This window comes from Nostoc sp. 'Peltigera membranacea cyanobiont' 232 (genome assembly GCF_002245985.1).
GTDB lineage: Bacteria > Cyanobacteriota > Cyanobacteriia > Cyanobacteriales > Nostocaceae > Nostoc.
Window position 1 is genome coordinate 57672 of sequence record NZ_NOLK01000007.1, and the last position, 57671, is coordinate 115342.

At 42.6% G+C, this 57671-nt stretch carries 48 protein-coding genes and 2 tRNA genes (2 of these 50 cut by a window edge); 24 read left to right on the forward strand and 26 right to left on the reverse strand.

From position 1 onward, the window contains the following. The 4 genes from pds to CDG79_RS04085 all read left to right on the forward strand — a co-directional run. A protein-coding gene (gene pds, locus CDG79_RS04070) for a 15-cis-phytoene desaturase (protein WP_094340942.1) crosses the window boundary here: on the forward strand, nt 1-732 show its 3' portion. 708 nt of this gene lie to the left of the window's left edge; 732 of the gene's 1440 nt are visible here — the last part of the coding sequence; its start codon lies off the left edge, out of view; the stop codon is at nt 730-732. Then, complete coding sequence (gene crtB / locus CDG79_RS04075) at nt 716-1648, forward strand: 15-cis-phytoene synthase CrtB (RefSeq protein WP_094340945.1); 933 nt, start codon at nt 716-718, stop codon at nt 1646-1648. Before pds ends, crtB begins: the two co-directional genes overlap by 17 nt. Before the next feature lie 141 nt (nt 1649-1789). Next, nucleotides 1790-1881: transfer RNA gene (locus tag CDG79_RS04080), tRNA-Ser, on the forward strand. Between the two features lie 192 nt (nt 1882-2073). Next, complete coding sequence (locus CDG79_RS04085; RefSeq protein ID WP_094340950.1) at nt 2074-3396, forward strand: ABC transporter substrate-binding protein; 1323 nt, start codon at nt 2074-2076, stop codon at nt 3394-3396. Nucleotides 3397-3459: 63 nt separating this feature from the next. Here CDG79_RS04085 and CDG79_RS04090 read toward each other — a convergent pair whose 3' ends face one another. After that, nucleotides 3460-4293, reverse strand: coding sequence for a hypothetical protein (locus tag CDG79_RS04090; RefSeq protein ID WP_094340957.1), 834 nt, complete (start codon nt 4291-4293; stop codon nt 3460-3462). A gap of 421 nt (nt 4294-4714) precedes the next feature. Here CDG79_RS04090 and CDG79_RS04095 point away from each other — a divergent pair, with 421 nt between their 5' ends. Together CDG79_RS04095 and CDG79_RS04100 are read left to right on the forward strand one after the other, a co-directional pair. Further along, the gene (locus tag CDG79_RS04095; RefSeq protein ID WP_094332214.1) at nt 4715-5029 is read left to right on the forward strand and encodes a hypothetical protein; all 315 of its coding nucleotides are present in this window, start codon (nt 4715-4717) and stop codon (nt 5027-5029) included. Between the two features lie 237 nt (nt 5030-5266). After that, a complete protein-coding gene (locus CDG79_RS04100; protein WP_094340961.1) occupies nt 5267-6994 on the forward strand; it encodes a succinate dehydrogenase/fumarate reductase flavoprotein subunit in 1728 nt (575 codons plus the stop codon). A 177-nt stretch (nt 6995-7171) separates the two neighbouring features. Here CDG79_RS04100 and CDG79_RS04105 read toward each other — a convergent pair. The 3 genes from CDG79_RS04105 to hisF form a co-directional block, all read right to left on the reverse strand. Next, nucleotides 7172-7244 (reverse strand) — tRNA-Ala (locus CDG79_RS04105). Nucleotides 7245-7338: 94 nt separating this feature from the next. Continuing rightward, entirely contained in the window at nt 7339-7533 is a 195-nt protein-coding gene (locus CDG79_RS04110) for a hypothetical protein (protein ID WP_012410736.1), read from the reverse strand. A gap of 99 nt (nt 7534-7632) precedes the next feature. Continuing rightward, nucleotides 7633-8406: an imidazole glycerol phosphate synthase subunit HisF gene (gene hisF / locus CDG79_RS04115; RefSeq protein WP_094340963.1), complete on the reverse strand. Its 774-nt coding sequence runs from the start codon at nt 8404-8406 to the stop codon at nt 7633-7635. A gap of 162 nt (nt 8407-8568) precedes the next feature. On the opposite strand from hisF, the gene ruvB reads away from it, so the two are divergent. From ruvB to CDG79_RS04135, 4 genes are all read left to right on the forward strand, one after another. Then, nucleotides 8569-9669: a Holliday junction branch migration DNA helicase RuvB gene (ruvB, locus tag CDG79_RS04120; RefSeq protein ID WP_094340966.1), complete on the forward strand. Its 1101-nt coding sequence runs from the start codon at nt 8569-8571 to the stop codon at nt 9667-9669. A gap of 145 nt (nt 9670-9814) precedes the next feature. After that, a complete protein-coding gene (locus CDG79_RS04125) occupies nt 9815-10624 on the forward strand; it encodes a tetratricopeptide repeat protein (RefSeq protein ID WP_094340968.1) in 810 nt (269 codons plus the stop codon). Nucleotides 10625-10712: 88 nt separating this feature from the next. Further along, nucleotides 10713-11984 (forward strand): glycosyltransferase, encoded by a 1272-nt coding sequence (locus CDG79_RS04130; RefSeq protein WP_094340971.1) that lies wholly within the window; start codon nt 10713-10715, stop codon nt 11982-11984. 137 nt (nt 11985-12121) lie between these two features. Continuing rightward, nucleotides 12122-12874: an FkbM family methyltransferase gene (locus CDG79_RS04135; protein WP_094340973.1), complete on the forward strand. Its 753-nt coding sequence runs from the start codon at nt 12122-12124 to the stop codon at nt 12872-12874. Nucleotides 12875-12992: 118 nt separating this feature from the next. On the opposite strand, the gene CDG79_RS04140 is transcribed toward CDG79_RS04135, so the two are convergent. The 4 genes from CDG79_RS04140 to CDG79_RS04155 all read right to left on the reverse strand — a co-directional run bounded on the left by CDG79_RS04140 (nt 12993) and on the right by CDG79_RS04155 (nt 16230). Then, on the reverse strand, nt 12993-13448 hold the full coding sequence (locus CDG79_RS04140; protein ID WP_094340976.1) for a hypothetical protein: 456 nt from the start codon (nt 13446-13448) through the stop codon (nt 12993-12995). After that, complete coding sequence (locus tag CDG79_RS04145) at nt 13441-14829, reverse strand: cytochrome P450 (RefSeq protein ID WP_094340979.1); 1389 nt, start codon at nt 14827-14829, stop codon at nt 13441-13443. The genes CDG79_RS04140 and CDG79_RS04145 overlap by 8 nt, the downstream gene beginning before the upstream one ends. A gap of 74 nt (nt 14830-14903) precedes the next feature. After that, nucleotides 14904-15719, reverse strand: coding sequence for a TIGR01548 family HAD-type hydrolase (locus CDG79_RS04150; RefSeq protein WP_094340981.1), 816 nt, complete (start codon nt 15717-15719; stop codon nt 14904-14906). A 40-nt stretch (nt 15720-15759) separates the two neighbouring features. Further along, nucleotides 15760-16230 carry a DUF29 domain-containing protein gene (locus tag CDG79_RS04155; protein ID WP_094340984.1) on the reverse strand — a complete coding sequence of 157 codons (471 nt, stop codon included), beginning with the start codon at nt 16228-16230 and terminating at the stop codon, nt 15760-15762. A 238-nt stretch (nt 16231-16468) separates the two neighbouring features. Here CDG79_RS04155 and CDG79_RS04160 point away from each other — a divergent pair, with 238 nt between their 5' ends. After that, on the forward strand, nt 16469-16768 hold the full coding sequence (locus CDG79_RS04160; RefSeq protein ID WP_094333099.1) for a 30S ribosomal protein PSRP-3: 300 nt from the start codon (nt 16469-16471) through the stop codon (nt 16766-16768). 10 nt (nt 16769-16778) lie between these two features. Here CDG79_RS04160 and CDG79_RS04165 read toward each other — a convergent pair whose 3' ends face one another. The 4 genes from CDG79_RS04165 to atpD form a co-directional block, all read right to left on the reverse strand. Beyond that, nucleotides 16779-18542: a serine/threonine-protein kinase gene (locus CDG79_RS04165; RefSeq protein ID WP_094341026.1), complete on the reverse strand. Its 1764-nt coding sequence runs from the start codon at nt 18540-18542 to the stop codon at nt 16779-16781. A 121-nt stretch (nt 18543-18663) separates the two neighbouring features. Next, entirely contained in the window at nt 18664-20793 is a 2130-nt protein-coding gene (locus CDG79_RS04170) for an SPFH domain-containing protein (RefSeq protein ID WP_094340987.1), read from the reverse strand. A gap of 153 nt (nt 20794-20946) precedes the next feature. After that, nucleotides 20947-21360 carry an ATP synthase F1 subunit epsilon gene (atpC, locus tag CDG79_RS04175; protein ID WP_094341027.1) on the reverse strand — a complete coding sequence of 138 codons (414 nt, stop codon included), beginning with the start codon at nt 21358-21360 and terminating at the stop codon, nt 20947-20949. Nucleotides 21361-21489: 129 nt separating this feature from the next. After that, entirely contained in the window at nt 21490-22938 is a 1449-nt protein-coding gene (gene atpD / locus CDG79_RS04180) for a F0F1 ATP synthase subunit beta (RefSeq protein ID WP_094340989.1), read from the reverse strand. 460 nt (nt 22939-23398) lie between these two features. On the opposite strand from atpD, the gene CDG79_RS04185 reads away from it, so the two are divergent. Further along, on the forward strand, nt 23399-24220 hold the full coding sequence (locus CDG79_RS04185; protein ID WP_094340991.1) for a SirB1 family protein: 822 nt from the start codon (nt 23399-23401) through the stop codon (nt 24218-24220). A gap of 175 nt (nt 24221-24395) precedes the next feature. Here the strand turns inward: CDG79_RS04185 and CDG79_RS04190 are convergent, their stop codons facing one another. Beyond that, complete coding sequence (locus tag CDG79_RS04190; RefSeq protein WP_094340992.1) at nt 24396-24836, reverse strand: SRPBCC family protein; 441 nt, start codon at nt 24834-24836, stop codon at nt 24396-24398. Between the two features lie 200 nt (nt 24837-25036). Here CDG79_RS04190 and CDG79_RS04195 point away from each other — a divergent pair, with 200 nt between their 5' ends. After that, a complete protein-coding gene (locus CDG79_RS04195; RefSeq protein ID WP_094340995.1) occupies nt 25037-26689 on the forward strand; it encodes a mechanosensitive ion channel in 1653 nt (550 codons plus the stop codon). 347 nt (nt 26690-27036) lie between these two features. Here the strand turns inward: CDG79_RS04195 and CDG79_RS04200 are convergent, their stop codons facing one another. Continuing rightward, a complete protein-coding gene (locus tag CDG79_RS04200) occupies nt 27037-27642 on the reverse strand; it encodes a Uma2 family endonuclease (protein WP_094340998.1) in 606 nt (201 codons plus the stop codon). Between the two features lie 320 nt (nt 27643-27962). Here CDG79_RS04200 and ygfZ point away from each other — a divergent pair, with 320 nt between their 5' ends. After that, a complete protein-coding gene (ygfZ, locus tag CDG79_RS04205) occupies nt 27963-28958 on the forward strand; it encodes a CAF17-like 4Fe-4S cluster assembly/insertion protein YgfZ (protein WP_094341001.1) in 996 nt (331 codons plus the stop codon). A 5-nt stretch (nt 28959-28963) separates the two neighbouring features. Here ygfZ and CDG79_RS04210 read toward each other — a convergent pair whose 3' ends face one another. From CDG79_RS04210 to CDG79_RS04225, 4 genes are all read right to left on the reverse strand, one after another. Continuing rightward, on the reverse strand, nt 28964-29872 hold the full coding sequence (locus CDG79_RS04210) for a DUF5331 domain-containing protein (protein WP_094341004.1): 909 nt from the start codon (nt 29870-29872) through the stop codon (nt 28964-28966). Between the two features lie 48 nt (nt 29873-29920). Continuing rightward, nucleotides 29921-30253: a (2Fe-2S) ferredoxin domain-containing protein gene (locus CDG79_RS04215; RefSeq protein WP_094341006.1), complete on the reverse strand. Its 333-nt coding sequence runs from the start codon at nt 30251-30253 to the stop codon at nt 29921-29923. A 73-nt stretch (nt 30254-30326) separates the two neighbouring features. Beyond that, the gene (locus CDG79_RS04220; protein WP_094341008.1) at nt 30327-31301 is read right to left on the reverse strand and encodes a cysteine synthase A; all 975 of its coding nucleotides are present in this window, start codon (nt 31299-31301) and stop codon (nt 30327-30329) included. A gap of 455 nt (nt 31302-31756) precedes the next feature. Further along, the gene (locus tag CDG79_RS04225) at nt 31757-35221 is read right to left on the reverse strand and encodes a tetratricopeptide repeat protein (RefSeq protein ID WP_094341011.1); all 3465 of its coding nucleotides are present in this window, start codon (nt 35219-35221) and stop codon (nt 31757-31759) included. Nucleotides 35222-35738: 517 nt separating this feature from the next. Here CDG79_RS04225 and CDG79_RS04230 point away from each other — a divergent pair. The 9 genes from CDG79_RS04230 to CDG79_RS04270 all read left to right on the forward strand — a co-directional run bounded on the left by CDG79_RS04230 (nt 35739) and on the right by CDG79_RS04270 (nt 45135). Then, nucleotides 35739-36131, forward strand: a complete 393-nt coding sequence (locus CDG79_RS04230; RefSeq protein ID WP_094341012.1) for a hypothetical protein — start codon at nt 35739-35741, stop codon at nt 36129-36131. A gap of 182 nt (nt 36132-36313) precedes the next feature. After that, entirely contained in the window at nt 36314-36634 is a 321-nt protein-coding gene (locus CDG79_RS04235) for a DUF3040 domain-containing protein (RefSeq protein ID WP_094341013.1), read from the forward strand. 16 nt (nt 36635-36650) lie between these two features. After that, entirely contained in the window at nt 36651-38732 is a 2082-nt protein-coding gene (locus CDG79_RS04240) for a dynamin family protein (RefSeq protein WP_094341014.1), read from the forward strand. Nucleotides 38733-38986: 254 nt separating this feature from the next. Further along, complete coding sequence (locus tag CDG79_RS04245; protein WP_094341015.1) at nt 38987-41233, forward strand: dynamin family protein; 2247 nt, start codon at nt 38987-38989, stop codon at nt 41231-41233. 1448 nt (nt 41234-42681) lie between these two features. Further along, complete coding sequence (locus CDG79_RS04255) at nt 42682-42879, forward strand: hypothetical protein (RefSeq protein ID WP_094341016.1); 198 nt, start codon at nt 42682-42684, stop codon at nt 42877-42879. A 264-nt stretch (nt 42880-43143) separates the two neighbouring features. After that, nucleotides 43144-44211 (forward strand): NADPH dehydrogenase NamA, encoded by a 1068-nt coding sequence (gene namA, locus CDG79_RS04260; protein WP_094341028.1) that lies wholly within the window; start codon nt 43144-43146, stop codon nt 44209-44211. Nucleotides 44212-44346: 135 nt separating this feature from the next. Further along, on the forward strand, nt 44347-44613 hold the full coding sequence (locus CDG79_RS40705; protein WP_143855412.1) for a hypothetical protein: 267 nt from the start codon (nt 44347-44349) through the stop codon (nt 44611-44613). Between the two features lie 69 nt (nt 44614-44682). Further along, nucleotides 44683-44919: a hypothetical protein gene (locus tag CDG79_RS04265; protein ID WP_094341017.1), complete on the forward strand. Its 237-nt coding sequence runs from the start codon at nt 44683-44685 to the stop codon at nt 44917-44919. An 18-nt stretch (nt 44920-44937) separates the two neighbouring features. Next, entirely contained in the window at nt 44938-45135 is a 198-nt protein-coding gene (locus CDG79_RS04270) for an aldo/keto reductase (RefSeq protein ID WP_317616569.1), read from the forward strand. Here CDG79_RS04270 and CDG79_RS04275 read toward each other — a convergent pair. From CDG79_RS04275 to CDG79_RS04295, 5 genes are all read right to left on the reverse strand, one after another. Continuing rightward, nucleotides 45129-46577 carry a PQQ-dependent sugar dehydrogenase gene (locus CDG79_RS04275; protein WP_189524878.1) on the reverse strand — a complete coding sequence of 483 codons (1449 nt, stop codon included), beginning with the start codon at nt 46575-46577 and terminating at the stop codon, nt 45129-45131. The genes CDG79_RS04270 and CDG79_RS04275 overlap by 7 nt on opposite strands. A gap of 119 nt (nt 46578-46696) precedes the next feature. After that, nucleotides 46697-48040 carry a calcium-binding protein gene (locus CDG79_RS44715; RefSeq protein WP_094341019.1) on the reverse strand — a complete coding sequence of 448 codons (1344 nt, stop codon included), beginning with the start codon at nt 48038-48040 and terminating at the stop codon, nt 46697-46699. Between the two features lie 724 nt (nt 48041-48764). Beyond that, nucleotides 48765-49571, reverse strand: coding sequence for a pentapeptide repeat-containing protein (locus tag CDG79_RS04285; protein WP_094341020.1), 807 nt, complete (start codon nt 49569-49571; stop codon nt 48765-48767). Nucleotides 49572-49581: 10 nt separating this feature from the next. Continuing rightward, a complete protein-coding gene (locus CDG79_RS04290; protein ID WP_094341021.1) occupies nt 49582-50223 on the reverse strand; it encodes a hypothetical protein in 642 nt (213 codons plus the stop codon). A 670-nt stretch (nt 50224-50893) separates the two neighbouring features. Beyond that, on the reverse strand, nt 50894-51847 hold the full coding sequence (locus CDG79_RS04295) for a hypothetical protein (protein ID WP_094341022.1): 954 nt from the start codon (nt 51845-51847) through the stop codon (nt 50894-50896). Nucleotides 51848-51991: 144 nt separating this feature from the next. Here CDG79_RS04295 and CDG79_RS04300 point away from each other — a divergent pair, with 144 nt between their 5' ends. Continuing rightward, nucleotides 51992-52672, forward strand: coding sequence for a hypothetical protein (locus CDG79_RS04300; protein WP_094341023.1), 681 nt, complete (start codon nt 51992-51994; stop codon nt 52670-52672). Nucleotides 52673-52703: 31 nt separating this feature from the next. Here CDG79_RS04300 and CDG79_RS04305 read toward each other — a convergent pair whose 3' ends face one another. From CDG79_RS04305 to glpK, 3 genes are all read right to left on the reverse strand, one after another. Then, nucleotides 52704-54542, reverse strand: a complete 1839-nt coding sequence (locus CDG79_RS04305) for an alkaline phosphatase family protein (protein ID WP_094341029.1) — start codon at nt 54540-54542, stop codon at nt 52704-52706. Nucleotides 54543-54786: 244 nt separating this feature from the next. Then, nucleotides 54787-55779, reverse strand: coding sequence for an N-acetyl-gamma-glutamyl-phosphate reductase (gene argC / locus CDG79_RS04310; RefSeq protein ID WP_094341030.1), 993 nt, complete (start codon nt 55777-55779; stop codon nt 54787-54789). A 493-nt stretch (nt 55780-56272) separates the two neighbouring features. Continuing rightward, nucleotides 56273-57671, reverse strand: the 3' portion of a protein-coding gene (gene glpK / locus CDG79_RS04315; RefSeq protein ID WP_094341024.1) for a glycerol kinase GlpK. 116 nt of this gene lie beyond the right edge of the window; only the last 1399 of its 1515 coding nucleotides appear in the window; its start codon lies off the right edge, out of view; the stop codon is at nt 56273-56275.

Below are 57671 nucleotides of genomic sequence, written 5' to 3' on the forward strand. Positions count from 1 at the left end.
TTGAAAGAAATTTTACTCAACGCCGATGGCACGGTGAAGGGATACTTGATTAGAGGGTTAAATGGCGCAGAAGATGAAGTTGTGACGGCTGATGCCTATGTATCTGCCATTTCAGTTGACCCTTTGAAAGTCATGTTACCTAAACCTTGGAAGCTGATGGAGTTTTTTCAAAAGCTAGAAGGTTTGGAAGGAGTACCAGTGATTAACCTGCATCTGTGGTTCGATCGGAAACTTACAGAAATTGATCACCTACTTTTTTCGCGATCGCCCCTCCTAAGCGTTTATGCTGATATGAGCAATACCTGCCGTGAATACGCCAACCCCAATCGCTCAATGCTGGAATTAGTTCTAGCTCCGGCAAAAGATTGGATTGCCAAATCCGATGAGGAGATTGTCACTGCAACGCTTGCTGAGTTGGAAAAACTTTTCCCAGACCATTTTGGGGGAGACAATCCAGCAACATTGCTAAAATCTCATGTGGTGAAAACGCCGCGTTCAGTTTACAAAGCGACCCCTGGTCGTCAACAGTACCGTCCCGCACAAGTTACGCCCATTGCCAACTTCTATCTCGCCGGAAGTTATACCATGCAACGCTACTTAGGCAGTATGGAAGGTGCCGTACTTTCTGGTAAGCTGACAGCGCAGGCAATTTCTGAGGCTCTCCCGGTAGCAAATTCCTCAAACCTGCAAACGCTCACCCGACCGCCCGCAACGAATGCTGCAACTGCCTGATTCCCCCCCGCGCATGAAAACGCTGGTCTCTGTAGACGAGTCATACAAACTTTGCCGACATCTCACAGCAAAGTATGCCAAGACTTTTTACCTGGGTACTTTGCTGATGAGTCCGGTAAAACGTCAATCTATTTGGTCAATTTACGCTTGGTGTCGCCGTACAGATGAATTAGTGGATGGGCCCGCCTCTGCTATTACCACGCCAGAAACCCTAGACCTATGGGAACAGCAGCTGGAATCGATTTTTGCGGGACGACCATTAGAAAATTACGATGTCGCTTTAGTTGATACCCTCCAGCGCTTTCCGATGGACATTCAGCCCTTTCGGGATATGATTGCCGGTCAACGCATGGACTTATATCGCAGTCGTTATGAAACCTTTGAGGACTTATACCTCTACTGTTACCGCGTTGCTGGCACTGTTGGCTTAATGTCAACAGAAGTGATGGGTGTCGATAGCACCATATTCAACGCCCCGTGGCATCAGAACAAACAACCATATCTTCCCACAGAAGAAGCGATCGCTCTAGGAATTGCCAATCAACTCACCAACATCCTGCGGGATGTGGGAGAAGATGCCAAACGGGGGCGAATCTACATTCCCCTTGAGGACTTGGAAAAATTCAACTACACCGAGCAAGACTTCTTCAAAGGTGTGGTAGATCACCGTTGGCGGGCGCTAATGCGCTTTCAAATTGAACGGGCCCGTCAATTCTATACCACATCTGACCAGGGAATTACTTATTTAGCATCTGATGCCCGTTGGCCCGTATGGGCAGCATCAATGCTGTACGGCCAAATTTTGGAGGTGATTGAACGCAACGATTACGATGTATTCAGTCGGCGGGCTTTCGTTCCCCAGTGGAAAAAGTTACGCACTTTGCCCTTAGCTTGGATGCGATCGCAAGTTCTTTGAATTTGTCATTTGTCATTAGTCATTTGTCCTTAGTCATTTGTATTTTGTAAATAACTAACGACCAATGACTGATGTCCAATTCCCAAAAATAACTATTGACTCTTCCCAACGAGTCTGGTAACATTGATATTCGTGAGTCAAGGAGAGGTGGCTGAGTGGTCGAAAGCGGCAGATTGCTAATCTGTTGTACGGCAGGCAACTCCGTACCGAGGGTTCGAATCCCTCCCTCTCCGTTTTCCAGCTTTTAAGACACTGAATATTTTCTGTGTCCAAAAGTAAAAAATAATATAGGCGTAAACACTTTTACTCCCAAAGATGGATGATATGATTTATCCTTTGGAGTCCTGGTAAGATCCAACTAACTTAGAAATTTAGTTTGAATCTTAATTTTAGGCTCCTAAATATTTGAGGAGTGAAAGTTATTTATGAGAAAAATTAGTGCCGCCTTAACCTTCGGTATAGCTACCATCGCAACTGGATTTTTAGTTGGGGCTTGTGGTGATACCAGTACCCCCAATGGGACAGCTACCAACGGAAGTACCGCTACCCCAGCAGCAAACTCAACTACGACAAACACTGCTAAAGGGCTAAAAATTGGTTCCCTGCTACCCACAACAGGCGACTTGGCTTCTGTTGGACAGCAGATGCTAGGTTCTGTCCCTTTACTCGTCGATACGGTCAACGCTTGCGGTGGAGTGAATGGCGAACCAGTTAACTTGGTGCAAGTAGACGACCAAACCGACCCCAAAGCCGGTGCTGCGGGTATGACCAAACTAGCAACTTTAGATAAAGTAGCAGGTGTAGTTGGCTCCTTTGCCAGTAGCGTTTCTAGCGCAGCAGTCTCCATTGCCACGCCGAATAAAGTTATGCTGGTTTCCCCGGGTAGTACAAGTCCTGTATTTACTGAGAAGGCACAAAAAGGCGACTTTAAAGGCTTTTGGGCGCGTACCGCTCCCCCTGATACCTATCAAGCACTAGCATTAGCCCAACTTGCCAGAAAAAAAGGCTTCAAGCGAGTTTCTACAGTCGTGATTAATAACGACTATGGCGTTGGCTTTGAGAAAGCATTTGTGCAAACTTTTGAAAAATTGGGTGGAACCATCGTTAATAAAGATAAGCCTGTCCGCTACGACCCGAAAGCGCAGACATTTGATACAGAAGCATCTGCTGCCTTTGCTGGTAAGCCAGATGCAGTCCTGGCTGTACTTTACGCTGAAACTGGCAGTCTATTCTTGAAAGCTGCCTATCAGCAAGGTGTATCTAAGGGAGTGCAGATTCTGCTTACAGATGGAGTAAAATCACCGACTTTTCCAGAACAAGTTGGCAAAGGCAGTGATGGTAAATATATTTTAACCGGAGCGATCGGTACAGTACCCGGTTCCGATGGCAAAGCACTAGAAGCTTTCAACAAATTGTGGAAGGATAAAAAGGGTGGTGAACCAGGAGAATACGCTCCTCAAGCTTGGGATGCGGCTGCGTTATTGACATTGGCAGCACAAGCTGCCAAAGAGAATACAGGTGTTGGTATAGCCGGTAAAATCCGTGAAGTCGCAGATGGGCCTGGTACAGAAGTTACCGATGTCTGCGAGGGGCTGAAGTTACTTAAAGATGGTAAGAAGATTAACTATCAAGGAGCCAGTGGCAACGTAGATGTTGATGCTAACGGCGATGTTGTTGGTGTATACGACGTTTGGACAGTAGGAGACGACGGCAAAATTAAGGTAATTGACAAAGTTACCCCTAAGTAGAAAGTTAGGAATTAGGAGTTAAGAGTTATGAATGAAATATTACTAACTCTTAACTCCTAACTTTTATAACCCAGTGAAGTTGTAACCAACTCCTAACAACAAGCCGATATCAGTTTGATCGAAAAATCCTGCATTTACAGAGGCTGTTGCTGTGAATTGAGGAGTTAGAGGCACATCAATGCCAGCAGATGCCAAAAAGGCAAATTGCGAATCATCGCCAGTTTTGTAAGCTGCACCGACTCCAACGTAAGGTGCGATCGCTAACGGTTCGCTAAAAGCATCTGCTGACTTGAAGGTAAAATCGTAGGTGATCGGCAGTAAAATTGTGGTGCTGTCCCCAAATATGGCTGAAGGGCGCACCGATATAGAATTTGTCAGCCCGATTTTACTTACTACTGCAAAGTTACCATCACCCAAAGACGTGTCACCACCATTTAGACCGATGTTAGCAGCAACCCCAACATAGCTACTACCACCACGGTTTGTTCTACCTAAATCAATATCCGATTGCGCCACTTTGGTCGCAGATGGTTCAGAAGTAGTTTGAGAAGTCGGTTGTACAAACTCAGAGGTTAGGGTCGCAGATGAGGTTGCTACTGTGCCTGGAACAGGCGTAGACGTTGCACTGGCATTTGCAGCGTTTGAGGGCTGCTGTACCTCAGCTAAATTTGTTGCTGTAAATGTTTCAGTTGTTTCTGTAGAAAGCTTTTGGCTTACAGTGTCTAGTTCTGTACTAAACTCATTGGGAGACGCTACGCTTGCGGAAGGGTCGGTTAATGCCTGACTGCTCGCCTTGTCTACCGTCTGGGCACTTGCAGATAAGCCGCTACCCAGGACTGTGAGAGCAGCTATACCTGGCAACCAAAAAACACCTTTACGAAGAAAAATAGTATTCACATTCACTCCTAAAACAAAATTGCCACGAAAAATAAAGGTTTTTGTTGATTTAAGTCAACAAACTCGGGCAACATTCAAAATTTAACACCAAAAAATCGGATTTCACATCCTGATTTTGCTGGATTTATCTATAGTTTTAACGCACCAAAAATCTCCGATGGTGGGTTAGCCTACGGCGTAACACACGCTACAAAATTAGGCTTTGGCTTTAGTAAGAATTCTAAGTAGCTATGACTATAAAAGCTTCCTGTGGGGTCTGGCTGGTCTATTCACGCCATGCTGCACTAGGAATTGCGCCTTGTAACAAAAAAAGCTGATTGCGAAGTTATATTACGAAGCTTGCAATAATATTTAGAATTTGTCTACAAAGCAAACATGGTTCTAACGTAGAACCTATTAGGAGAGACTGGAGGCAAATGTGATGAGCGGAAATAATATTCAAAAGTATCGGTTTGTCTGTACTCTGACTTTTGGTGATATATACGGTCAAATAATTGTTTGGTTAATTACAATTACCCTAAGTTTGGCATCTGCCTTGGCGCTGATGGGTGCCAAGCGACCCGTATACGCTTTAGCAACGGCGGGTCTGGTCGTTTTGCTATCGCTACCTTTCTTGTTGTTTGCGTTTGTCACTACCTTGTTAAATCATATTGAAGTCACTCCTGTAGGGCCGGGAACCAAAATGGAACCCATGCCAGGTAATGTGTCTCAGCAACAACCTGTAGAAGCAACTTAAAGAGTTAGAGATGCGATTAATCGGGTCTCTATAGGAGTTAGGAGTGAAGACCTAACTTTTGAGTTTTAACTTTTAACTCCTAATTTCAAAATTTGTAATAATATCCCTGTCTATAGGCAGGGAATTTTTTTTGTAGAAACGCCACAATGCACTGCCTGATTAATCACGTCTATACAATAGAACAGCACGTCTAACAACGTTTAATTTTATCCAAGTATATAGATAGAACGGCTAATTATGCTGGAACACGATGTAATTATTGTCGGGGGTGGATTGGCGGGATGTCGCGCTGCTGTGGAAATTGCCCGCACTGACCCCAGTTTAAATATTGCTGTGGTTGCTAAAACCCACCCAATTCGCTCTCACTCGGTAGCGGCTCAAGGTGGTATGGCTGCGTCACTGAAAAATGTTGATTCACAAGATAGTTGGGAAGCACATGCTTTTGATACTGTCAAGGGTTCTGATTACTTGGCAGACCAAGATGCTGTAGCAATTCTCACCCAAGAAGCGCCAGATGTAGTAATCGATCTGGAACATCTAGGCGTTTTGTTCTCTCGTTTACCTGATGGGCGTATTGCCCAACGAGCTTTTGGCGGACATTCCCACAACCGTACTTGCTACGCTGCTGATAAGACCGGTCACGCGATTTTGCACGAATTGGTTAACAATTTGCGGCGTTATGGGGTGCAAGTTTATGAAGAATGGTACGTGATGCGTCTCATTTTGGAAGAAAATGAGGCGAAGGGTGTGGTGATGTTCCATCTTTTGGATGGACATATAGAGGTGGTGCGGGCCAAAGCAGTGATGTTTGCCACTGGGGGCTATGGTCGCGTTTATAATACCACCTCTAATGATTACGCTTCTTCGGGTGATGGTTTGGCAATGACTGCGATCGCAGGTTTACCCCTCGAAGATATGGAATTTGTCCAATTTCACCCCACTGGTTTATATCCGGTAGGGGTGCTGATTTCGGAAGCGGTTCGGGGTGAAGGGGCGTATCTGATTAATAGTGAAGGCGATCGCTTTATGGCAAACTATGCGCCTAGTCGCATGGAATTAGCTCCTCGTGATATTACCTCACGAGCGATCGCTTATGAAATTCGCGCTGGTCGTGGTATTCATCTCGACGGTAGTGCTGGCGGCCCCTTTATCTATTTGGATCTCCGCCATTTGGGTAAAGAAAAAATTATGAGTCGCGTTCCCTTTTGTTGGGAAGAAGCACATCGTTTGGTGGGTGTTGATGCGGTAACTCAACCTATGCCAGTGCGTCCGACAATTCACTATTGTATGGGTGGTATCCCAGTTAATACTGATGGGCAAGTCCGCAGCAGTGGTGATGGTTTTGTGGATGCTTTCTTTGCAGCTGGCGAAACATCTTGTGTTTCCGTACATGGTGCCAATCGCCTTGGGAGTAATTCTCTACTGGAATGTGTCGTTTATGGCAAGAGAACTGGGGCTGCGATCGCCAAATTTGTCCAAAAACGGAAGTTACCCTCTGTAGATGAGCAACACTATGTAACGCAAGCCCAGCAAGAAATCCAAGCTTTGCTAGAACAACCAGGACAGTATCGGATTAACCAAGTCCGTCAGGCTTTCCAAGATTGTATGACTGAGTACTGCGGTGTTTTCCGCACTGAGGCATTAATGAGTGAAGGCTTACACAAATTAGCAGAAATACAACAGCAATACCCTGAAATTTATTTAGATGATAAGGGAACTTGCTGGAATACAGAACTTGTGGAAGCCTTAGAATTGCGAAGTTTGATGATCGTGGGACAGACAATTCTAGCATCAGCCCTAAATCGTCAGGAAAGTCGTGGCGCACACTTCCGCGAAGATTATTCCCAGCGAGATGATGCTAACTTTCTCAAACACACAATGGCTTACTATTCACCAGCAGGAATTGATATTCAATATCGACCGGTGGCGATTACTATGTTTGAGCCAAAAGAGAGGAAGTATTAGCCAAAGATAAATTTATTTGCAAAACCGAGGTGACTATTTATTTGCAAAACCGAGGTGACTATAAAAATTTAGTCCGCGTTTTTGTCAACTCTAAAAAATTGGAAGCATAACTCTGCCGCAACGGCAAAGTCATGCTTCCAATTATAAACAGCTATAACGAGACTTAAAGTTTAAGGATGGAGCTAAGCGGATTCGAACCGCTGACCCCCTCAATGCCATTGAGGTGCGCTACCAACTGCGCTATAACCCCTTAAAATCCATTATACATAATGGCTTAGTTATTATTACTTTGTCAAGCTTTTTGTGGAAACTAAATTTTAAATATCTCCTCTACCACTCAACCCTCACAACGACACTTGCAACAAATAGGTCATACAGTGCCCCATCAAAAAGTAAACTACTAACATAGCAGCAGCAGCCAGAGCAACTAATGTACCAGCCAACATTAGAGAAAATTCTTTACTCTCGTAGGCTTTTTCCATTAAGTGCAGCGACCACGCTACTAGGGCTACATCAAAAAGTAAAATAGGAAGCAACATATTTTTTAATATTTGTTAATACTTGTAAAATAATATTAACACCCTTTTTAGGAAGTGTGTCTAACCTCAGATGGATGTCATTAACTAGTAATTCGTGGCTTAAGATAATGTTCTGACTGGCACGTTGCGATCGCGCAAATAATTTTTGATTTCTGCTACACTTAGCTGACCGTAATGTAATAGGGATGCTAGTAGTGCGGCTTCAGCTTTGCCTTCAGTTAGGGCAGTGTAGATATGTTCGCAATTACCTGCGCCACCAGAAGCAATAACTGGAATTGCTACAGCATCGGCTATTGCCCGTGTGATTTCGATGTCATACCCAGCTTGGGTTCCATCGGCATCCATGCTTGTCACTAGCAGTTCTCCAGCCCCGCGTTTTTCAACTTCCTGTGCCCACAATAGGGCATCTAAGCCTGTATTTTCCCTTCCACCCCGCACATACACATCCCACCCTGGATTTTCCGGGTTATTTCTGCGTCTGGCATCAATAGCAACAACTATGCACTGATTACCAAAGCGATAGCTCGCCCGATTAATCAAGTCTGGATCGCGCACCGCCGCAGAATTAATACTAACCTTATCTGCGCCTGCTCGTAACAAAGCTTTAACATTTTCTAAGGATTGAATACCACCACCCACAGTCAATGGAATAAAGACCTGTTCGGCAGTTCGGTAGACGACATCTAAAATAGTAGCTCGGTCTTCATGAGTAGCTGTAATATCCAGAAATACTAACTCATCTGCACCGGCTTCGTTGTAAACCTTGGCCAGTTCTACCGGATCGCCCGCATCTTGGAGATTAACAAAGTTAACTCCTTTTACAACCCGTCCCGCCTTCACATCTAAGCACGGTAAGATTCTTTTAGATAACATAATAACTTTTGTATTTCTGGGTAATTGACCGGAATTTAAATTTTAAATTGGCGCGGGTATTTCCAAACGAAAATTTTCACGGGAATGGGGCATTGGTTATTCTTTCCCCTTGCCTCTCCCACTCCCCACTTTCTAGTCCCCTTAAAAGTAGATAGCTAAATTATGGCGATAATCTCCTCGAAAAAACAGCCTCCAGAACCCAACGGAGAACCAAAGCAGCGTCGGGAGTCGGCGAAAACACCATCCACAGAAAATATTTTGAAGCCTGAAGCTGCTATTGATGAGCAAGAACAGCAGGAAGAAGGGATTCGACCGCACCGATTTGCCGATTATATTGGACAAAAAGATTTAAAGGATGTGCTAGATATTGCCATCAAAGCAGCTAAGTCTCGTGGTGAGGTTTTGGATCACTTGCTGCTGTACGGGCCGCCAGGATTGGGCAAAACCACAATGGCAATGATTTTAGCATCGGAAATGGGAGTAAATTACAAAATTACTAGTGCGCCAGCCCTAGAACGTCCACGGGATATTGTCGGGCTACTGGTGAACATGAAACCAGGGGATATCTTATTTGTGGATGAAATTCATCGCCTCTCAAGGATGACAGAGGAAATTCTTTACCCGGCTATGGAAGATTATCGCTTAGATATTACTATTGGTAAGGGTTCTAGCGCTAGGATTAGAAGTTTGCCTCTGTCAAAGTTTACCTTAGTGGGAGCTACAACCCGTGTTGGTGCTTTAACTTCACCACTGCGCGATCGCTTCGGTTTAATTCAAAAACTCCGATTTTACGAAGTTGACGAACTGACTAAAATTGTACTGCGAACCGCTCAATTACTCAAAACCCCTGTTACAGAAGATGGTGCTACAGAAATTGCTCGTCGTTCGCGCGGAACGCCACGGATTGCTAATAGGCTACTTAAGCGAGTCCGTGATTATGCGGAAGTTAAGGTATCGGGTGAAATTAACGAAATCATTGCATCTGAAGCTCTGCAACTATTCCAAGTAGATCCTTGCGGTTTGGATTGGACAGATCGCCAGATGTTGAGTGTGATAATTGAACAGTTTAATGGCGGGCCAGTGGGGTTGGAAACAATGGCAGCAGCGACAGGTGAAGATACTCAAACAATTGAAGAAGTGTATGAACCTTACCTTATGCAGATTGGTTATTTAACTCGGACTCATCGTGGGAGGATGGCGACAAAGGCAGCATATAAGCATTTAGGATTCACGCCGCCTAATGAACAGTTGTCATTATTGTAATTATGAGAAATTGGGCATTGGGCACAAAAGGCAGAGGGGCACTTGGGGCCAAGGGGGGAAATTAAGAATTACCTCTTTCCCCTCTGTTCCCCAGTCCCCATTCCCCATTCCTCATTCCCCACCTTCAAGACACAGGTAAACCAAAATGATTAAGTTGATTGGTATTTTTCTCAGTCTATTACTCGTGTTTGGCTGGGGTACACCAGTTATGGCACAATCTCAAACGTCCAACAAGATTACAGAAGAACAATTAAAACAAGGTGATGAGTGGGCAAACCAGGCGTTTATAGCGACGAATCAAGGTAATTTTGCGACGGCTGAAACTTACTGGACAAAGATTATTGAGCAATTTGCCACTAATGCAGGGGCGTGGAGTAACCGGGGAAATTCGCGGGTAAGTCAGAATAAGTTACAAGAAGCGCTGGCAGATTATAACAAAGCTATAGAACTAGCACCGAATGTCACCGATCCATATTTGAATCGGGGAGCGGCGTTGGAAGGGTTAGGAAAATGGGATGATGCGATCGCAGATTATAATCATGTTCTAGAACTAGATCCTAATGATGCGATGGCTTACAACAATCGGGGTAATGCCAAAACAGGTTTAGGAAAATGGGAAGATGCGATCGTAGACTACAAAAAATCTAATGAGATAGCCCCAAATTTTGCCTTCGCCCGTGCTAACTACGCCCTCGCTCTTTATGAAACAGGTCAAAAAGAACAAGCAATCCGCGAGATGCGAAATATCGCCCGTAAATACTCCAAATTTGCTGATGTGCGTGCCGCCCTCACAGCTGCATATTGGGTAAATGGAGAACAAGGTGAAGCTGAAAGCAACTGGGTGGCAGCTTATGGACTTGATAGCCGCTATAAGGATATTGATTGGGTAAAAAATATCCGCCGTTGGCCGCCCAGCATGGTGACAGCTTTAGATAAGTTCTTGAAACTCCAATAGGCACTTTCAACTCAATAAAAATTTCTTTTCTTTGCCTATCTACCTCTTTTCTGGTATACATCATTGTAATCAACCAGAAGCAGTAACTATGACTCATTATGGACTGATTTGTCCAGCATCAACTGGTCATCTCAACACTATGCTTCCTTTGGGAAAAGAACTGCAAAATCGGGGTCATCAAGTTACCCTATTCGCCTTTTCCGATGCTCAACCAAAGACACTAGCCGCAGGATTAGAATTTAGGGCGATTGGCGAATCTCAGTTTCCTTCTGGGGTAATGTCAGAATCCTTGGCTAAGTTGGGGAAGTTGAGTGGACTTGCTGCATTGAAATATACCGTCAATCTGCTCAAAGAAGGGGCAGATGTTATGCTCAGGGATGCGCCACCAGCAATTAAAGAAGCGGGTGTGGACGCACTTTTAGTTGACCAAGTTATGCCGGAGGGAGGAAGCGTTGCAGAATTTTTAGGACTTCCCTTTATTACCATTTGCAGTGCTGTAGTACTTAATCGAGAAGAGAGTGTTCCCCCGTTTATCACAAACTGGAGCTATAACCGAGCTTGGTTGGCACAACTGCGTAACAGGGTGGGTTATAAGTTGTTGGATCGCATCGGCAAACCAATTAGAGAGGTAATAGCTGACTATCGCCGAGAGTGGAAGTTACCCCCACAGTTCACTGCCAATGAAAATTATTCTCTACTAGCTCAAATTAGTCAACAGCCTGCCCAATTGGAATTCCCAAGGGAAAATTTGCCCCAGTGCTTCCATTTCACAGGCCCTTATCATAGTCCAACGGGTCGGGAAGTTCCTGATTTTCCTTATGAAAAGTTAACTGAACAACCCTTAATTTACGCTTCAATGGGGACTGTCCAAAATCGCTTATTGGGAGTTTTCAAATCTATTGCTGAAGCTTGTAATGATTTGGATGCCCAACTAGTGATTTCGTTAGGTGGTTCTGCGACTCCAGAATCTCTGGGAAGTTTGCCGGGAAATCCGCTAGTTGTTGGTTATGCACCCCAATTGGAATTGCTGCAAAAAGCAACTCTCACCATTACCCACGCGGGGATGAATACTACTTTGGAATCACTGAATAATGGGGTACCAATGGTTGCTATTCCCGTTGCTAACGACCAACCAGGAATAGCAGCGCGTGTAGCTTGGGCTGGTGCTGGTGAGGCTATACCCCTGAGTCGTGTGAATGTTCCAAAGCTGCGAACTGCTATCCAAAAGGTGTTGACGGAAGATTCTTATAAACAGAATGCAGTCAGGTTACAAGAGGCGATTCAGAAAGCAGGGGGTGTAAGTCGAGCCATTGATATTGTGGAACAGGTTGTTGCTACAGGAAAGCCTGTTTTAGCTTAGAAAATCCCTAAAACGATTTTTAAGGCTAATTAATTAGCGTATGCAAAATTTTCATTTCAATTGCAAGTATACATTAAAGATAAAATGATTCTTTGCATAGAAACAGACCATAAAAAACTAAAAGGAGAGATTCCTAAATGAACATGGAAAAAATGGTTTTACCAAATAATTTAGAATGCTACTATCTTGGCAAAGAGGAAACAGAATATATATTCTCGGAAATATTTACTGAACAGCAATATTTTAGATATGGCATCACACTTAATGAAGGAGACTGCATTTTTGACGTAGGGGCAAATATTGGATTGTTTGCTCTGTTTGTCAGCCAATTCCAGAAGCAGGTAAAAATATTTGCTTTTGAACCAATAAAGCCAATATTTGATGTATTGCAAGCTAATACGATTTTGCATTCTCTTTCAAATATAACACTTTTAAATTATGGTTTGAGTTCAGAAAATAACTCTGTAAAATTATTTACTTTTTATCCAAATATGACCGGAAACTCAACAACGAAACCTTTAGAAAAATTACAGCAGCGTGAGGTGATGAATACAGTATTGAATAAAGATATGGTGGATTACTTGTTTAAAAGCGAAGAAGTTAGAGGTGAAATCAGAACTTTATCATCTGTAATTAATGAATTAGATATTAAGTCTATAGATTTGTTAAAAATAGATGTAGAAGGTGAGGAATATGAAGTATTGAAGGGTATAAACCCGAATGATTGGAGTAAAATTAAACAAATAGTCGCTGAAGTCCATGATATCGAAGGTAGAATAGATAAAATCCAAGTACTTCTTAAAAGTAATGGATTTAATATTAAAGTTGAAAAAAATAGTTTAATACCTTCTACACTCAACAATTTCAACTTATATGCTATACGTGGTTGAGGAATAAATTATAGCGAAAAAAGAGGGGTAAAAAATCAAGAGCATACTACGTTTTATTGGTACCAAAAATTATCCTTCTTTAGCGAAAGCAATTGAAGAAGCTTTTAATAAAGTGTCTTTAAAAGATATCCAAAGCTGGTTTACTCTCCATCACAGGATAAGCTGGAAATGGTGGCTTCATAGTCCAATAAGGATAGTCTACGTGTACCCCCATCTTTGTTGCACCAGGGTTGAGGATATGAGCGGAGAAACCACCCAGAGTCATATCTTTGCCCAAAATGGCTTCAATGACTGCGATCGCCATTGGGTGCTGTACCATCAACTCGAAAATTTCGCCCTTATACACTAAGCCGTATACTCGTTCTCTTTGTTCGTCAAGCAAAACTTTTCCTTGCAGTTTCTCTTTCTCGGCTAGTTGGAGAACAAGCGATCGCGCTTCTTGTGCTTGTGTCGGATTTAACACTTCAGGAATCAGGACATAACCTTTTCCTGCAATAATTTCATCTACTAGATTTGCAACGTCTTTCATGGTAAATGCCTCCTTGGCGATCGCATTTTCAAACTTTCTAAACAAAACTAGTCTCTCGGACTGCCTGATTTTGCTGGTGTTTCCCAGTCACCACCATCTGCACACCACCTCCTGGGCTAAATAAGAAACCCTTACGTACTGGCTGCACTGGTTTGCTATCAGCCAGTTCCATCTGCCAGCAAGACAGCACTGTTGCCAAAACCACCTTCATCTCAAATAGAGCAAATGCCATGCCAATACAGCGACGGTTCCCGCCACCAAAAGGCAAATACTCAGAAGTGGAAAACTGCCGTTCCAGAAAACGCTCTGGCTTAAATTGCTTCGACTGGGGATATAAATCTTCTCGATGATGGGTCAGGTAAATGCAAGGAATCACTAAAGTACCAGGATTTAACTCATAGCCCATGATTTCTAGAGGGGATTTTACCAAGCGATTTAATGCCAACGTTACCACTGGATACAGGCGCAGGGTTTCTGAACAAACAGCACTCAAATAAGGTAAACGCAAAATAGCATTTGGATCGGGGTTTTCGCCCAGGTTATCTAGTTCTTGGAGTAGTTTTGCACGCACCTCTGGCAAATGGTGAATCCAGTACAAAGCCCATGCTAAGGTTGTTGCAGTAGTTTCGTGACCCGCCGCTAAGAGAGTAATTAACTCATCGCGTAACTCTACATCACTCATTGCCTGCCCCTCTTCATCGCGAGCTGCCATCATCAAAGATAGGATATCAGTCCGAGATGGGTCAGGTTGCTCTTTGCGATCGCGAATCTCAGCATATATGAGTTCATCAATTTGCTGTCGTAAACGCAGGAATATACCCCAAGGACTCCAAGAACCTAAATCTCGTTGCAGTGATGGGAAAACAAGCATCATTGCCGTAACAAAAGGTTGCTGTGGATTCAGGATTTCCAGTAGCACTTCCTTGAGTTTTTCATAACGTGGCCCATCTGCTAGACCAAATACAGCTTTCAAAATCACCTCTAAGGAGATTTCTTGCATAGATGGCAGAACTGAAAAGGATTCCCCAACTTGCCATTGGCTAATCACTTGCTCTGTAATCTCGCGAGTTAACTGACCATAAGCCAGCATTCTTTCTCCATGAAAAGGGGGTGTCAACAACTTTCGTTGGCGCTGGTGAGGCTTACCTTCTAGAGCTAGTAGTGATTGCTTTCCCAATAAGGGCGATTTTATCCCTGCCTGTTCACCAGAGTCCAACTGTTTTGGATCTGTCGTAAAAATCTGCTGAATCGCCTGGGGATTACTAAAAAACACTTGAGGAGTAAAAACAGGGCCAATCCGAAGAGTGAAGATATCACCATAGCGTTTAGCACAGGCTTCCATGTATTCTAAGGGATTAGTTAACCACTGATACGTCTGTATCCAAGGGTGAGTTTGAGGGCCGTTAGGCAGTTTAAATGCAGACATTTTTATTAATCTCCCAATGATTAAAGCAAGATTGTTATCAGCAAGTCATTCATGCACCCCTAGCTTGATTAATCTTAGAACACAGTCTGGGCAGATGAACTTATCAATTCTTGAATCTGCCTTGGGGTCAATTCCTGCACATTACGCAAAACTACTGCTGCTCCAGCTGCTATTAGTGTCTCACCATAAGCATCACTACGCGATGCTGTTTCCTGCACATGGGGCGGTAAAACCCCTACACCAATCCAAGAGCGAGAAGAATCAAGACCCCGCGCTTTCTCCACGGTATACATATCTGCTACCGTATCTCCCACATACACGATCGCTAATCTTTCCTCAATTCCATTTTCTAATTCACGAACTGTCGCAAAAAGTCCAGTAGGGTCAGGTTTCCCTGGCGCATCTTCCATCGCAATCAACACCGGAGATTCCAAACCGAGGCGTTTTTCCAATACATAGTTAGCAGAAGCACGAGTTGCACCGCTAAAAAAGCCCCAAGCAATGTCAGCTTGGGTAAGTTGCTCTAAATAGCTAGGTTGTAATAATAAGGGTTCATTACAGATATACCCAGTAAAATTATTTGGGTCTGGGCCGCGGTAACGCGATTGGAAAAAAGCAACGATCGCATTGTAATCTAGTTGCAGTTGCTCGCGGGTCTGTTCTTGGGTTTCAAAGTAGCGGTAAATTAATTCTTGCGATGCTTCCCAATCGTTATTCCACACCCCTTCAGACTTCAACTGGTCAATATCTAGTGGGGTTGGGCGATATACTTGGGTAGTAAAATATTCTACAGTATCTGCGATCGCCCGGCGATAGGAACCGCCAACATCGCGCACAACACCATCAATATCGAAAATAACGATCGCTTTTGCAGAAGTTTGTTGAGTCATGAGGTAGGAAGCAAAAGAGTTTTACATCATCATAATGCGCTCATGGCTCAGGTAAAAAATCGGGGTCGAGGGCTTGCTCTGGCGTGAAGGGAGATTGTTCGGGGAAGGTAGGTAGATGTAATTCAGTTTCATCGGCAGCCAAGAGTCTCACATTGTCATAACACAGCCCAAAAACCTCATAGAAATAGGGTTTGAGGCTAGGACTTTCTTCTAGAGCTTCTCTGAGGCGTTTACGATGCTCCCGAATTGTGGCTCGCCAACTACCTGAGCGCTTCTCAGCTTGATATTTATACTTCAATAGATGCATTAGCACCACTTCCAAATTGCTTCTGAGTGCTTTCTTTTCACTCCTACCCATTGTTTCAATTTCATCAATCAAATTCTCTAAATCCAGTTCTGTGAGCCGACCTTGCTTGAGCAGTTCTGCTGTGCTTTGAATCCACAGGTAAAAATCTTGCTCGTACAAATCTGAATTAGATGTTATTTGAGATTGGGGCAGATGGGCAGTCACATTGCTTCGCTCCGAATTCAAAATTCAAAATTCAAAATTAACAGTAAAATCTTTGAGAGCCGGGTGAGATTATCACTCAGGTAAAAAATCGGGGTCAAGGTAAGCCTCTGTAGTTAGCGCCGACTAACCCTTATGCTAGCCCAATCCAATGAGTGTTTGGTCATTTGATAGGGTATTGCGTTAAAATAAGCGATCGCTATCCTAGTTCAGTAATGCCCGGAAATTCCCGGAGGTGTGATTGACCAAGTTTATTTTGAAAATTCTGTGGTTAGACGAAAACGTTGCTCTAGCAGTGGATCAAGTTGTAGGGAAAGGTACAAGTCCTTTGACTAAGTACTTTTTTTGGCCCAGAAATGATGCCTGGGAAGAGTTAAAAAAGGAATTAGAATCCAAACATTGGATTACTGACCTGGATCGTGTCGAGTTGCTTAACAAAGCAACAGAAGTGATTAACTACTGGCAAGAGGAAGGCAGAAACCGTCCAATGGCAGAAGCTCAGTTGAAATTTCCAGAAGTTGCCTTCACAGGTAGCGCCTGATATTACAATATTAGCGATTGCGCTGTTCTACAAACTGCCACAGTTTGATAGTCTTGTCTCTGCTGCCACTTGCAATTAATTGTCTAACTTTGCTCACAGCAACAGCAGATACTGAGTCTACATGACCAGAGAGAGTAACAATCTCTTCTGCTGTGCTTACCTTCCAAAGTTTAACTGTTTTATCGCAACTTGCACTTAGGAGTGTTTCGCCATCGGCAGTAAAAGCCACAGCCACCACAGACCAAGAATGGCCAACAAGTGTGCAAATTAGCTGACCAGTGTTTACCTCCCACAATTTAATAGTGTTATCATCACTACCCGTCGCCAAAATTTTCCCATCGGGACTAAAAGCGACTGTCAAAACCGCCCATGCATGACCCGAAAGGGTGCTTAACAAGCTATAGCATGGGCGGTTTTCAAATTTTTCCTCAAAGCTTCCAAATGCTCTCAATTGCCACAGGCGAATCGTTCTGTCATAGCTAGCGCTGGCTAAAATCTGGCCTTGAGGACTAAACGCTACTGAATTTACCTGTAATTGGTGTCCAGCGATGGTGTAAATTTCTCTGCCAGTATTTACATCCCAGAGTTTAATTGTCTTATCCCAGCTACCACTAGCGAGAATCTGCCCATCTGGACTGAAAGCAATTGATTTTACAGCGTGTGAGTGTCCCACTAAGGTGCAGATTTCCTTTAATGTCTCAACCTGCCACAACTTGATAGTTTTATCATCGCTAGCAGTTGCCAGAATTTTCCCATCAGGACTGAAAGCAACTGATTTTACAGCTTGAGAATGTCCTGATAAGGTAGCTAGAACTTTTTGGGTATTTAAATCCCACAATTTGATGTTTTTGTCATCACTTCCACTGGCTAAAGTGTAATCGTCAGGACTGATGGCAAGGGTATTCACACCACTTAATGTCCCGGAATGCCCAGTTAGGGTATGCAAGCATCGCCAAGGAGGATTTGGTAATTGCAAATTTTGAGTTTTACATTCCATACCCATTACTTGCATAACTTCATTAGCTGATTGAAAGCGGCGGTTAATAGCATTTTGCAGCAGCTTGTCGAGAATTTGCGCCAAGCGTAGACTCTTTGAGTCTTGTCGCCAGACATCGCTAACCTTGGTAGTAAGATATTGTTGCCAGACCCAACAATCATTAGCAATATCAAATAAATCAAAGGGCGGAATCTGAGTAAGTAAGTAAATACAAGTTACACCCAAGCTATATAAATCACTAGCAAAAACCGCTTTTCCTCTCGTTTGTTCTGGTGCAGCATATTCTGGGCTGCCAATACTGGTTTCAAATGTTAGCCGATCGATTTCTGTGACGATTTTTGCAGTGCTAAAATCGACTATGAAAAAATCCCCGTTCTTTGTAGTTGCGGATCTACGAATGATATTGTGGGGTTTGATATCGCGGTGAATGATATTGCGATCGCTCATAAACTGCAAAACTGGCAACAAATCTTCTAAAAGTTGCCAAATCTGAGTTTCATTAAAAGTGCCTTCCTCTTCAACCATCTGAGCTAAATTAGTGCCTGCAATAAACTCCTGCACTAAATAAAAATACCCATTATGTTGGAAATAAGCCAACAAAGCGGGAATTTGCGGATGTTTACCTAATTCTTCTAACTTTTGCGCCTTTTGCTGAAAAGTTTGATCTGTTTCAGATTCCAGCGATAATTCTTGAACAACGCAAGGAATTGGAGGAAACTGACCTTCGTCTACAGCGAGGAAGGTTTTGCAGAATCCCCCTTTACCAATTTGCTTCATTAAACGATAGCGTTCTTGTAACAGCAAAATTTCTCTGCCCGCAAGATGTCCACAAAAAGATATAGCCGTTTGTTTTTGTAAGGGCACAACAATGTTATGCCCCTAACTCATGTTCCTGATGTTACTTATCTACAGGGAAATTCACAACTATAGGTGGATAACCGTTTTCTGAGGTTGGTTGGGCTTTGGTAACTACTGGTTGTGGATGCAAAGGTGTTGGTGTCAATTCACCTTTACCAGTTTGATTCCATAAAATCATGGATAGTAGCCCATCCACTAAGCCGTTATTGCTACCGTTACTACCAACTAAGACATCCGGTATCAAGCGGACATTGCGATCGCCGATAATCTGCATTAGTTGCATTGCTGTATAACCTTGTGGCCCCAAAGCTTCCACACCAGCGCGGTAGGTTTCAGCTTTAGCGTTACCTGTGGCCCGAATACCTTCAGCCTCAGCAATTGCCCGGAGTTTTGTCCCCTCAGCTTCACCGTTCGCCTGTTTAATTTGGGCTTGGGCTTTTAGGTCAGCGATATGTACACTCTGCTCTGATTTCACCATTTCTTGCTGGATATTAGCCAGTGCTGTTTCCCGGACAAGCTGCTGCCGTTGGGTTTGCGCCATCTGCTGGACTTCATAAGTCTTGCGTTCTTCTTCGGCAATTTTTCGGTCTGTTTGTGTCTGCATTAACGACGCTGGTGGCAGAATATCACCAATCAGGGTGTCGATCGCTTGCACGTCATAAGCCCGCAATGCTGTTTTAATATACTCAGCAGCCTCAGCTTGTCGCTCACTCCGAGCCGTCAAAAAGTCCAGTACAGTATAGTCTTGGGCTGAGTTGCGGAAATAATTCCCGATAGTTGGTTCTAATACATGGTCTACGAGATTTTGCATGGCACCAACGCGAGAAATTACCTTCGGAGCATCTAAAGCACCGACATGGATAATTTGCGCTACTTCTAAATCAAAGGCAAACCCATCCCGCGATCGCACTGTTAAAGAAGCCAGTTTAGCATCATAGCTATGGCGTTCAGTCCGACCTGACCAGTTTAAAACGATGTTGGTCGTTGGCACTAGTTCAATCTTCATAATCCGGGAATTAATCGGGTGCTTACCAGGATATAGCGGTTCGACCCACACACCTTTGTGTCCCTGATTCACCAAATTACCGTGGGTGAAAGCTGCACCGCTAACATCTTGATGGGCCTTACCCACGAAAGAAATCACTACACCCACATATCCAATGGGAATTTCCGTCATCGGTACTTGCTCAACCTGGACAAACCAAGGATTCAAGTTCCAAGAACCAGAAAGTAAAGTTTGCTCTTGTAAACCTCGCCGCCCACCGCCATTAATAAATTTCTGACCATTTTGGAAGTTGTTGTGTTCTTCAATTATCGGGCCTGCGAGTTCACCAGCAGAAATTGGTACACCATCTAAAGTAGTAACAATGCCAACTTTGTCAGATGCCAGACTATACACTCGCAGTTGTTCTGGAGTCATGCCATGAGCGCTGGCATTTGATGCCATGATGACTTTAAACAGGGCGGTGTTAATCCTGTAGGTACCTGCGGTGAGAAAACCCATCTGCCGCCCTTTTTCCCCACCTTGAGTAAGGAATTTTCGAGCATCTTGGAAGTTGTCACAACCCACGATTTTACCCAAAATCCGCTCTGGTGGGTTGGATGCACCATCTGCTGCCACAATTAAAGCGATTTCCCCTTGGGGAACGACAATTACCGCTTCTTTTTTTACAGAATACTGCCAAGGCCAATAGCCCCAGTGCCAACCAGGAGGCAGAGTATCTGCCTGTAAACCTGCTTCACCATTGAGAGCAATCAATCCTCCGGCTGGGATTCCGCGCCCGGAAAGGGTAAATTTTCTGACCACAATGCCAACTTCACGTTCGCCAATAACCACTAGTCCGCCAAAGAATAGGGGGACGAATATGACTAAACCACCGACAAGTACGATGGGAACCAGTCCAAAAGGATTAATTCCAGCAGCTTGATATTTAGTGCTACTAATTTGTAACTGAGCAATATTTGGTGTGGTCTGATTTAGCTGGACTGATACCGAAGTTATTTCTTTTGCAGTAGTTGTTTTTACAGGAGTAGCATTGGCAGAATGAATACTGCTAGCGATCGCCAAAGACGTTGGCGCAGCCATCGCTAACGTTGCTACGATAGATGCTGCAAAACGAGCTACCTTATTTTGTTTACGAGTGCCAAGCAAAGATGAAAAGCTTTTCATAACTTGTGCCCATTTGGGCAACTAATTAGCTAACTTAACACTTCACTAGGGCTTGCCTCGATTTCTTAAACTTGACGTAATTTTTTTAAAATTTAATAAATAACTTGTAGGTTGGGAAATGTCCAACCTACAAAGTTGAAATAGAAAGTTAAATTAGACCGAACCGCCAGCAGCTTGAAACCGAGTGCGGGCGCGTTTGAAGGCTTGATTTGCCTTAATTTGGGCTTGGCGATCGTCAGCTGAGACTTGATTCAGTCCTGCTTCTGCTTGGTTGTAAGCAGCACGAGCTTCTTCTAGGTTAATTTTGTCGCCACGTTCAGCGCCGTTAACCAGAATTGTCACTTCATTTTCTTCGACTTCGGCAAAGCCACCCAAAAGGGCGATCGCTTCCCAATTCTGATTTTTCGCGGCACGGACTCGCATTACACCAGTATCTAGAGCAGTCAAAAGTGGTGCGTGTCCGGTGAGGATACCTAGTTGACCGGTAGTGCTAGGCAAAACTACTTCTTCAGCTGGAGCATCCCAGACTGTTTTATCTGGAGAAATTACCCGAACGGTTAATGTCATTTGTCTTTTGTCCTTTGTCTGTTGTCTTTTGTCTTTTGTCCTTTGTCTTTCGTAATTGCCATTAGTCATTAGTAGTTGAACTAATGACCAATGACTAATGACTAATGACCAATGACCAATGACTAATGACTAACCTTTGATTTTTTCAGCTTTAGCGATCGCTTCGTTGATATCGCCAACCAAGTAGAAAGCCTGTTCTGGCAAAGCATCTAACTCACCAGACAGAATCTTTTGGAAGCCTTTGATGGTATCTTCCAACTTCACATACTTACCAGGAGAACCGGTAAATACTTCTGCGACAAAGAACGGCTGAGACAAGAAGCGCTCAACTTTCCGCGCCCGGGCCACGATGAGACGGTCATCTTCAGACAATTCATCTAAACCAAGAATGGCGATAATGTCTTGGAGTTCTTTATAACGTTGCAGAGTTGATTGCACCGCCCGCGCAGTATTGTAGTGTTCGTCACCCACAATATTTGGTTGGAGCATGGTGGAAGTTGAATTAAGCGGGTCAACTGCGGGGTAAATTCCCTTGGATGCCAAACCGCGAGACAGCACTGTTGTACCGTCCAAATGGGCGAAGGTGGTAGCAGGTGCGGGGTCGGTGAGGTCATCCGCAGGTACGTATACTGCCTGAATGGAGGTAATGGAACCCTCTGTAGTCGAGGTAATCCGCTCTTGCAGTTCGCCTACGTCGGTTCCCAATGTGGGCTGATATCCTACTGCAGAAGGCATCCGACCTAGTAGCGCGGATACTTCCGAACCTGCTTGTACAAACCGGAAGATATTATCAATAAACAGCAGCACATCCTGCTTGTTCACATCCCGGAAGTATTCTGCTACTGTCAAGCCCGAAAGACCAACCCGCATTCTCGCTCCGGGTGGTTCGTTCATTTGACCGTAAACTAGAGCAATTTTTGATTCGTTGAGGTTGTCTTTGTTGATAACTCCAGATTCCATCATTTCGTTGTAGAGGTCATTGCCTTCACGGGTGCGTTCACCCACGCCAGCAAATACGGATACTCCACCATGCTGAGTAGCGATGTTGTTGATCAATTCCATCATGATCACGGTTTTACCAACACCAGCACCGCCGAATAGACCAATCTTACCGCCGCGTCGATAGGGAGTCAGAAGGTCAACAACTTTAATCCCAGTTTCAAACACCGAAGGTTTGGTTTCCAGGTCAGTGAATTTGGGAGCCGAGCGGTGGATGGGTAGAGTTGCTTCAGCATTTACTGGGCCTCTGTTGTCCACGGGTTCGCCAAGGACGTTGAAAATTCGACCCAAGGTGGCTTTACCAACTGGCACGCTGATAGGAGCGCCTGTATCGGTAACTTCAAAACCGCGCACTAAGCCTTCTGTGGAACTCATCGCAACAGTCCGCACCTGATTGTCGCCCAGCAGTTGCTGTACTTCAATGGTGATGTTGATTTCCTGTCCAGCTTCATTGGTGCCTTTGATTTTCAAAGCGTTGTAGATTTGTGGCAATTTCCCGCCGGGAAATTTAACGTCTACAACTGGGCCAATGATTTGGGTAATGTAGCCAATGTTTGTTTTTTCTGCGGTTGTGACCATGCTGCGCCTAATGAGTGAAGCTAGATTTCAGATAAGGTCGGAGAAGACATAAAATTAAGCAATGTCACCTTTCAGATTAGCACTGAACGCCCCCACCTTCGCCTTAAATTGATCTTTAAGACTGGGGCTTGGGGATCAAAATTAAGGTAAGTTTTAGCATGGGCACTAGGAAAGACTCAAAATTAAAACTGGCGTGTCATGATGATTCTAGACACAACACTTAGGAATTACGCAAAACTATACACGGTAGAGTCCCTTGTTTCGATCTCACGGTTCAAATTATTGAAGGCAGAATTAGTGTTTCAGGCTTTCTCAGAATTGCGATCGCCTGACATCCAGTGCAATTCAGTAGTTTATTAGAATTATAAAGTGTTTAGATATAAAAAATTGTTTTCAGCCAAACCCAATCCAGCATTGGGTTTGGCTGTAGTTTCATCACACTTTCACCGAGCAACAGCTTATGAATTTCTCGTCAGCGCGACAATATTTTTATCAGGAGATTCAGCAGGCTGACGAAAACATTGACCTAGCAAAGGCAGCTTTGTATATCGCCCAAGAAGAATATCCTAAGTTAGACCCAGAGGAATATCTTAATGCCCTTGATACAATGGCATGGGAGCTTCAAGAACGCCTGCCTGATTCACGATATCCTTTGCGGATAGTTCAAAGTATTAATCAGTATCTCTACAATGATTTAAAATTTTCTGGTAACGAAATTGACTATTACGATCCGCGCAATAGCTTTTTTAATGATGTCATTGACCGCCGATTGGGGATTCCCATAACCTTGGCGTTGGTTTATCTGGAGGTTGCCAGACGGATTGATTTTCCGATGGTGGGTGTAGGGATGCCAGGACATTTCCTGATTCGTCCAGATGTTCCAGATATAGAGATTTTCGTCGATGCCTTCAATGGCGGTGAAATAATATTTGCCCAAGATTGCGAAGAACTGCTGTCTCAACTTTATCAGCGACCTGTTACCATACAACCAGAATTTTTAGCTGTAGTCAGTAATCGGCAATTTTTGGCCCGAATGCTGACAAATATAAAACTTATCTACCTCAAACAACAAGAATTAGAAAAAACCCTAGCAGCGATTGAACGAATTTTGTTACTGTTTCCTAATTTAACTTTAGAATTGCGCGATCGCGGCTTAATCTCCTATCAACTCGGTCGCTACCCCCAAGCAGTAAACGACTTACAAAATTATTTAGCAGCAGTTCCTGATGCCCAGGATGCATCAATGATTCGGCGGCTACTGACCGAGTTGGGTAAGGACTAGGGAATGGGGATTGGGGACTGGGAAACAGAGGAGAAAGAGGTAATTCTTAATGGGTAAGGACTAGGGAATGGGGATTGGGGACTGGGAAACAGAGGAGAAAGAGGTAATTCTTAATTCTCCCCCTTACCCCAGCTAAGTGCCCCTCTGCCTTTTGTGCCCAATTACGAATTACGAATTACGAATTTTCTGCGACTCGTTTCAGGCGGCGGAGTTGGGCTTGCATATCTGCTTTTGTCCAAGATGCAGCAAAGGTGTTGAAACCCCAACTCACTAAGGGGTTAGGAATATCGAACTCAAAACGGTTTAGTAGAAGCGTTCCCTTTTCTGTGGGTTGACATTCCCAGCGATCGCGCCCTTGAAAAAATCCCTGGAATTCCCAGACTACCAAACCTGGTTGTCGTTCCACAACTACGCTATTCAACGTGGGTTTTAGCAGAGGAATTTGAATGATAAAACGACTTTGACTGCCTACATCAGTACTCCAAGCTTCACCCACAGGTTCGCAACGGAGGACGGGGTTGAGCCAGCGTTGCATAAGAGCTAAATCGCTAATACAGCGCTCCACCACCGTAGCTGTAGCATTAATTTGAATTGATTGTTCTAAAACTTGCGGCATTCCACATCTTCGATGCTGTTGCTGCAATTAGAGTAACGCAAAATTCGCCATTGTCAGTAGATTAAATCAAATATTTAGTAACAAAGTCAAAAATTCCTCTTGATATCAATGCGATAGATGTATGTTTTTACTGGTAAATTGATAGGCAAAACACTTACTCAGTGTTTGCGGCGAATACTTAAGCTTAATTTCCGAAAACCATGAACACAACTTGGCAAGGAATAACCCAGGTGATAGGAGTTGGTTTGCCCATGAGGGTGCAGCAATTTTTGGCACAATCGCCCAGTCTGCAACCGATACAACCAGCAGTGAATCAAGGAATCGCTAATGTACAAGGTATTGTTCAACAGATAATTCTGTTTACGCCCCGTCTACTGGGGGCGGTAGCAATTTTGTTGGTAGGTTGGCTAATTGCAGCGATCGCAGCTGCGGTGACGCGAGGAATCCTCAATCGCACAAATATAGATAATCGCATTGCCGCAGGGGTAACAGGTCGTCAAGATGTTCCTCAAGTGGAGAAATTAATCTCCAGCTTAGTCTTTTGGAGCATTATCCTATTGACGGCGGTAGCTGTTTTACAGACGTTGGATCTGGAGGTAGCCTCTCGACCCCTCAATAATTTTCTCAATCAACTTATTGGCTTTTTGCCAAATTTGGTTGGTGCTGGAATCCTTTTAGGAACCGCCTGGTTTTTAGCAACCATTGTGAAGATTATCACTGTGCGCTCGTTACAGGCATTTAATCTGGATGAGCGTTTGAATCCAGAACCAGAAGACAGGACACCTAGCCTGAATCAGTTGTCTCTGAGTGACACCATTGGTAATGCTCTGTATTGGTTTATATTTTTACTGTTTCTCGCCCCAGTTTTAGATACTCTCGGACTAAGACAGGCTCTACAACCAGTACAAGCTCTGATTACAGAGGTTCTGCTAATTCTGCCAAACATTTTAGCGGCGGCGCTAATTGCTGTAGTTGGCTGGTTTATAGCTAATGTGGTGCGTCGGATTGTGACGAACTTGTTGGCAACAACTGGGATCGATCATTTAGGTAGTCGTTTGGGATTATCTGCGGCTGCGGGGGTGCAACCTCTATCGAATATTCTCGGCACAATTGTCTATGTTTTGATTTTGATTCCTGTGGCGATCGCAGCGCTTAATGCCTTGCGAATTGATGCGATCTCTGTCCCTGCGATCGCTATGCTACAACAGATTCTTAACGCTCTCCCTGCCATCTTTACAGCCGTGGCAATTTTAATTGTTGCCTATTTCGTGGGGCGGTTTGTCGCAGATTTGGTTACAAGTATCCTCACCAATTTAGGCTTTAATAACATTTTCACTATTTTGGGTCTAACAACACCAGCTAGACGCATCGAAATTTCAACCGAACCAACAATTGCCCATACCCCAAGCCGCACTCCATCGGAAATTGCAGGTATTGTTGCCTTAGTGGGTATCATGCTGTTTGCAACGGTGGCGGCGGTGAATATCTTGAATATCGCAGCCCTGACAGCATTAGTGTCTGGGATTGTGATTATATTCGGGCGGATTTTGGCGGGATTGGTAATCTTTGCCATTGGCTTATTCCTGGCAAATCTGGCTTTTAATATCATTACCAGTTCCGGCGAACGTCAGGCAGAGATTTTGGGACAAGTAGCGCGAATTGCCATTATTGCTTTAGTCTCTGCAATGGCACTGCAACAGATTGGAGTTGCCAGTGATATTGTGAATTTAGCCTTTGGACTTTTATTAGGTGCGATCGCAGTTGCTATTGCCTTAGCCTTTGGTCTTGGAGGGCGCGATATTGCCCGCGAGCAAGTTCAAGAATGGCTAAACTCTTTCAAAAGTAGAAACTAAAAGTTGATAAAGGTGCAATTTCGTCTGTAAATCTCGCAAGAGTACAGCCATAAGCATCAATAGTGCAGAAAATCTGCTTAAGATATTGAAAGTTAGAGCTTAAAAACTCGGAGTTTGAGTGGAGAATTTGATATTTCGAGTTCTAAAGCTCAAGTTCCGAGTTCTGAAGCTCACCGCTTTCAAAAACAAGAGATACAGCAGATTTAAAGTTGGGGAGCTACAAAATAATCGATAGCAGAGAGCGATCGCACTGAAGAAGTCAAACTGGTAATGGAAAATATTTCTCAATGGGTAGGAATTGATGTTGGTAAAGCCATGAAGACCGCAGTTCTGGGGGCAGGACACACTTAACGAGGAAGAATATCATCTAGGCGAAGTTGAAGACGGGGCAGAAGTGGTGATTTTATTAATTGATTTAATCGATATTGTTGTAAGATATAAGTATCTTCAACTAGTTGATATACAGTGAAAGTAGGTTGTTTCGGTTTACCAATAAATGCGACTCCACCCAATCCTCGATAATCTACAATCCAATATTCAGCAATGCCTAAAAGTGCATACTCCTCAACTTTGCGAGCATAGTCAGTTTCCCAGTTAGTACTAACAACTTCAACCACCAGCTTAATTGAACGTCCCAGCGTAATTACGGGTTCTCGCTCCCAAAGAGGTTCGCGGTGAAGAACAGTTTCATCAAGAACCACAACATCAGGACGACGAACTGTGGCTGCATCCGCGAAAGGGTAAATTAAACAAGTGCGAGGAATAAACCAGGGGAGTTGTTCTGTAACAATATGTATACCAATTTGGGTTGCAACTTTACCACTCACCGTTTCATGAGGGCCAGTGGGTTCCATATTAATTAGTTCTCCGTCTGCTAATTCATAGTGGGTATTCTCTCGGTATTGGGACAGAAAATCTTCTGTAGTGAGGGTTTTTTGGGAGATATATGTCATTATCCTGAAAGTATGTTGTTTTAATCTTAAAGTATCTAACCAATGGGGAAGCGCCATTACACAGGGCGCTTGATTATTTTATAAAAGCTAAATTTTCAAGTTAGCTTATTTTTCCAAGCGATCGCACTCTTGTTCTGTCTGCTTCTAAAAGGTACTATTTCTCGTGTTTTTCTATGGAAGTGACCAGAACGCAACTAACACAAGGTACTTTGCCAATGCACTTCAGTTACAAGAAAACCGGAGGTACGTTGAAGCCGGAAACGCTTATTTGCTAAGATTTCCAGTGCGACAACATTAAAACAGGGCAAGTTCTCACCACCATGCCAACATCTACAATTGACGATAAAGACGCAGCAGCTATCCAAGCGGCTAGAGTTGGGGTTGCAATATGCGATCGCACCGCTTGGGGACGCATCAAAGTGGCTGGCGACGATCGCCTCAATTTTTTACACAATCAAAGTACTAACAATTTCCAAATACTCAAGCCAGGACAAGGTTGTGATACGGTTTTTGTGACTTCCACAGCTAGAACAATTGATTTAGCAACCGCCTACGTTAGAGAAGATGCAGTAATCCTGCTGGTTTCGCCCAGCCGCCGCCAATATCTCATGGAATGGCTGGATAAATATATTTTCTCTGCCGACAAGGTGAAATTATCTGATATCACAAAATATACCAACACCTTCAGCCTCATTGGCCCAGGAAGCGACGCTGTTTTAGAAAAGTTGGGTATTGGCGAACTCATTGGGCAACCTTATGCTAGTCACAAAGTATACACGATCGCTCCGGCTGAGGGAGTGCGGGTTGCTGTGGGTAGTGGATTAGCTGCACCTGGATACACCTTTACTTTCCCATATACTGACAAAGAAACGGTGTGGAACAAATTGTTAGAAGCTGGGGCGGTAGAGATGAGCGATCGCGCTTGGGATACATTGCGAATACTACAAGGTCGCCCCGCCCCAGATTCCGAACTCACAGATGATTACAATCCTCTGGAAGTTGGTTTATGGCAAACAATTTCTTTTACTAAAGGTTGCTATATTGGGCAAGAAACCATCGCGCGGTTAAATACATATAAAGGTGTAAAACAACACCTTTTGGGTATCCGCCTCAGTGCCCCTGTGGAAGTTGGAAGTGCGATCGCAGTTGGAGATGAAAAGGTCGGCAAACTTACCAGTTACACAGAAACGGCTGATGGTTATTTTGGACTAGGTTACATTCGCACCAAAGCTGGTGGCGTAGGCTTAAAAGTTAAAGTGGGAGAAACTGAAGGTGAAGTCATAGAAATCCCCTTTGTTTCTCACGAGTACCCGTAAGTAATTCAAGTCAAAATATCTTCTTCTTTATTCCTAGTGCCATAACAAAATTCATCTACCCAAGAAGCTAAACTACGGGCATTAGTGGTTGGTATCACTTTGCTTTTAACCTCTTGTGGTTGAATATTCGGTTGTTTACCGTTGCTTTTAACCTCAGTAGTAATTGCTAGCGATCGCACTGATTTGCCATTACTGTTAATCTCGGTTGTAATTGCCAGCAATGCGCCTACAGGGATTCGGACAGATGGCGCGTTGCTTTTAACCTCGTTAGCTAGCGCCACAGATGGCATAGTTTTTGCTTTGCTGTTAACTTCGGTAATCATTGTCAGCGCAGAGTGCGATCCTATAGGTTGATATTCCCTTATAAAACCGGGGGATGGCGTTTTTATCGGAGTATCTGGAGCAATTTTAGTTGCATTTGCTACTACCAACTCAGGTTTGCGGGTGCGAACTACTTCAGTGTTAGCTGTAAACAATGGCACTACTTGATTGGGCCGTGACAAGTTGGAGTCTAGAGTCTTGGCAAGAGAATGAAGCGCAATCTTGCTGGCAGTTACAGATGATAATAGATGTTTATCCTCAGAATGCTTCTCATCTGGCAACTCACTTGCCACTTGGCTTGTAGTCATAGAATGGTCTAATTTTATTAAACGTAACTCTTCATCAGGATTGAAGTTAAGACCTAAAGCAGCGACTATTTTATCTGGATCGTTATTCAAATCCATCATAAAAGCAAGTATTTCATCAAACTGGGGTTCTAAAACAGACAGTGTTGCCAAAATAAAACCGGACAAAGGACGGCGTAGACCATCGTAAGTCCCCCAAATTCGCATTTTCACCAGCCAGGTAATATTTTGGCTGTAGTAAACAAGCCAATTTTGTTTTAAGGATTGACGCAGCTGCTGGATATTCATTGGATGCCTCACTTCAGTCAACAAGATTACAGACTTTGATATTGCTAATTAATTTGATCTCTGGGGATGAAACCGATAATAGAGCATCTGTTCGACTCTTTGACCACCTAGTAAATGATTTTCTATCAGTAGAGATACTTCATCGGGTTGAACGCCGCTATACCAGACCATATCGGGTAATACCAGCACCATCGGCCCATTGCCACATTGTCCTAAACAGCTGCTAGCCGTTACCGTTACATCAGGGGTTGGGAAAGCCGTAAAAGCTGCTAATACCTTGGCCGCACCTTGCTTTTTGCAGGTACGATTTTGACAAACCCGCACACATTTAGAAGAAGAGGGTTGGTCTATTGTGGGCAAGTTTGATGGTTGAGTTGTCATTTGTCCTTTGTCCTTTGTCCTTTGTCATTCGTCAAAAGTCGGAAGCCAATGACTAATGACTAATGACTAATGACTAATCTATTGAAAGTCCTTTTGAAGCTAGCCATTCCGGGTTGAATATCCGTGACTGATACCGAGAACCACTATCACACAAGATGGTGACAATAGTATGTCCTGGCCCTAACTGCTTCGCTAGGGCGACAGCTGCGCCAACATTAATACCCGTTGAACCGCCCATTAATAACCCATCTTTCCTTAGCAGTTGGTAAACTACCCGTAAAGCTTCTTGGTCATCGATTTGAATAGCATCATCGGCAGGTGCGCCTTCCATATTGGCTGTGACACGACCGTTACCGATGCCTTCGGTAATGGAATTTCCTTCTATATTGATTTCGCCAGTTTTGACATAGCTATAGAGTGCGCTACCCAGAGGATCGGCTACAACGCATTTAATCGCTGGATTTTGTTCTTTCAAGTACAAGGCCACACCAGCATAAGTACCAGCAGTACCAGTTGCAGATGTCCATCCATCTATTTTACCATCTGTCTGTTTCCAAATTTCCGGCCCTGTGGTTTCGTAGTGGGCGAGGCGATTGGCTAGGTTATCAAACTGATTCGCCCAAATAGCATTTTCCAACTCAGCAGCGACTCTGCCAGATAGCTTGACGTAGTTGTCCGGGTTTTTGTAGGGTACGGCAGGAACGCGACGAACTTCTGCGCCTAGTGCTATCAGTGCGTCTATTTTTTCTTGTGACTGAGTATCGGGAATAATAATTAGGCATTTGTAGCCTTTAGCATTACAAATATGCGCCAATCCAATGCCAGTATTACCAGCAGTTCCTTCTACAACAGTACCACCAGGTTTGAGTAAACCTTTCTTTTGGGCATCTTCGATGATATAAAGTGCAGCACGGTCTTTGACGGAACCGCCAGGATTGAGAAATTCAGCTTTCGCAAGGATTTCACACCCTGTTTCTTCACTGAAGCTATTTAAGCGAATTAGGGGTGTGTTGCCAATAGCGCCAACGAAGCCATTCTTAATATCCATTTTGACTATGCCTGTGTGAGTATCTATAAAAATTTTGGCTTATAGCGATCGCATGATTTACATCTAATTTGCCTAAAATCCCATATTGCATTTCCCCACTTAGCAAGCCGACAATAATCATAGTTGCCTAAGCGATCGCATCTGGCAGTGTAATATTTAGGGATTGCATAAGCTGGTTATATTGTCAGCAACTAATTTAAGATTAACGCGATCGCATTTCCCTTCAGCAATTCAACAAAAATCATCCTGTGCAACAATAGCTGTAGTTTAGTATTACATCACGATTGTAGGGGCACGGCATTGCCGTGCCCCTACGGGTGTACCAGAAAGGATATCGGGAGAACTCTGTATTAGTTGAGATTCCATATCGCATCTGGCAGTGTGATATTTAGGGATTGCATAAACTGATTATATTGTCAGCAACTAATTTAAGAGTAGCGCGATCGCATTTCCCCTTATTCACCCATTGAAACTTGACTGCGGTCAAACAACCACCCATCGCCCACTATCTCCTCTAGACGTTGATTGAGTCGAGGGAGAAAATATTCTGGATCATTTAGCCGTTGCTGAGTAAACCAATTATCAAACGCTTCCTGTGCTTCAATTCCTTGGGCATTTGCCGCACCTAATATAATCTTGAAACTATCCTCTTGAAGTTCCTCTAACTGCGGATGACCTTCACCTCGAAGTTTGCAAAAGAACATTGCCGTTGCTCCTAACACAGCTTTTAGTTCATCGCCTTGAGGCACTCTATTATATAAAGCACGGATTAACTGAATGGTATCTACTAAAGGTGCTTGAATTCTCAGCGTCAGCCACATTGCTTGAGCTAGGTAAACCAGACCGTTGCTTTCATCCGTTAAGCCTAAATTACTCAGAACTGTTACCAAATCACTGTATGCACTTATTTGTGCAAGTGTGGAAACAACTTGCTTGTAGAGTGCGATCGCTTTTGGGATGTCCCCTTGGTCGGCGATTACCTGTGCCATGTTGTTGAGGGTAGCGGCTTTACCTTTGACATCGCCAATCTGCTCAAATATTTCCAAGGATTGCTCCCAGAGTGCGATCGCTTTTGGGATGTCCCCTTGTTGGGCGAATACCCCTGCCATGTTGTTGAGGGTAGCGGCTTTACCTTTGACATCGCCAATCTGCTCCTTTATTTCCAAGGATTGCTCCCAGAGTGCGATCGCTTTTGGGATGTCCCCTTGGTTAGCGATTACCTGTGCCATGTTGTTGAGGGTAGTGGCTTTACCTTGGACATCGCCAATCTGCTCAAATATTTCCAAGGATTGCTCCCAGAGTGCGATCGCTTTTGGGATGTCCCCTTGTTGAGCGAATACCTGTGCCATGTTGTTGAGGGTAGTGGCTTTTTCTTGCAATTCCTCTTCAGGGCAAAGGTCTAAAGCTTGCTGATAATGGATAACAGCCTGTTGCACAAAACCCAAAAATCTTTCAGCACGGGCGACTGTTCCCAAGATGCGGTAATCCTGAAAAACTGCCAGAACTTGCTTACATAACTCCAAAGCTTCCACAAAGCGGGAATTATTTACCCAATTCCTTGCAATCCTATCTCCAATGCTGACAGCAATCTCCTGCTCTTTTGCCAGCAATCCCAACCGCACAATTTCCAGTCCTTCTGCTTCCGTGGGGTTGTCATTCTGCTCCCACCAAACTTGATGGATTTCCCTCACCGCTTCCTGTCGCGCTGCTTGCCATTCTTTTTGAATCAACACTGTTTCTAGCAACGATTCTAAAATTGTCGTCACTCGATAATTAGCTAGCTGGGTGGCGTGAGTGGTAGCAGACTCAACTAAGCTGAGACTGACAAGCTTTTGCAGAGAAGCAACAGAGGGGGAGATGGCGTTAATGATTTCAACAGTAACGGGCAAATTAAACACACTCAACCGTGCGAGAAACTTTTGTTCTTCCGGTTCCAAGGCATCCAGCAGAGTTTGTGCCAAAATATCTTCGCGGAATTTCTGCTCAGTCGCCTCCAGACGATTCAGTAATTCATCCGCCGCTATTCCTGGTTGCTGAATCACCTCTAACAGCCACTTCAGCAACCGGGGATTACCATCGGCAATGTGGATAATCCTCTGAGTTCTTAACTGTTCCCTAACTTCCTTATCTAAGGGAAAGCAGATTTTATCAATATCACTGCGGCTCATCTGTTCCAGGCGTTCCAAGTGCAGGCGATGAGGTGGTAAGGTGTCTGCATTCAAATAGCGACAGGTGACAATCAGCCGACTCTCTGCCGCGTTTTCCTCCAATGCCGCACAAATCGCCCCTAAAATTTCATAAGCTTCTGCCGTCATCCGCAATGAGCCATCTTCAATATTAGCTGTGGGGATATTTTGCTCAAAGTCATCCAGCACCAGCAGCAAGGGTTGGTTATGAACATTTTCAATCGCTGTAAAAAAGTTTTGCAACCGTCCTTTAAGAGACACCTTTGGTTCGTTCAGCAGTTGGGGAACATCTGCAAACCTCTCAAACTTATTAGAAAGCTTAGTCAGCAAACCTATCTCATCTAGAGGCCCAATCAACACAACTCGCGCAAAATTAGAACGCTGCATCTGCACCCGCGTACATAACCGCGCCGCCAGAGTACTTTTGCCCAGTCCACCCATCCCGGCAATAAATACGCCGATTTGGTCGCTGGTTTCCTGCAAAGCCTTGAGACATCGTTGCAAAGGTCGTCTGCGTCCGACAAATTCAAACTGACTGGCAACTTTAACTTGATTATTCTCATCCAAAAATTCTTGCTCTGGCGCTGTAAACGTCAGCCTTTCACGATTTCTTGTTCTCAGCGCTGTCACTAGTTGGTTAATGGGGCGCGTATCCCGATAAATTCGCAACAGATGCCAGTCGGTACATTCTTCGTCAATCATCTCTTGCTGCGCCGCTTTGACCGCTTCTTCAACAGTTGCCCCCGTCGCCAAAGCTTGATAAAGTGCCTGTGCCGCTACAATACCCGTGCGGTCATACACCGGACGCGCCCAGCCTAAAACTATACCTGCTCCCGCCTTCACCAATGCTTGCGCCATTGAGGGTACTGTCCCTTTGTTAGCAACCTGTCCCGTATGACAACCAGAGAGAAAAGTTACACGCGGCCAGCGTCCCCGAAAGGCTTTAGCTAAATCATTGACAGTAGTAAGCTGCATATTCCCCACCTCATCTTCAGTGATGAAGCAGGGGGTATTGTCTGGTAATGTTGTACCTTTTGGCACCAAAGAGCCGTAATCTTTTTTGGTATAAATTATTCCGTGTCCCGTGAGGTGAAAGACATCAAAATAGTCTTCTGTGTAGGATTTCACCAAATTAGTTAACTCTGCAACCGAGCCGCTTTCCTCGACAATCAACGCCAAAGGCTGATCTTTAGTTGCTTGCAAAATGTTTGCTTCTTCCCGCTCAAACCCTAGTGGTGGAACTCTCGGATCTTCAGGAGAAGTGGCCATAAACAGCAACCGCAAGGGGCGATTTTGCAGACCAATCACTTGAGTTTGACGCTGCTGCACACAACGCACTAGCAAAACGGAAATATCCTCGCGTTCTAGTAAAAACCCTCCAACAGCGTGTAGCAACTCCCAAGGTAAATGTCCCAATCCCAAGGCTACCCGTTCTGTTTCGGGATTCAACCCCTGCGCTTCGCTGGTTTGAATCAAATCTAGAAGAATCGTTTGCTCATCCGCCTCATTCAGCGCCCTTCTCAACCATCCTTCTTTACCATCCAGCCATTGATAAAGTCGCCGTCCCAACTGTTCGAGATCGTGTAAGTTATCTGTTCGTCGAGGATAATAATTTTGCTCGCACAAATCAATCAGCGCTGCCAACTCCGTTTTATCCAGGCGACGCGAGCCATAATTACAGCGCAGTTCAAAAGTTTGCTGTTGACTGAGGGCGAAAGTAAAGTTTAGGGGCATGGCTGACAGCAGGAGTTTCCACAGTAACCTTCACCGTATTATCCCCTTTTTCCCGAAATTCTCGCCGATAAGCTGGTACTAATCGCGTGATTGGCGAGATACTGCATTGATGCGATCGCACTTCAACTATAAAATCAGGACAGATGGGGGCAAATCTTTGCTGTTGTTAGGACTGTGGCTATATTGATTGTTATATTCGTTCAGAACACAAGTCCATTCTGTCAAAACACAAGTTTATTCTGTTAGAACACAAGTTCATTCTGTCAAAACACAAGTTTATTCTGTCAAAACACAAGTCCATTCTGTCAAAACACAAGTTTATTCTGTCAGAACACAAGTCCATTCTGTCAGAACACAAGTTTATTCTCAACAATTTTTTGTCTGATATCGTGCAATTACTGAGCTAGCAATCCAATCTTATTAAAAAAAATACCTATTTTTGTAAGCTTTACTGAACCGCTACATTGTCCCATTGAGACACTCTAGAAAGATAAAGTTTAGTAAAAAGCATAGATTGATGCCACGCAAAACAAGAAGCTCTTCCGTGCTAGAAAAAACCGAAAAGAGAGTAATCGGATTTAAATCGATTGATTCTAGCCTTGACTTTGGTGATTCTATCAGTTTAAACAATTTAATCCAGTTAACCGGACAACTCCGCAACCAGATAGACCAGTATAATATGATGCTAACTGCCCTTGACTCGGCAAAGGCAAAAATAGAAACCCTTGAAAAGAGCATTTGCGAAACCTCAGAACGCCTAGTTAGTGGTGTGGTGTTGAAGTATGGCAAAGATAGCCGGGAATACGAGATGACAGGCGGGGTACGCAAAAGCGATCGCATTCGTAAAGCCACCATCACCCGGTTAAAATCGACCGCAGACTTAAAAGCAACTTCTAAACAGACGGCGTAACCAACAAAAATTAGGCATTATTTACAGTAAATGATGCCCATATTTTGCTTAAGTTCAGCAGTCAACGAAAAGCAAAATAGTAAATTTACTGGGGTTACTAAATATTTACGTAAGTTAGTATACAGCATGATTGATGAGTAAATGCTGACATCTTTTCATTGTCTTAGACGGGATGGACACTGATGACATCTGAGAGCGATCGCCAAAAAGAACTTGAACACCGAGAACGCTTATTACGGGAACGAGAAGTTGAATTGCGACTCCGGGAAATGGAAACTAATATCCATGCTACTGATGCAGCTTTTCATCAAACTGTGAAGCATCAACCAGATGAGAAACCTTGGATGAAAAAACTGATTCTGGGTGGAAAGCTTTTTGCTCTTGGTGTGGTAGCGCTAGTTGCAGTAAGAATAGCCTCAGTATTAGCTAGGTTAATTATTGTTGGTGCTATGGGATGGGTGTCTTACAAACTATTTTTGGAATCTAAAAAAACCAATCTTTAATAAAGGTGTAAATTTTATGACAAATCAGGTAGCAACTGACAGATTTATCCAAGATTTAGAGCGGGTTGCTCAAGTGCGATCGGAGATGTCTGGGTGTTTGAGCAAACTTGCTGAAACTATTAATCAAGCTGAGTTAGCTGGTGAATCTTCATCAGGGAAACTCAGTTTAGAACGAGATATTGAAGATATTACAGTAGCTAGTAACAATCTCCAAAAAGGTGTATTTCGCCTTTTAGTCTTGGGCGACATGAAGCGGGGAAAAAGCACTTTCCTCAACGCCTTAATTGGAGAAAACTTATTGCCGAGTGATGTTAACCCTTGTACCGCAGTGTTAACAGTTTTACGCTATGGGCCAGAAAAGAAAGTTACTATTCATTTTAATGATGGTAAAAGTCCGCAAGAGTTAGATTTTCAAAACTTTAAATATAAATATACTATCGATCCGGCTGAAGCAAAAAAATTAGAGCAGGAGAAAAAACAAGCATTTCCAGATGTAGATTATGCAGTCGTGGAGTATCCCTTAACGCTACTAGAAAAGGGAATTGAAATTGTTGATAGTCCAGGATTGAATGATACAGAAGCGCGAAACGAATTATCTTTGGGTTATGTAAATAATTGCCATGCAATTCTGTTTGTGATGAGAGCTTCTCAACCTTGTACCTTGGGTGAGCGTCGCTACCTAGAAAATTATATCAAAGGTCGAGGATTGACAGTTTTCTTCTTAGTTAACGCTTGGGATCAGGTGCGGGAATCACTGATCGATCCTGATGATGTCGAAGAATTAAAAGCATCTGAGGATAGATTGCGGCAAGTATTTAAGGCGAATTTAGCAGAATATTGTACTGTAGAAGGTCAGAATATTTATGACGAACGGGTATTTGAGCTTTCGTCAATTCAAGCACTCAGACGACGCTTGAAGAACCCTCAAGCTGATTTAGATGGGACTGGCTTTCCGAAGTTTATGGATTCCCTTAATACATTTCTTACCAGAGAACGTGCGATCGCAGAACTCCGTCAAGTTAGAACCTTAGCAAGACTTACATGCAATCATACCCGCGAAGCAGTTGCAAGACGCGTACCATTACTAGATCAAGATGTAAATGAATTGAAAAAACGGATTGATTCAGTAGAACCTGAGTTTAACAAACTTACAGGTATCCGAGATGAATTCCAAAAAGAAATTATCAATACCAGAGACACTCAAGCAAGAAAAATTTCTGAATCTTTTCGCAGCTATGTTTTAAACTTAGGTAATACCTTTGAAACCGACTTCTTACGCTATCAGCCAGAATTAAATTTGTTTGATTTTCTCAGCAGTGGTAAACGAGAAGCATTTAACACCGCACTGCAAAAAGCCTTTGAGCAATATATCACTGATAAATCTGCTGCTTGGACATTAACTGCTGAAAAAGATATTAATACAGCTTTTAAAGAACTTTCTCGCAGTGCTGCACAATATGGCGCATCTTACAATCAAATCACAGACAAAATTACAGAAAAGCTCACAGGACAAGACGTAAAGGTACATACCACTACTACTGCTGAAGAAGATAACTCTCCCGGCTGGGCAAAATGGGCAATGGGATTGTTATCGATATCTAACGGAAATCTTGCTGGTTTTGCACTAGCTGGCGCTGGATTTGATTGGAAAAATATCTTGTTAAACTACTTCACTGTAATTGGAATTGGTGGGATAATTACAGCAGTGACAGGTGTTTTGCTTGGGCCAATCGGGTTTGCATTGCTAGGTTTGGGAGTAGGATTTTTGCAAGCAGATCAAGCGCGTAGGGAGTTAGTTAAAACAGCGAAGAAAGAGTTAGTAAAACACTTACCCCAGGTTGCATACGAGCAATCTCAGGTTGTATACAATGCTGTGAAAGAGTGTTTTGATTCTTACGAAAGAGAAGTGAGTAAGCGGATTAACGATGATATTGTATCTCGTAAATCTGAATTAGATAATTTAGTCAAGCAGAAACAAACCCGCGAAATCAATCGTGAGCGTGAGTTCAATCGGTTAAAAACCTTACAAGAAGATGTAATAGCTCAGTTGCAAAAAATTGAGGCGGCGTATAGCAATCTATTAGCTTACTATAGCTAATATATATTATAACTCTCGTCCTTTCGTTATTCTCGTTCCCAGCTAGAAGCTGGGAATGCCTATAGGAAGGCTCCGCTTTCCATAACCATAAGTAGCCAAACCTAAATAAATTAAAGTTTGTAGCAAGGACTTTAGTCCTGATAAACTTTGCTATGAGCGATGAATCGCTCACTACAAACTAGGATTTTATTGGATGTTTAATTATACCTAATATAAACATAATAATATGAGGCGGAGCCTGGAAATGAGGAACTATGCAACAACAGTATGAAGGTTATAAAAATTTAGCAGATTCTCTCAAATCTGCATCTGATTTACTAACTTTAGAACGCAAGTCGCAACTAAATCAAGATATAATTACCATTTGCAATAATCTACTTAATCCTAGCTTCCGCATTGCGGTATTTGGCCCTTTTAATCATGGCAAGTCTACCCTATTGAATGCCATGCTAGGGAATCGCACATTGCCAATTGATTTAATCCCCACCACAGGCGCATCCATTACCGTTAAGTATGGCTCTGATGTGCAGACTCGCATCATGTTGGTAGATGGTACAGAAGTCTATCGCAATGGCACAGAAGTTTTACAGCAATTTGCAATTCTTGATGGCAATAGGCAGATGCGAAAAGATGTAGCATCTGTGGAAGTTTTTTGCCCGCATCCCTTCTTAGAAACTGGTGTAGAATTTCTCGATTTACCGGGAACAAATGATAGAGATGAACAAGATAATTTAGTCCGAGAACAACTTTTAAGTGCAGATTTAGTTATCCAATTATTAGATGCACGGAAATTAATGACTTTAGGTGAGCGGGAAAACTTACGAGATTGGCTATTAGATCGCGGTATTAAAACAGTTATATTTGTTGCCAATTTTCTTAACTTGCTAGAACCTGACGAGCAAAAACAAGTCCAAAATCGCCTGCTGTTTGTTGCAGAAAGCTTTCGAGCCGAATTACCCCCAGGCTTTAGTAATTTATATCGTGTTGATGCTTTACCTGCCTTAAGAGCCAGATTAAAAGGCGATGTTGCTGCTGCCAATAGTAGCGGTTTAGCAGCTTTTGAAACAGCTTTGCAAAATATTGTAGGGATTTTGCAACTAAATCGTGGTAATGTGCGTTTGCCTAGAGTGCAAGCGATCGCTTCTCAAATCCAACTCTCATTAAAAGCTAAAATTGACCCGATTGCTCTTGAAATCAAATCTTTTGACGATAAACAAAATAGTAAAATTGAAATTAAACAAAAAGCAGCTAATTTAATTTATAAAGGTTTCACTACTAGCATCGGAGAATTACGCGATTGGCTAGCATTACCCAAACTACTCACAAAATATCAAGCTGATGCGGCAGTTGCATTAGCAGAAAATAAATTTAAAGATTGGCAAACAAATACTCTTAAAAAAGACCTAAATCAATTACAATTATCTGCGGTAAAATGGCTCTATCAAGCTTACGAGTTTTTCCAAGAAGAACGACCGCAAGATTTATTAATTCCCTTTCCTAGCGAACCACAAGTAATATTACCCCCAAAGCCAAACAATACTGATGATTTGAGTGAACCTGGTTCCATCGCTGTTGGTGGTGGTATTGGTTGGTTATTAGGCGGCCCGGTAGGTGCTGCTGTCGTGGGAAGTATTTCTTATTTGTTAAACAAGAATATCCAAAAACAAGACGAACAATTAGCCAAGGAATCTTATCATCAGGAAGTTGCTAAACTTTGTATAACTGCAATTGAAGATTATTTCTCTAGTTTCAGCAGCCAAGGGTTATCAATTTTGGCTGAATATGAACGGCAAGCCGAAAAAGTAATTTGCTTTGAATTCAGTCAAGAGGCAGTAGAAGTTACTAATAAACGCGAAAGTTTGCAGCAATTACAAAATGGTTTTAATCGTTTGCTACAAGAGTTAGAAAAAGTCAAAATCCTCTCAAATCATCAACCTTATAAAGAAATACCAAAATACACGAATACTAATAAAAAATATTCGCCACAGCCAGAGAGAGTTAGAATTTCCCCCGAAAAAGATCCTGTTATTAAGCAACAACAGGAAAATACTGTTAAGAATAGCGGTAGAAGGGTAGAATCAGTTTCTCCACCGCCATCGCCAAAAGCTTCTCCCTCTCCGCGGAAAGAAGAGGTGGAGGCGAAATTTCGTGATTGGGAACTCAATGAGGAAATAGCGCGGATGAAAGCAGAGATGCGTAGCCCTAAGGCTTGTCGTGAGACATCGCCTGGTTCTCAAACTAGCAAACAGCAAAATTCAACTCAAAGCAAGAAAGCACCCACTCAACCCAAAAGCCAGACGGAAAAAGATAAGATTACTCGCGCCTACGGCATTTTAGGATTGCAAGCTTATGCTTCTCAGGCTGAGGTAAAGCAGGCTTATCGAACTTTAGTAAAAAAATGGCATCCAGATTTGTTTGTGAATCAGCCGCAACTGCTAAAACAAGCACAAGAGAAAATGCACTTAGTTAATGATGCTTACACAATTTTGAGTGATAAATAAACGACAAGATACCGGACTTCTTTAAAAAGTTAGATTAAGGGCAGCTGAAACTCTTTGTTTGTCAAGGCGTAAACTGTTCATAATGCTAACAGTTTACCTAAAGAAAACTCAAAGGCAATAAGTGCCTGATTTTTAAGAAATTAGTATAAATTATAGGTAGTTTTCCCAACCAGGTTGTCACACTTTGTAATAGAGATGTAATATCGCGTGGGGATTCATCTAACACTTTCGACACAGAATCTATTATTTTAACCATTGAAGACAAAAATTATACTTGTCTTTTTTTTGAGAAAGTTTTCGCCACAGACTTAACTCTCTTAAGGAGTAATATCAATAAATTTTAATAGCCTCTTGTTTTTTAGCACAATCCATGTAAATCTCATAAATGTATACTACGGTAATTAGATTGATTTTTCGAAGATTATCAGTAAATTATCTGGGTTAGCCAATAAACTCAAAATATAGTGCCAAGTAAACTTTTAGCGTCTATTACAAGGGTTCTTGAAAGCTATGTCTGAGCCATGTTACGGGCTCTGGATTCCCGTTTACGGCAACTGCGCCATAATGAACCACCCTCTTAAACCTCGTGATGTCAGTTACTCACGAGCTAAGTATCCGATCCAGTTGGCTGAACGATGTGGGTTTACTAGAACCTTGATTGCAGAACACATGATTGAATCCCAGAAATCAACAACTCGATCGGCTAGAAACTTGGACAGCAGGAGCAGCCGTAGTGCAAAAGCATTGGGAGTACCAATTCAAAAAAGACTGGGGAGGGTCTTATTCGTCTTCAAGGTGCATTTTTAAAGCGTAACTGAAGTTTTTTGTACCGAAAATCATATCTGAAGATATTTTGAAGTTTGTAAATACTCAACTAGCACCTGAAGACAAAATAGAAGTAATAATTATTACTTCTAATGACCAAGTACGACCGAATATAGCTTTAAGAGATAAAGTAATCGATGGCAATTTTTTTCAATATTGACCTTTCATGATTAATGCTATCAAGGAACTCAGAATTAATTTAGTGCCATTAAATCTAGTTTTATTAAGCACACTTGGTCTTTTCTCGAAAAGCCTTAAATCAATGAATGAGTCCAACTAATTCGAGATGTTAATGATGTAGAATTCATTGTTTCTTCGGCTAAAACTGTTGTTCTAGCGGCAATAACACTGCAATCTATAAGATAAAAAACAGCTAAAGAGAAAAAGTATACCTTGGTATTAGTCTCATTAGAGGGTTAAGAAAATGAACCCAAGATTCAGAAACTAAACAAGCTACTTAACTATCTACAGGTGAGAGATTTTATTAATAACCAATATCAGGGAGGAATAGTAGGTGTATTTTAAATCAGATGAAAGAATGAAGGATGAATATTTTGTTACTTCGTCTTTCAGAAATCAGGAGTTACTAAACTTAAGTTGTGACATTTATGGAGAGGAAAGTTATGTTTTCTGGACAAATTGAAAGAGAATGTTTATATGGAGAAATTTGGACAATTTCGCAAAAAGCTAAATTACCAGATCATCTACAGTTATTAGTGGATAAAGAAGAAGTAAAATGTGATATCTGGGAATTGCAGAGCCAAGAACTTGAGAATCAGCCTATTCATCCAAATTTCGAGCGTGACTCTAGTCAGCTATAGGATTATTTTTATTGGCTGTGGCGTTTATCATTCATGTCAGTATAAGTCAGAGAAAATCTACAGCCGTTTAATGTCTGAAAATAAGGATGTTGGGGTGTAGGGAGAAAAGCTAATCCTAGTTTCAGAGCAATTTGATTTATCGAGGTGTGGAAGAGTAGGGGCAAAACCAGTCATGATTTTCAGAACAATTATATTGAATTAGAGAGTGACTCACCACCCTTACACCCCTATTTTTTCACCAAGCAAGAAAAGGAATCAATACCAATGGCACATCTATTTGAACCATTAAAGATTCGTGAAGTTACTTTTCGTAACCGCATCGCCGTTTCACCTATGTGTCAATATTCCAGCACAAATGGATATGCTAATGATTGGCACGTTATTCATCTAGCTTCTCGCGCAGTTGGCGGTGCAGGTATAGTGCTAACAGAAGCAGCAGCCGTAGAACCTCGCGGACGCATTAGCCCTCAAGATTTGGGAATCTGGTCGGATGCACACATCGAAACTTTAGCCAAAACGGTAGCATTGATTCATAACTTTGGAGCTGTTGCAGGTATTCAACTCGCTCATGCAGGCAGAAAAGCCAGCACTGCCAAACCTAGTAAGGGAGGGAAAGCGCTAGATGAATCTCAGGAAGGTTGGCGACCTTTGGTTTCGAGTAGTGCGATCGCTTTTAGCAAAGATAGCCCAGTTCCAGAAGCCCTAAGTCTTGAGGGAATTCAGGAAGTTATTGATGCCTTTGTCCAAGCTACTAAACGTTCTCTAGAAGCTGGTTTCAAGGTAGTTGAAATCCATGCTGCCCACGGTTATCTACTCCACCAGTTTCTCTCACCTCTTTCTAACCAACGGCAAGATGATTATGGTGGCAGCTTTGAAAACCGGACTCGTTTACTCAGAGAAGTTGTTCAAGCAGTCCGAAAGGTTTGGCCCGAGACGCATCCACTTTGGGTACGTATTTCTGCCACCGATTGGGTAGATAAGGGTTGGGACATTGAACAAAGTATTGCTTTAAGTGACAAACTTAAGTCTTTAGGAGTTGATCTCATCGATAATTCATCAGGGGGCATTATACCGGGCATCAATATACCAGTTAAACCTGGTTATCAGACTCAGTTTGCCGAACGCATCCGTCGCGAAGCCAATATCCATACAGGAGCTGTAGGCTTAATTACAACCCCTGAACAGGCTGATGAGATTATTCGCACAGAAGTAGCTGATATAGTGCTGTTGGGACGCGAACTACTCCGCAATCCTTACTGGCCGCATCTGGCAGCCAAACAGTTGGGATACGATAAACTCTGGCCTGTTCAATATGACCGAGCTTGGCTATGATATCACCTGTCCTTAATTGAGCATCAACCACCTTCAACCCTTGCTGCTTGCTGGTAGGGGTTATAGGTTGATTTGCAAGCATTGTAGGTAGAGTAACTAGTCTATTTACAATGGCATTTTCTCAATGTTTATACTATGTCTCATCTTTGGAAATTTTACTTGCGATGCCTGCGGCGGGCTGCGCCTACGCACTTTGTTCTCTTAGGCATAGTTTTAGCGCTCGCCCTTTTTATCTACACACCACAAGCACCTAACATAGACAATACTGTATCCGCAGTAATCTTAGCGTTTTCAGAGGCGATCGCAACTCCTAAACTGCTTAATTTTGAGAAAAGCGATCGCTATGACAGGATAAGTTGTCCAAAATTTTTCATATATTATTATCTACAATATCCCGATTAAGCTACAGTAGTTTAAAATCTAGCTTTTGCAAAGTAATGCTTGTAGCTGTGCAATGCTCTGGGAAAATCAATGGTAAAAGATTTATTTGAACAGATTTATCTTGATGCACTGATTCGCGATCGGCAGTATAACAAAGCTTTGAATGTCCTAGAAAAGCGGAATGCTGACCGTGGCAATATTCCAGTGATTCAGAGGGAATTAGCTAATACCCATAGCCAGCTAGGACACATCGATGAGGCACATCAAGCTTCTCAACTTACATTAGAACTATCACAACGTTATCAAAAAGTAGAGCAAACAGGATGACGACATACTTTGGGTACTATGACCGATGGTTCTCGTAAATTGCGAGAATCGGTACTAGAAGAAGAAGATAGTCGCCCATTTATTAAACTAGCTTTGGAATTGGGGATAAACTTCTTTGACACCGCCGACGTTTATTCTTTAAGTGCCAGTGAAGAAATTCTAGGACGGGCGCTTAAGGATTTTGCCAAAAGAGATCGAGTAGTAATGTTTTATTGAGTTGGCATAGTTACTTCCCAAATTCCTTCATTTCCACCATATTCCAGAACATAAATTTTATTGCCGATAATCTCACTATCAATGGGATTACTAAAATCTTTGACAATGCGCGTAGCGTTAAATTTATAGTTGGTAGTTCCTACTTTAGTTAAGTTTAAATGCAGTAGGTCTTGGCTAGGATCTTTAAAAGGGCCTGCTACTGTTTCGCCAGTGGAGTCGCCTGGTGTCCAACTCAACATGAATCCATCTCTATTGAATTCTGGACTCATTACTCCTTGTGTATCAAAAACTAAGCCCAAAGGAGAACGGTGTGCTGTAAAACTGCTAAAACTTTGCCCAAGAACACTGGCATCTTTGACTTTGCCATCTACTGGATCGCGGTAACTGTCTGCGTCCGGCCCAAGATTAGGAATTGGTTCAATTAAGGTTACATTAGGCCGAATAGGAAAGGTTGGATCGTTACGAAAATAGCCCTTTTGGACGGCGTTAAATCGAGGATCTAACAATCGGTCATTAGCAGGATTATAATTGGGAAATTGTTGTGGATTATCTGTCCCGCCAATGCGCCAGGGAAAGCCGTAGTTACCACCTAGACGTAGCCAATTTAATTCTTCTGACATATCGCGATCGGGGCCATTCTCTGTACCAAATAAATCCCCATTGGGTGCAAATGCCATATCGAAAGTATTACGTATTCCTTCTGCAAAAATATAGCCAGTTGTCTTTAAGGTTGCTCGATTGTTTGCAAGGAAGAGATTTTTGCCATTACTAGGAAGTCGGAGTATACAGGCAGTTAATCCTACTTCGCGAGTATTGGGATACAACCCATCAGAAGACTGAACTTCACCGTGATCGGTACGAGAACCGCTATTCACATAGATAAAGCTACCATCTGGGCTAACAACCACGCCGTTGAAGCGATGATCGTAAGCTGTTTTGCTTTTGGGATATCCTGCACTCTTAGCTAAGATAGACCAGATACGCTGTTGTGTACCCGACTGAATTTCGCCTTTAACAATAATTGCTTTGGTTTGGTTATTCACAAGGTCTGCATTGCCAACCAAATAAATTGTACCGTTAGGGCCAATAGCCAAACCTTGAGTCTCACCGATATTATGATTACTAGAGTTGTAGACAAGTGTACTAGTAGAAGAGCCTAAATTGACTCGATAAATCTCACCATTTCGTTTGAGGTAATAGAGGGTATTGTTTCGTGGATCTTTTGCAATCCGAACAGAGGGAGAGTCTGATAATGTATTCAGAATAAGGCGAATCTTAATATCAGCACGCAGGGATTGAGGTGCAGCATTTACTGCACTAGTACCATAATTTAATATGACTATTGTAAGTAACAGCGCTTTGGCAGCGATAAAGCACCTTTTTAGAGATAAATTACCGATGAATCTGCGTTTATCTTGCTTGGATAATTTAGTGCTATTCATTATTTTGTTCATAAAATAGTCAGATGATTTTGTTTGTAAACTTAATGTTCCTCTAGCCAGCAGTAAAAGTATTCTTAATAGCCTCCTAATGTTAGTAATTCCTGAAGTTAACAACTTTCTTATCCCAAACTCACTTCTAGTGTATAAGGAGCAGAATTGCTGTCACTAGAGCCAGTGAAAGTTCCACCATCTTGAGGGAAGAAAGCATATTTGCTTACTGAAATTGAGTACGTTCCAGTACCCAGTGAAGCGGTTATGAACGATCCAAAGTCGGGGCCACTATCGTCGTCACTTTGCAGTAGAATCCCAGCATTGTTAAACAGTCCGATAACTGTATCATCGGTTGTTACCGCACTGATGGTGACAGTTTTGGGATTTGCTAGAGAAAATGTAAAAAAGTCGAAATCAGGATTGTCCCCTGGTTGAACTGTTACCAACTCACCTGAGAGCTTAACGTCTGAGCCTGATGATAAAGAACCCAATCCTTCAGCACTAGCTAGTGTATTGTTTGTAGCTTGTCCAGCATTTTCCCGTTCATAGAAAAGGAAATCGTTACTATCAAGTCTAAGGTTCACTTTCCCCTGGATAAGACCTATAATCTCATCTGGCTCTGCTCCTGGTTTATCTAATAATATTTGTGTGTTGGCTCCAGCAGATTGCAAGCGGTAGTCTTTTGGCGAACCTTTGAGTTCTATTCGATCTTCACTAGGGTTGAAGTCAGTAATAGTCGCCAAGTCGCCAAAACCAGCATTGGTAGTGCTTTTGTCGTCGTAGAAGACATTTTTAGCGTCTCCCAGGATAAATCTATCTAGCCCAACCCCGCCAGTTAAGATATCAGTCTCCCCTAATCCAGGTGAGAGTACACTAGCAGGGAAAACACCGATGAGGATGTCGTCTCCAGACCCCCCATTGAGGCTGTCATTGCCAGGCCCGCCTTGTAGACTATCATTGCCATCTTCACCAATGAGCGTATCATTGCCCAAATTACCATCTAAGGTGTCATTGCCTGCTCTCCCATTGAGAGTGTTGTTAGCAGTATTACCAAAAAGTATGTTGTTAAGACTGTTACCTGTACCGTTGATGGCGCTAGTTCCAGTCAGGGTCAGGTTTTCTAAATTGACACTCAGTATGTAGGTGACAGTAGACCGGACGGTATCTGTCCCTGAATTAACAGCTTCGGTAATGGTGTCAGCACCACTGTCAACAAGATAAGTGTCGTTACCTACTCCCCCATTCAAGCTGTCAAGACCCAAGCCACCATCAAGTGTATCATTGCCAAGTCCACCAATTAAACTGTCGTTTCCTGTCCCGCCAAACAAATTATCATTACCATCTGCACCATTTAGGGTATCGTTACCAGACAAACTATTGGCATTACCACCATTAGCCCAACCATATATCGTGTCATCTCCTGAAGTCCCATTTCTTGTGTCAGGAGCCGTAGTGCCGAAAATAACTGCCATATTATTTTTCCTATATTTCTCACTAATGCCTAAGTTTGGCCTCAGTCAAAGAACTCTTTATAAGTTAAATGTGGATTACTTAAAACTGTAAGTTTAAATAGAGATACCTTGATTAACCTAATTAATACCAATATTTATTAGAAAATATCAATTATTGATTTGGTTAGTTGATTTTGAAAATGATAGGTAATTGAGTTTAAGTTTATTTATTTTAATTATTTTTGGTTCTTCAACTTAATTACTTAAGTACCACGAACAAAAGGTTGCGTCAACTTCTTTACGAAATCTTAAAAATAGAAGATTTTTAATTTTTAATCCTAAGTTGAAATTTTATAAACTTTAATTAAGTCTATTTTCAAAAATGCTATATTTCTAGTGCATATAGCAAAATTTTCCAGATTAATCCGCTATTCTCGTTAAGTTAGGTTTCAATGTGAAATTTTTTATGTAAAAAAAATAATTTTATATTAAAGAAATTCATTTCAAAATACATAAGTTAAATTGATGGATTATCCAAAGCATTTTTGAGCATAACAAAACTTCGGCTTTATATAAAATTTATATATTTCCTTTAACTACTGAAGCTTATTCTGCCAAGGAATGCCCCAAAGAGGATGGTGCTAAAATGAAGCTAATTAACTCAGCAGTGCTGGGTGATTTTGCACTGCGAATTAGTTTAAACTTCAGAAAATGAATCTAAACATCAATTGCTCTTTATTGTTAACTAATCGTGCCTTGAAGCGTTAGGCATAATTGCCTCCTGAAGATTTGCACCGCTAAGATTAGCTCCCCGAATGTCGGCTCCTCTGAGGTTAGCTGCTCTGAGATTTGCCCCTGCCAAATTCGCGCCTCTAAGGTTAGTCCAGCTTAAATCAGCTTGACTCAAATCAGCTTCACTTAAGTTAGCCCGCAGCAGGTAAGCACCACTGAAGCGAGCCTTATTCAAATTAGCTTTGTATAAGTCGGTTTTATAAAGATAAGCCCCCAATATTTCCGCCTCATATAAAGTTGCTTCGCTGAGGTCAGCCTCAATCAAGTTAGCTTCGATGAGGTTGGCAAAAGAGAGATTAGCCCGGATTAGCTTCGCTGCACCTAAATCGGCATCTCTCAAGTTAGCGCCTCTTAAGTCAGTTCCAATTAGATTAGCATGAGCGATCGCAGCGCCTCTCAAATTTGCCTCACTCAAGTCGGCTCCAATCAAATTAGCATGACTCAAATCTGCCTGCGTAAGCATAGCACCACTCAAGTTAGCAACACTGAAGTTAGCATCACTCAAGTTAGCTTCAACGAGCAAGGCTTTGGAGAGGTTGGCACTACTGAGGTCAGCCCCACTGAGGTTTGCTCGCACAAGTAAAGCATTACCCAAATCTACCTTTCTCAAATTTACCCCTTGGAGGTTTGCACCTCTGAGGTTATCCCCTTGCAGATTTACAGCGCTGAGGTCTGGTTCAATCTGAGGATTTCTCTTTCTCCACTCAATCCATGTCACTGCACCTGCTTTCAGTAAAGCTAGATGCTCTCGATTTGCCATTTTTTCTCCTTTACTCCTGACGACCACCTAGAGGATTTGCCCGACCAGCTACACTTTCAATAGCCGTTAACGCTCCTGCCGCACCTGCTAGAATATCTCGCTCATGTCCACCTAAGTAAAGCCGCCCAAAACTTCCTACAGCTTGAACCTCAAGGATATTAATCGATGCTGCTTTCTCAGCTTCGTTTGCAGCGAGTGCGGCGTAAGCAGCAGGTTCCACTTCTAATACATACAGCGTTTGTCCTGCTAGTAGTAGCTGTCCCCGTCGCGTGCGATTAATAAGTTGTGTTTGGTAAGCATCGATGTTGCGAATAATCTGGCTAGAAACAACACGCGGCTTGAGACATTCCTCTTTTCGGACTCCTAATGCCGCTAAAATGGCTTGACCAGCAGCCCGCGTTTCGCCTTGGGAGCTAGAATGAACTTCTAATAGTCCGTAGAGTCGTTCAACTATCTGTACTCCCGGACGCACAGAGGCAGCCTTGAGAGCTACATCCGTAATTTTATTAATTTCGATACCAGGAGAGATTTCAATCCACAGTGATGTATCCCCTGGTAATGGTAAGAAGCCTTGGGCTACTGTTCCCATATATGCTGCATGTTGAGGTTGCAGGCTGTCGAGAAATACGAAACTGCGTAGTTCTATTCCCAAGATTTTGCTCTCCAGTCATAAGGGTAAAAGTTATCTATTGCAATATATGAGTGCTTAACTTGGGTCATTTTTGCCACAAGTGAAGGATGGAAAAATACAAAGTATAAGAATTTTGCTGTCGATAAATTTTACACCTGAGAAGTATTCTGGCAGTAAAAACCGCCTTGATAATTGTACAAGCTTTATTACGCACAAATCGCTGCTTGCAATGCCTAACTGGTCTTGATTTACTGATAAAGTTGATGTGACAAAAAAGTTTTTAGCTAAACTGAAGCGGAAAAAGTTGGCTGGGCTTGTGCCAATATCTTCAAAATGCTGCCAATCAAACTGATAGTGTTAGGATTTATATATTGACAAAATAGCCCAAAAGTGATTTGGCTGAAAAGAAGGAAATAAGAGGCTATTTGCTAATTAACTGCATAAGTTGCCGCCGTAGGCATCACTGCACCATCTTTTTTACCACAATTTGACAAGCGATCGCTATTGAGCATCTGTTTCTAGCAAAACTCCATAATCCGTTTGGTAGACACCTAAATGAAAAGTATTACAGCCAATTTGCATTGCTAATTATGATATTTTTGGAAGGGATACGATGACAATTTTCCTGCTTAAAAAACTTATTTATAGCTAATTACAGTAGTTGAATTTCATAAACTTCAAACTTTTGGAATTACTGGGTAGGTGGAAAGTACAATAGTCGCGCTCCATCAGTTTCTAGCTGTTTTTGCTGGGTGTAGGCACGGTAAACTAAAGGTTCTCTTCCTAAATGCCAGTAAGAAGGTGTACCACCTAATAATCGTCCTATGGCTCTCTCAAATGTGATTAAAAAACCACTAGGCATATCGCTAAAATCCTGCCATGTATATGCATTAGACCAAGCTCGAAATAATTGCTTCCCTCCTTTTTTGTTAAATAACTGATTTCTGTTCTGCCTAAACCTTACCTTCCACTTTTCCAACTTATCGAATGTCATTAGAGAAAAATAACGTTTAGTATAATCATCTAAAAACTGCTCTTGCCACTCCTCAAACCTTTTATCTTCCTCCTCTTTGAGTTCTTGCTCGGCTGTTTGCATCTGTTCTGGGACATTTAACAGGAAGAAGCGTTGAGGCGCTTTTTGCTCTAGTGATTGGATACGATCTACTAAGTTAATCTGCTCCTCAAAAAATTTACCTTCTTCTGAGTGTTCTTCATTAACTGAGCCAGAGATGAAAATGCCACCTTTGGCATCCGTTTCCATAAAAATACTACCTTCTTCGCCGTAACCTATATAAAAAGCATCGGTGCGAAGTTGTATTGCTAGTTCTGATAGTCGGGGTCGTTCGGCATCTTTTGCTCGACGGCATAGCAGCTCATCAGGAAAAGTTTTTACAATCGTCCATTCAAGCGCACCAACAAACACTCCAAAGGCCCATAGTTCGCTACTTAGCTTAGAGTTATAACGACGTAGTTTTTTAACATCGGTTTCAATTTCTTCTATGGATAGCTCGATACCATCTAGAGACAGGGGAGGCAAAGGGATACGACGACAGTCTTCTTGCTCAAAAATGTGGGTTACAGCCTGTTCTATTAAGTCTAGGTTATCTGAACGGATACAGTAACTGTAATTGGAATATCTACTCATCACAAACTTCTTAGCATCAAATTATTCTAATATATAATCCGTTGTGTAGCGCAAGTAGGAGTAGGGCTTGAGTCTCTTAAAGTACAGTATCTTTAAAGGAAATGATGGGTAAACTCAAATAGTCACATACCCTTCAAAATTTCTATGGGCACTTCTTACGGTTCTATTCACATTCGGTCAACCGACACCGAGCAAATAGCAGAGATTGTAAAAAACCTTGCTGCACAAGAAAAACAGAAGTTTTTAATTTCTCCATGTATTAACGGTTGGATTAGCGTCTATCCTTCAGGACTAGGGTATGATTCTAATATTGCTGCTGCGATCGCCCAGCAATTTCCTGGACATTTGCTCTATCTCACTCTTTATGATGACAATCTTTTCGATTACATCTATTATTTAGAGCATAAACTAGTTGATGAATATAGTTCAAACCCAGACTATTTTGAGACTGTATCCAGAGAAGAAAAAGCAAGATTACGGGGAAAACCTGAAGTATTTGCCGATTTGCTAACTGAACTACCAAATAATCAAACAACTATTGAAGAGATTACTAAAGTTTTGACAGTTCTCTCTAAAGAGGAACGTGAAAAAATCTATCAAAAAAACCTAGAATTATTGCAACGCTTACAAGCACGTAAAAACGATGTTGATATTAGCAAGTTGCCTTATGATGAAGTGTTCCAAGGAGTAGGACAGTTTTCTGGTTTTGCTCAACTTTTCAACATCAGTAATGCTTCAACTTGCTATGAATACCTTCAGGATGAGGAAGATGAAGAAATTGAACGATGGGAAGAATTTATTCAGATTCCAAATCCATCAATTTAAATAGCATATATTTAAATATACCAATGACCTACTATTTTGCTAAACCGAGTGTCCGACCAGGAAAACCAGCAACGTCAAAATATCGAGTTGAGCCAACTGTTTGATACTTTAGGATCGTTTTTAATCCATTAGTACTTGGTTGAGATGTCAAAGTATTAGATTTAAAAGAAACTTTTTTGGCTCCTCTAACCAAAGATTCATCTAAAACACGACCTATAAGTTTTCCTTGATGGGGAATATTCAAATTTAAAATCTTAGCCAAGGTAATTGGTACATCAGCGTTACTCACTGGTACTCGGCCTACAAAAGCTTTCTTAAAGTCAGGGCCGATCGCAGCCATATAATTGTAAGTATCAGCACGGCTAAAAGAGCCATGCATTCCCTGTCCTTGCTGCAAAGAAGTGTCTGCAACTTCCACACCGCAAGCAGTTGGGTCGCCACAGCCAGTATCAAATGTCCGAAAGTTTACTGCGATCGCTGGGCTAGGAAGATGAGATTTACCATTAAGCGCGATCGCACTTAAGGGTAAAGTCCCTGGAATGGAACCTAATGTATCATTTACAAATAAACCACTCACATAATCTTCTTTTAAGAGGATATCTACAACTTGTTTAGCAAGTGCTTTGTTATTGGCACTATTAGGTAAATAAATCAAATCTGAACCACCATTAGCAGCTACTAATACATCAGGGTTATTGGGTTCTTTGCCAATCAAACCGTTTTTAGAAAACTGACCCTGAGTTGGATCGACAGCAGCATTTTGCTTATCTGGATCGAATAAAGGCAATCCTAAACCATGAGCGATATCAATAGCTAGAAAACCAGGTGGCAAAAATCCTTTCATAATATCTGGATAATCAAGTGTCTTTGAGTAGCTGGTTTTGCTCTCCTTGCTGATTGTAGAAAAACCGTGATCCGCCGTCACAAAAATATTTGTAGAAGCTTCTAAATTTAGCTGTTTGAGAACGGCACGGATTTGTCCGAGATTTTTATCAACATTTTGACGGGCTGCAAGTGAAGTCGGGCCATTAATCCCTGGAGTAAGAGTGTTTAAGCTATCACCTTGGTTATGCTGAGTTCCATCTGGATCGCGTGACCAATAAATTAAAGCAAAAGGTTTTTGCCGTTGTTTGAATAGAGGTAATAGCACTTTTGTGGTTATATCGGCAAAGTATTGTTGTTGAAATATATTAGCGACTTTCGTGCCTGGTGCTGTACTGTTGCCAGATTTGCCATTATCTCCTCGCGTCGGAGATTTTAAGGCAATATCATTTTTTGTTAATAGTTCAGCTATTTCAGAACTCAAAGGAATTCCCGTTTGGGAACCTGTGGCATCATCAATTATGATTGTAGATTTACCACTTCGTTGAGTAATATCTTGAATTAATACTGGCCCAATCTTTCCAACGGCGGCGGTACTAAATCCAGCTTCACGCGCGGCATCTAATAGACTTTCTTCGTTTAAATAATTGCCATCAAAGTGTTGGCTAATTTCCCCCAGAACAGCATTGTTTTCTAAGAAAGGAACGGGGCTATTATTAGCACTATTGACAGGAAAGCCAACATTAATTGTATTGCTGAAATCACCAGTATCACCGAGATAATGTCCAGTTGCGATCGCAGAAGCATTAGCGGTAGTAAAAGTAGGAAAGAGTGAATGGCTATTGACAAAACTTACACCCTGTTGGCGAATCTCATGAAGATTAGGAGTTTCTTGAGCATTAACTTTACTAGGTCGCAATCCATCTGTAATAAAAATTATTATATTGTGTTGAGGTTTTGTTTTAGCAAACCCTGAAACTGCCAATACTGTCACGAGTGTAACAGTAGCTATTATCAGAAAAGTCTTATATATCTTAGGTAAAACCATCCGATCACATCTCCAAATATAGATATTTCCGGCTTTTGGGGCTTTAGTATCTAATTGAACCATGCATCAAGCTTTATTGCGTGTTAACTGGAATACCAATTTTTTTATACCAGAATATATAAGGATGGGCAGAGGGGAAAGAACTTGGTATTTGAACTCTCCTCTGCTCCTCTGCTCAAGCGCAGGCTTAATCGAGATGTGGTGATAAATCCGGGTTCCCTATTCCCCATTCCCTAATGCTTTTTCATAACAATCCCAATTCTTCTGGAAAGCCCAGCATGATGTTTAGGTTTTGGATTGCGGCTCCTGATGCGCCTTTGCCTAAGTTGTCGAGACGAGCAACTAGCAAAGCTTCTTTGGTGGTGTCATTGGCGAATACAAAAACCTGAACAATATTGGTGCCGTTCATTGCGTAGGCGTAGCCCGTCGTAGACATCGCATCCAAAAATACTCCGTCTCGCAGCAGAGTAGAATCTTGGTATGGAGCAACCTGCACAAATTTTTCACCTTGGTAGTAATTAGCGATCGCTTCATAGATTACCTCACCTGATGGTGGATTATCCAAAGTTCCTAACAGCAAAGGAACTTGAACTAGCATCCCTTGCTCAAAATCTCCTACTGATGGTACGAACAGTGGCGGCGATGCTAACCCTGAATAATAATGCATTTCCTTGACGTGCTTATGTCCAAACTGCAAACCGTAGATGGCGTATGGATATAGTGAATCGCCCTCAGCTTGCTGTTCGTGGAATGTATGGTATTGGTTGATGAGATTCTTTCCGCCACCAGAGTAACCTGATACTGCATTAACAGTGATGGGAAAATTATTTTTTAAAAGTCCCTTAGCAATCAAAGGACGGATACAGGCTAAAAATCCTGTGGGATAACAGCCTGGATTGCTAACAAACTGGGCGCTGGCGATTTTCTCTCGCTGTCCTGGATTAATTTCAGGGAACCCATATACCCAGCCATTAGCTGTGCGATGGGCACTACTCGCATCAAGAATCTTAACCGTAGTACTACTTACTAAGCTAACAGCTTCACGGGCTGCATCATCAGGTAGGCAGAGAATAACAACATCGACGGCATTGATTAGTTTAGCTCGCTCACTTGCATCTCTACGTTTAGATGCCTCAATGCTAACTAACTCGATATCATCCCGTTGATTGAGACGTGAGTAAATTTGTAAGCCTGTGGTTCCTGATTCGCCATCAATAAAAATCTTAGGTTTAGTAATCATGCGGGAAGCATCCTTAGATGTCAGTAGTATTTTAAAACAGCTATAGGAATCCGGTTTGATTTCTGAAAAGATACGTAGGATGTTATCGCGGAGAGTACGGCACGAAACCCTTGATAGTGGTGCGTTACGAACTTCGTTCTAACACACCCTACATACCTAATTTTGTTCAAAAATCAAATAGGAGTCCTATATCAGTTATTAAAGTTTCAGATGGGAATTTACACCCCAAATCCAACTTACCACGCAATAGTTCTGGGAAACTCTGACTCGCAACTGTTTACTCTGCACCTTCTGAAGGAGCTTCAAACAGGGTTTAAATGTCTAACTCTAAAATTCAAAAAGACCTTCGTCATAACTTGACCGTCAATGTTGTTGAAAGTGCATTTTTTGGTTTGGGAGCAGGTTTTGCACGTGGGAGTGCGCGATCCACGTTATTTGGAACAAAATTCTAGTACCCATTCGGTTGAAGTTTTGCCTGAGCAGTAAGCATTTACTCCTCCCAAGCAAGAGTTCGTTTCACTGCTTTTTGCCAAGTACCAAAGTTGGACAATGGGTCATTGCTTTTTGGCTCAAACACACGCTCAATTTGCCGTTGCTGCACCAGTGCTTCATAGCTTTCCCAAAATCCTACAGCTAAACCTGCTGCAAATGCTGCACCCTGAACGGTCGTATCGCGCATTATCGGCCGTTCAACTGGAATACCTAATACATCAGCCTGGAACTGCATCAAAAAATTATTCTCACAAGCACCACCATCTACGGTTAATCGTCCAACTGGATTACTACTAGATTCATTAATTGCTTGCACTACCTCTAGAACTTGATAGGCGATCGCTTCCAACACGGCGCGTACTAGATGCTCTGGTTGGACGCTGGCGGTAATGCCGAAAAAGGCTCCCCTAGCACTCATATCCCAATAAGGTGCGCCTAGTCCACTAAATGCAGGCACAAAGTAGACTCCGCCATTATCTTTGACCTGATTTGCCATCGTTTCACTTTCAGCAGCAGTTTTAATCAGTTTGAGGCGATCGCGCAACCATTGGATACAAGCTCCACTAGTAAACATACTCCCTTCCAAGGCATAGCCTACATCTAATGCTCCGCTTGGATTTGCTTGTGTCCATGCCACCGTAGAAATAAGTTGATGGTGCGATCGCACAATTCGATCGCCTGTGTGAGCTACCAAAAAGCTGCCAGTACCGTAAGTGCATTTCATCAAACCGGGGCGATCGCAGCCATGACCAAATAAAGCTGCTTGTTGATCCCCCAAGATAGCTGTAATGGGAATTTCAGCGCCCAACAAAGTAGCATCAGTAACTCCAAATACTCCTAAACTAGGGTTAATCTGAGGCAAAATATCAGCCGGAATCTGAAACAGATCCAGTAATTTCTCATCCCACTCACAGCTTTTGAGATTCATTAACATTGTCCGGCTGGCGTTGCTGTGGTCGGTGGCATGGACTTTCCCGCCTGTGAGATTCCACAACACCCAGGTATCAATAGTGCCTGCTAAGACATTGTTCAGGTCAACATCTCTAACCTTGTCTAATAGCCACCTGAGTTTGGTAGCAGAAAAATAAGCATCAATGATTAATCCGGTGCGATCGTAAATTTCATCAGCATAGCCTTGCTCTTGTAACTGGTGACAAAGGGGAGCAGTGCGGCGATCTTGCCAGACGATGGCTCTATGGAGTGGTTTGCCAGTAGTTTTGTCCCAAATCAAGCAGGTTTCGCGCTGTACAGTTAGTCCCAATGCTGCGATCGCTGATGGAACAATCTGGGCATTTTTAATGGCGGTTTGCATCACCCAACACGTATCTTTCCAGATTTGTTGAGGATCGTGTTCTAACCATCCGGGCTGAGGATAATACTGAGTTAGTTCTTTATAT

What these genes read in the sequence shown, in the direction of transcription:
- CDG79_RS04100 (WP_094340961.1), top strand. Translation starts at nt 5,267, where the DNA reads ATGCTGGAACACGATGTAATTATTGTCGGGGGTGGATTGGCGGGATGT.
- atpD (WP_094340989.1), bottom strand. Translation starts at nt 22,938, where the DNA reads ATGGTCACAACCGCAGAAAAAACAAACATTGGCTACATTACCCAAATC.
- CDG79_RS04210 (WP_094341004.1), bottom strand. Translation starts at nt 29,872, where the DNA reads ATGAATATCCAGCAGCTGCGTCAATCCTTAAAACAAAATTGGCTTGTT.
- hisF (WP_094340963.1), bottom strand. Translation starts at nt 8,406, where the DNA reads ATGTTATCTAAAAGAATCTTACCGTGCTTAGATGTGAAGGCGGGACGG.
- CDG79_RS04165 (WP_094341026.1), bottom strand. Translation starts at nt 18,542, where the DNA reads ATGAAGCAAATTGGTAAAGGGGGATTCTGCAAAACCTTCCTCGCTGTA.
- CDG79_RS40705 (WP_143855412.1), top strand. Translation starts at nt 44,347, where the DNA reads ATGTCTCATCTTTGGAAATTTTACTTGCGATGCCTGCGGCGGGCTGCG.
- CDG79_RS04170 (WP_094340987.1), bottom strand. Translation starts at nt 20,793, where the DNA reads ATGAAAAGCTTTTCATCTTTGCTTGGCACTCGTAAACAAAATAAGGTA.
- CDG79_RS04270 (WP_317616569.1), top strand. Translation starts at nt 44,938, where the DNA reads ATGACCGATGGTTCTCGTAAATTGCGAGAATCGGTACTAGAAGAAGAA.
- CDG79_RS04300 (WP_094341023.1), top strand. Translation starts at nt 51,992, where the DNA reads ATGGGCACTTCTTACGGTTCTATTCACATTCGGTCAACCGACACCGAG.
- ruvB (WP_094340966.1), top strand. Translation starts at nt 8,569, where the DNA reads ATGGCGATAATCTCCTCGAAAAAACAGCCTCCAGAACCCAACGGAGAA.
- CDG79_RS04230 (WP_094341012.1), top strand. Translation starts at nt 35,739, where the DNA reads ATGCCACGCAAAACAAGAAGCTCTTCCGTGCTAGAAAAAACCGAAAAG.
- CDG79_RS04220 (WP_094341008.1), bottom strand. Translation starts at nt 31,301, where the DNA reads ATGGATATTAAGAATGGCTTCGTTGGCGCTATTGGCAACACACCCCTA.
- CDG79_RS04185 (WP_094340991.1), top strand. Translation starts at nt 23,399, where the DNA reads ATGAATTTCTCGTCAGCGCGACAATATTTTTATCAGGAGATTCAGCAG.
- CDG79_RS04305 (WP_094341029.1), bottom strand. Translation starts at nt 54,542, where the DNA reads ATGGTTTTACCTAAGATATATAAGACTTTTCTGATAATAGCTACTGTT.
- CDG79_RS04110 (WP_012410736.1), bottom strand. Translation starts at nt 7,533, where the DNA reads ATGTTGCTTCCTATTTTACTTTTTGATGTAGCCCTAGTAGCGTGGTCG.
- CDG79_RS04085 (WP_094340950.1), top strand. Translation starts at nt 2,074, where the DNA reads ATGAGAAAAATTAGTGCCGCCTTAACCTTCGGTATAGCTACCATCGCA.
- CDG79_RS04130 (WP_094340971.1), top strand. Translation starts at nt 10,713, where the DNA reads ATGACTCATTATGGACTGATTTGTCCAGCATCAACTGGTCATCTCAAC.
- CDG79_RS04255 (WP_094341016.1), top strand. Translation starts at nt 42,682, where the DNA reads ATGTTTTCTGGACAAATTGAAAGAGAATGTTTATATGGAGAAATTTGG.
- CDG79_RS04295 (WP_094341022.1), bottom strand. Translation starts at nt 51,847, where the DNA reads ATGAGTAGATATTCCAATTACAGTTACTGTATCCGTTCAGATAACCTA.
- ygfZ (WP_094341001.1), top strand. Translation starts at nt 27,963, where the DNA reads ATGCCAACATCTACAATTGACGATAAAGACGCAGCAGCTATCCAAGCG.
- CDG79_RS04245 (WP_094341015.1), top strand. Translation starts at nt 38,987, where the DNA reads ATGCAACAACAGTATGAAGGTTATAAAAATTTAGCAGATTCTCTCAAA.
- CDG79_RS04240 (WP_094341014.1), top strand. Translation starts at nt 36,651, where the DNA reads ATGACAAATCAGGTAGCAACTGACAGATTTATCCAAGATTTAGAGCGG.
- CDG79_RS04285 (WP_094341020.1), bottom strand. Translation starts at nt 49,571, where the DNA reads ATGGCAAATCGAGAGCATCTAGCTTTACTGAAAGCAGGTGCAGTGACA.
- CDG79_RS44715 (WP_094341019.1), bottom strand. Translation starts at nt 48,040, where the DNA reads ATGGCAGTTATTTTCGGCACTACGGCTCCTGACACAAGAAATGGGACT.
- CDG79_RS04125 (WP_094340968.1), top strand. Translation starts at nt 9,815, where the DNA reads ATGATTAAGTTGATTGGTATTTTTCTCAGTCTATTACTCGTGTTTGGC.
- atpC (WP_094341027.1), bottom strand. Translation starts at nt 21,360, where the DNA reads ATGACATTAACCGTTCGGGTAATTTCTCCAGATAAAACAGTCTGGGAT.
- CDG79_RS04200 (WP_094340998.1), bottom strand. Translation starts at nt 27,642, where the DNA reads ATGACATATATCTCCCAAAAAACCCTCACTACAGAAGATTTTCTGTCC.
- namA (WP_094341028.1), top strand. Translation starts at nt 43,144, where the DNA reads ATGGCACATCTATTTGAACCATTAAAGATTCGTGAAGTTACTTTTCGT.
- CDG79_RS04265 (WP_094341017.1), top strand. Translation starts at nt 44,683, where the DNA reads ATGGTAAAAGATTTATTTGAACAGATTTATCTTGATGCACTGATTCGC.
- CDG79_RS04145 (WP_094340979.1), bottom strand. Translation starts at nt 14,829, where the DNA reads ATGTCTGCATTTAAACTGCCTAACGGCCCTCAAACTCACCCTTGGATA.
- CDG79_RS04150 (WP_094340981.1), bottom strand. Translation starts at nt 15,719, where the DNA reads ATGACTCAACAAACTTCTGCAAAAGCGATCGTTATTTTCGATATTGAT.
- CDG79_RS04195 (WP_094340995.1), top strand. Translation starts at nt 25,037, where the DNA reads ATGAACACAACTTGGCAAGGAATAACCCAGGTGATAGGAGTTGGTTTG.
- CDG79_RS04190 (WP_094340992.1), bottom strand. Translation starts at nt 24,836, where the DNA reads ATGCCGCAAGTTTTAGAACAATCAATTCAAATTAATGCTACAGCTACG.
- CDG79_RS04235 (WP_094341013.1), top strand. Translation starts at nt 36,314, where the DNA reads ATGACATCTGAGAGCGATCGCCAAAAAGAACTTGAACACCGAGAACGC.
- CDG79_RS04135 (WP_094340973.1), top strand. Translation starts at nt 12,122, where the DNA reads ATGAACATGGAAAAAATGGTTTTACCAAATAATTTAGAATGCTACTAT.
- CDG79_RS04215 (WP_094341006.1), bottom strand. Translation starts at nt 30,253, where the DNA reads ATGACAACTCAACCATCAAACTTGCCCACAATAGACCAACCCTCTTCT.
- CDG79_RS04095 (WP_094332214.1), top strand. Translation starts at nt 4,715, where the DNA reads ATGAGCGGAAATAATATTCAAAAGTATCGGTTTGTCTGTACTCTGACT.
- crtB (WP_094340945.1), top strand. Translation starts at nt 716, where the DNA reads ATGCTGCAACTGCCTGATTCCCCCCCGCGCATGAAAACGCTGGTCTCT.
- CDG79_RS04275 (WP_189524878.1), bottom strand. Translation starts at nt 46,577, where the DNA reads ATGAATAGCACTAAATTATCCAAGCAAGATAAACGCAGATTCATCGGT.
- CDG79_RS04225 (WP_094341011.1), bottom strand. Translation starts at nt 35,221, where the DNA reads ATGCCCCTAAACTTTACTTTCGCCCTCAGTCAACAGCAAACTTTTGAA.